Origin of the sequence: Paracoccus angustae (genome assembly GCF_042648745.1) — a bacterium.
Taxonomy (GTDB): domain Bacteria; phylum Pseudomonadota; class Alphaproteobacteria; order Rhodobacterales; family Rhodobacteraceae; genus Paracoccus; species Paracoccus angustae.
Window position 1 is genome coordinate 1 of the sequence record NZ_JBHRXY010000018.1, and the last position, 54,789, is coordinate 54,789.

Below are 54,789 nucleotides of genomic sequence, written 5' to 3' on the forward strand. Positions count from 1 at the left end.
TGATCGCCACGGAAAACGACATCGACGCCATCACCGACGCCATCGACGGCGCGCTGGCAAAGGTGATGGGCTAGAACAAGGGGGGGTGCGGGACCATTCCGCGCCCCTGACGCAGGCCGCGCTCTGGAAGCATCACGGCATGCCTCGTCCCTGGTGATCTCGCGGTTCCGTCGACCACCGCATCATCGCGGCGCGGGCTTTCCCCTTGCCCTCCACTCCTGCAAGCGTCCGGGCAGAAACGGGGCACGCGGCCCAGGATTTCCAGCCCGCGCAGGCGGGCGCAGCACCTGCCGCCAGAACAGCTTGTGGAAATCCCGGTCGGTGCTCATGCCGAAAAAATCCGCCAGCGGCTCCTCGCGGGGGGCAAAGACGGTAAAGGGCGCGGCGAGGACCAAGGGGATCATGCCGCCCCGAAGCAAGGCCGCCCCGAAAGAAGGCCGCCGTCGCCCCCGGCTTGCAAGGCCACGGAAACATCCGAAAAGCTATGCCAGTCGCCCGCCTCGCCCGGGCGGCAGACCGTGAGCCTGGGCCAAGGGTCGCCATGCGCGCCGTCCTGCCTTGGAAACGCATGGCGGGCCGGATGGTCCTCCAGCGGCCCCTGTTCCGCCAGACAGGCCGGGGCGCAGACCGGCAGGACAACCTCGGGCGCAAGATGTCATGATTGGCAACGCAAGTCGTCCTCGGCGATGATGCGGGTGGCGATGTCGGCGGCGGGCGGAGCCTCGCCCGGCATTCCCTGGACCCGCCCGGACCCGCATCTTCCCGCGAGAGATGGACCGCCACAACACCGGCCGGGCGATCGCGTCGCGGGCTCCGCGCGGGACTGCAAGGACGCGGGCTTGGACGGGGTCCAGATCCTGACCGGCGGGCACCTGATGGGTCAGTTCCTGTCGCCGCGCACCAACCCCCGCACCGACAGTTTTTGGTGGTTCGGTGACGATCCGCGCCTGCTTCGTGACGATGGCGCACAAGCGATCCGCCCCGCCGCGGGCTGTGATTTCGTGATGCGCAAGCGCCAGGCCCTCGTCCTCGGTGTCGCAGACCTGGAAGGTGGCAACGGGGCCAAGGATTTCCTCGGTCACGACAGGGTTGCCGGCGGTGACGCCACCGATCAGGAAAGGGTTGGTAAAAGCTGCCCCCATGGTCGAATCCCGCGCCGCCGGACGGGATCGCCGAAGCCGCCAGCCGCGGTGTGCACCAGGCCGCCGCCATCCTTTTCGGCGAATTCGAGAGGAAGCGGATCTGCTCAGCCGTCACCGCCTGCGCCATGGGGCGAGACGAACTGACCGCTTCCAACCGGGCCAGTGTCAGGGTGGCGTGTCGGGGTGGCGCGGCCCAGACCGTTCAGGCAGGCATTGGCGGCCAGCGCGCCCGCCGCTTCAGCGCCATCCGCGCCCGGGATGCGCAGCCCGTCGCCTGTCAGGTAAAGGCCCGTCCCGGCGCCTGGCCCATCGGATTTGTGACCGGCGGCCATTGCGCCCAGGCGTCGGATCATGCCTGACCCCGTGTCGCCGCCGCCGGACGGGCCAGCGCCCGCAGCACGCCTTCGTTCTCCGGCTCCAGGCTGCGGACCCTCGGGCCGGGCGCATCCGGGGCGCGCTTCTCTGCTGCTGGCCGATGACGCCTACCGGCAGAAAGCCCCCGTCCCATGAAGCCGGTATTCCAACCGGATCGCGCCGAGCCGGGGGGCGCGGCCCGCGCAATCGGCCAGCACGCGTTGCGGCAGCCACTTGCCCCCGCGCGCCTGCAAGCGCGGCCACACTCACCCCTTCGCCTTGACCTTTTCCCGGGCGGTATGCCTGCGGTTCCACGTCTTGTGATGCCGTATCGCGGCAGCGGGACGAAGATCGTGCCGCCAGCCCGGCACCGAGGCGCCGAACGGAAATGCCCGCAAGCGGTTGGCGCTCTGTGGACCCGGACATCGGCGCGGCGAATTCCTTGCCGTGTCCGATCCCATGGCCGCAGGGGCGTTCGGCCCTGCCGTTATCCGGGACGCCGGGACGATCCCCCGTTGTCAGCAGTAGCGTTCCACGAATGCCACCTGGTGATCGCCGTAGCGGTCGCCATGGGCGAAGCCCGCGGGAAGGATGCGCTCGATCTCGGCAATGTCGGCGGCGCTTGGATCCGCGCCTTGCCAGTCGCGCAGGTGATCCGCCGTCCGCGTGCCCGGGATCGGAATGACATGGTCGCCCTGCGCCAGAACCCAGGCCAGCGCCGCGCCGGGAACCGTCCAGCCCCGCGCGGCGCAGAAATCGCGGAAGGGCGCGACGGCGGCCAGGTTGGCCGAGAAGTTCGGCTCGGTGAAGCGCGGATTGGTGTCGCGGAAGTCGATGCCCGCGCGAAAGTCGCGCCTGAGCGCCGCGCGCCCGAACATGCCCCGACCCAGCGGCGAAAAGGCCACAAAGGCCACGCCGAGGTCGCGGCAGGCCTGGATCAGGCCAAGCTGGGGCAGCCGCGTCCACAGCGAAAACTCGTTCTGCACCGCCGTCACCGGATGTTCGGCATGGGCACGGCGCAGGGTCGACGGCGCGATCTCGGACAGGCCGTATCCGCCGATCTTGCCTTCCTGCACCAGCCGTCCCATCGTCCCAGCCAGATCCTCGACGGGAATGTCGGGCTGGCGGCGGTGGATATAGTACAGATCCACGTGATCGCGCTTCAGCCGCCGCAGCGAGTCTTCGAGGCATTGGCGGATATAGGGTTCGTCATTGCGCACGCTGCGCGGCGGGCCGTCGACGATGCCGCATTTCGTGGCCAGGTGGATGTCCCGCCGGCCGCCCCATCGGCCGATGACCTGTTCCGACACGCCCATGCCATAGATGTTTGCCGTGTCGACATGGCTGATGCCCGCATCCGCCGCCGCATCCAGGCAGGCCAGCGAGGTCGCCTCGTCCGTGGGGCCGAACATGCCGCCAAAGCTCATCGCGCCGAAACCGATGGCGCCGACACCCCGGTCGCCTAGCCGTCTTTGTTCCACCCGTGCCTCCGTCGTGCCGCGCCGCGCCGCGCCGCGCCGCGCCGCGCCGCGCGCAAGGAAGCGCACCCGGTCCCACCCGTCAAGGGACGGCCTGCCCGTTTTGCGCACGCCGGCTCACACGCCGCGCTTGTTGCCCCAGATCAGCACATGAAGCTGCGGCAGGATCCGGGGCGCGAACCAGCCGTCGGCCATGGCCGTTTCGGTCAGCCAGCCCAACCGGTCGGCCAGCGACTGCGGATCGACGGGCGTTTCGGGGTCCACCTGCGGGTTGCCGGGTTGCAGGTAAAGCGGCAGGCCCGGATGACGGGCATGGGCGGCCCTGGCCCAGTCGTAATCGGCGCGGTCGAACACGACGATCTTCATCGCCGTCCCCCCGGCGGGCGGACCGGCCGCAACGCAGGCCGCGAAGCTGTCCCAGTCCATGCGCTCGCCGCTGGACGGCGGCTTGGGCGACAGGACCAGGGTGTCCAGCGACCCAAACCAGCCCCGCGGGATCGAGCCCTGGGTTTCGCAGGCGAAGCGATAGCCCACGGACCGACCGCGCGCGATCACCGGTCCGAAGTCCTGGATCGCCGGGTTGCCGCCGCTGATCGATACGGTCAGGGGACGGTGGCCTGACAGGCGAAGCACCTCGGCCCAGACCGCTTCGGCGCTCATGGGCGCCCAACTGCGGCGATACCGGCTTTCGACCGCGTGCAGGCTATCGCACCAGCTGCACCGGTAATCGCAGCCGCCCGCGCGGATGAAGACGGTGGGCTGGCCGATCAGCGCCCCCTCGCCCTGGATGGTGGGTCCGAAAATCTCGGCGATGCGCAGGGTCATGGGCGGTATTCGGCCCAGGTCTTGGGCGTCTCGCTGACCGCGACGGCGCTGGTTTCGGGCCAGCGCGCCCGGCACCAGTCATAGAAATGCCGGGCCATGTTCTCGGCGGTCGAGGGAACCCCCAGCACCTCGTCCAGGTGCCGGTGGTCGAAGGTGCCGTCGATATAGGCCTTGAGCGGCGCCAGATCGTGGTAATCGCGGACAAAGCCGTCGCGGTTCAGCGTTTCTGCCGCCAGCTCGACCACGACGACGTAGTTGTGGCCGTGCAGCCGCGCGCATTGGTGATCGGGCGGCAGATGGGCCAGCCGATGCGAGGCGGAAAAGTGGAATTCCTTGCGGATGCGGAACATCAGCGGCCCTTCCGGCTTGCGACCGCGGCCAGCCAATAACCGGGATCGGCATAGGCGGTGGGATCCGCGACATCGGCAAGGTGGAAAGCCTCGCGCCGCTCGACGCAGGTTCCGCAGCGGCCGCAATGGATGTCCCCGCCCTTGTAGCAGGACCAGGTTTCCGCGAAGGGCGTGCCGTGAAGGGCACCCTCGCGCACGATGCAGGCCTTGGTGCGATGGACAAAGGGCACATGCAGCCGCACATCGGCATGGCCGTCCAGCGCCGCCCGCTGCATGGCCGCAAAGGCCTGCGTGAAGGCGGGGCGGCAATCGGGATAGATGAAGTGATCGCCGCCATGGACCGCCGTGGCGACCGCCTCGTCGCCCTGGGCGGCGGCGATGCCGAAGCCGATGGCCAGCATGATCGCATTGCGGTTCGGCACCACGGTGATGCGCATCGTGTCCTCGGCGTAATGGCCGTCGGGCACGGCGATGTCGTCCGTCAGCGCGGACCCGGCCAAGGCCGCGCCGATCGGCCGCAGGTCCATCAGGTGATGGGGCACGTCCAGGCGGCGCGCCGCGGCGGCCGCGAAGTCCAGTTCCTTGCGGTGGCGCTGGCCGTAGTCAAACGAGACAAGCCGTGAAAGCCGGCCTTGGCCGGCGACGATATGGGCAAGCGACACGGAGTCCAGTCCGCCCGAGCAGATGACAAGCGTTTTCATGTTGGGCCCTTGTTTTGGTGTCCGGGTAGGCTGCGACCGGATGACCGGGCATCTATCGGCAGAATGCGGCTTGTGCAACCGGCCTGCGGTCCCGGCGCCGAGGCCCGGCCGGCGGTCTCAGCCGCGTCCCGCCGGATGCGCGGCCTTTCCGGGGTTGCCCTGGCGATAGCCCGGCCGGTCCCCTACCCCCAAGGTCATCCCCCGGCGGAAGCCGCGTCCGGTCAGCCGTTCAGGGATACGGACCAGTGCCGCCCTCGCCTTGGCCCGGCGCCCAAGCACCCATGCGCCCATGCGCAGAAAGGCCGCCATCGTGCAGCCGCCGGGGAACAGGGCAGCAGCTTCAGCGCCAGGGCCTTGGCGGATGATGAAATCGTTCCGGTCGAACGGGCCGCTCCGTTGGCGCAATTCGCGGTCCGGTCCGTCGGTGCGCGCGTCGATGGAGGCCAGAGGGGGCACCATCGGCGGCCCGGACCGGCTTCGCGCGGCCCGACGGGACGCGCAAAGCAGGCTGCCGCCGGACAGGAAATGCCGCCGGCACCGCACAGATCCGTTCTCCGAGGGGTCAACGCCGACAAGCAGCCGGTCGAACAGGGGCGGGCTGCCCGCGTCGGCCGCGCGCCGCCAGCCGGTGGTCCCGTCCTTGCCCGACAAGGCGATGGACCGGCCCGCACAGGCGGGGATCAACGCGGGACGGGCATCTTCGCTCCGCGCGAAAGGCCGGTCCAGCGGGGAAATCACCGCGCAGGCAGGGGCCGGGGATGATCGCCCTTGTCGTCCGTCAGTGTCGAAAGGTCAACGCAGATGCCGGCGGGCGTCATCGGCATAGGCGAAGCCGGGGTCAAGGGCGAGAGCCTGTTGCAGCAGGGACCGCGCTTCCGAGGCCTTGCCCTGTTCCAGTCTCACCAGGCCCAGGCGATAGGCCGGCAGGGCAGCCTCCGGTGCGTCGGTCCGCATCGCCTCGAAGGTGCGGGCGGCCCCGTCCAGCCGTCCCGCCTTGAGCTGCGCCCAACCCAGGGTGTCGCGCAGCGTCGGCACGTCCGGGGCCAATGCCACGGCACGTTCGGCCAGGGAAACGGCCTCGTCCGGGGCGGTTTCCGTCAGCAGATGGGCCAGGTTGTTGAGCGCCAGCCAGTTCCGGGGGTCGTCCGCCAGCACCTCGCGGTAAAGGGCCGCCGCCTCAGCGCGCTCATCGGTCCGTTCCAGAAGCGAGGCCAGGCGGATCCGGTCATCGGGCGTCGCCCCGGGCAGACCGGCTGCGGCGCGCGCATGGCCAAGTGCCGCGGCATCCTGCCCGAGCCGCGCGGCGGCAAGACTGGCCGCGCGCAAAAGCGCGGGATCCTGGGGGGCGGCGGACAGACCCTGGGCAAAGGCCGCAAGGGCGCGATCATACCGGCCCATCGCCCCCAGCACCCGGCCCTGTTCCAGCAACAGCGCCGGATCGTCGGGAAAACGCGTGGCGGCCTTTTCCAGCACCGCCTCCGCCTCGGCCAGGTTCTGTTCGGCCACGGCCAGGCGGGCGCGGGCCAGAACGGGACGGACATTCTCGGACCGGGCGATCAGCCGGTCGAACAGGGCCTTGCCCTGGTCCAGCTTGTCCAGCCCGACCTTTGCGCGGGCAAGATAGTCCAGCGCCAGCGACGGCGCGTCGGCGGGCCGGGCGAGATCCTCCAGAAGGGCCTCGGTGCGCGCCGGATTGCCCGCGAGCAGATGCAGGCGCGCCGCCTGCAACCTGGGATAAATGCGGGCGGCGTCGGTCGCCGACAGGGCCTGTTCATAGTGGCGGATCGCCCCGTCCCGGTCGCCGCGGCTTTCCAGAAAGGCCGCCATCCGTTCCTGGGCGCGCCAGTTCGCCGGATCCACACCGACCGCGGCCTGCCAGGCGGCCCCGGCCTCGTCGCGCCGGCCAAGCGACAGCAGCAGGTCGCCCTTGATCACAAGCGGAGCCGCATTCGCCTTGTAAAGGCGGGCCGCACGGTCCATCGCCTCGACCGCCTGCTCGCGCCGGTCCAGGTTGGCCAGCGCCATGCCCAGCAGGTACCAGCCCTCCGGCGCCTCGGGCGCCGATTGCGTCAGGCCGCGCGAAAGCCGTTCGGCAGCCGCGAAATCGTTGGCCATGAAGGACCTCAGCGCCGTTCGGAAATCGCGCTCTCCGGCCGGACCCAGGGCGGGGCTGGCATGGGGCAGAACCGGGCCATCGGGCGCGGCGTCCGATCGCGGCGCGGCGAGATCCCCAAGGTCAAGCGTGCGCGAGAAGGCGGGCGAAACAAGGGACAATCCCAGCAAAAGGGCGGCAGACCCGCGAATCCAGAAGCGACGGCGCATTTCCAGGCCACTCCTTTCGGCTGAAATCATGGTAGAGGGGCGGGGCTTGGCTTGTCAATATTGATGGAGATAATGGCAGGCCAAGAAAGCCTGCTTCCCCGATCGGTTGTGATTCAAGGAAGCGTTGCAATCACAACAACATAGATAATATGACAGTGCATGACAGTTAACATTGTGATAATGTATTCGTGATCGCGATTCCTTGGATGTCCGGTATGCGTTTTTTTATGTTTGTGAAAAGCGATAATGCTTGCGGCATATAGATGCGCTTATTAGCGGCAAGACCCTCGGGGACGCGAGATATGGGCAGGCGAAGCCTGTGATCGACGACAGAAACCGCGTTTCAGGAGAATGCCAATGTCTCTCAAACTTGCGGCCCTGAGCTTTGCAGCACTTGGGTTCCTTGCAGGCGGGGCGCTTGCCGACAGCATCTCGCCCGACAGCTTTTCGGCCGACCTGGCCGTCGGGGAAAGCGTCACCATCACCAAAACGGTGACGATTTCCGCCGGCGGCCCGTCGGATGCCCTGATCGACGCTTATTTCCTGATCGACACGTCGGGATCGATGGGCGGCGTCATCAATGCGGCCAAGTCGGCCGCCGGGGACATCTTCTCGACCATCGCGACGGAATTCGGCGCCGGCGTGGCCGGCGGCGTGGGGGTCTTTTCCGAAGGGGCCGCCCTGCCCTCGGTGATCGCGCCCCCGGGCAGCGTCATCAACCAGGACGTGACCACGACCACGGCCAACGTCATCGGCGCGATCAACAACGTCACGCTGAACGTGCCGGACGGCGGCGGCGACTTCCCCGAATCGGCCAACACCGCCATCGAACTGGTGGCCGAGAACGCGTCCTGGCGGCCGGGTTCCAACCGCTTCATCTTCGCCTTTTCGGACGCCTCGTCCAAGGGCTCGCCTGATGCCGACGTGATCGCGGCGCTGGCGGCGGAAGGCATCCAGCTCGTGTCGCTTGATTTCGGCGGCGGCGCTTTCACGACCGACATGACCGAACTGGGCGCGATCACCTTTGCAAGCTCGGCCACTCCGGGCTCGATCGTAGCCGACGTGACGGCGGGCATCGTCGCGGGCTTCGCCGAATACGAGACGGTGACCGTGGGCGATCTGGACGGCGGCGATCCGTTGATCGACGTTTCGGCCATCTGCACAGGCGCGGACATCGGTTCCTGCATCGGCGATTCGGCGGTGGGGGACTATGACCGCTCGACCGATCGGACCTTCACCTTCGACGTGACCTTCACGCGCAACGCCGATGGCACGTCGGTGTTCGACACCTTTGCCCTGGTGGACGGCGGCATCGTCGCCAGCGAGGCCGACCGCTTCTCCGGCGCCGACGTGGCCCCGATTCCGCTGCCCGCGGCGGGATGGATGCTGATGGCCGGCGTCGCGGGCATGGGCACGCTAGCCCGCCGCCGCAAGTCCGCCTGACGGTCACGGCGCCCCCCCTGCCGGGTCGCCCCGCACCTGACAACACCAGACGCCTGGACAAGAGTGTCCAGGCGTTTGTGCATGGCTTCGGCGGAATGCCACCATCTCCACGCCTTGTCCGACCGGTCGGACCTGATGTTGCAGATCGGGCGCCGATCACGATCCTGGCCAGGCAGATACGCAATGCTTGCCAGGACCGATACTGGAAGTGGCAACGGCCCACGGTGGCGAGTTCACGCGAGATGCGGTTCTTAGCGGCACCGGCTGCCTTTGCGGCGACAGCGGCGCAGCACGGCGGCCCTGGCCCATTCCGCGATCAGCACCGCCCGAGCCTGGGCGGCCATGGCAGGCCGCGCATCACCGTGAACTTCGTAGCGACCTCCGTATCAGCGGCCGCTGCAAGCGACCTGAAAATGCAAGAATGATGCTGATCCGTTGTCTGCGGCGCATCTGTCTAGACCAGATCAGATGATCCTGTCAGATGCCGTCACTCACGAGTTCGGCGGCTTGCAAAGAAGCGGCGGCCGAATGAACTCTCGAGAAGTTCCCCGATCAGCCCGCGCCGGAACACCAGCACGCAGACCATGAAGACGACGCCGGTGATGATGGTGACCGGAAAGTCCGAGGTGGCGAGATAGTTCTGCAACGTCACCACCAGCCCCGCGCCCACGACGGGGCCAGCCAGCGTGCCGATGCCGCCCAGAAGGGTCATCAGGATCACCTCGCCCGACATCTGCCAGGCCACGTCGGTCAGCGTCGCGAACTGGAAGATCAGCGCCTTGACGCCGCCCGCCAGACCGGCAAGCGCAGCCGACATCACGAAGGCCCCCAGCTTGTAGCGGCTGACCGAGTAACCAAGCGAAACCGCCCTCTGCTCGTTCTCGCGGATCGACTTCAGGATCATGCCGAAGGGCGAATTGACGAAGCGCCAGATGATCAGCAGGCCAATGATGAACACCGCCAGCACGAAATAGTACATCGTCATCGTGTCGGACAGATCGAAGACGCCGAACAACGTGCCTCGCGGGACCGACTGGATGCCGTCCTCGCCTTGGGTGAAGCCCGCTTGCAGGCAAAAGAAGAAGAACATCTGCGACAAGGCCAAGGTGATCATCGCAAAGTAGATGCCCTGGCGGCGGATGGCGACGGCGCCCATCACCAGACCCAGGGCGGCGGCGCCCAGAACGCCCAACCCGATCCCGGCCTCGGGCGACCAACCCCAGACCTTGACGGCATGGGCGGTGAAATAGGCCGCCCCGCCGAAGAAGGTTGCATGGCCGAAGGACAGAAGACCCGTGTAGCCCAGAAGCAGGTTGAAGGCCGCCGCGAAAAGCCCGAAGGCCAGCAGCTTCATCAGGAAGATGGGATACAGGAACTGCGGCGCCAGCAGCAGCGCCGCGGCGATCACCGCCAGCAGCGCCAGCTGGACCGTTCCGGCCCTGGGGTGGATCGCGACGTGTTCGGCGGGAACGGGTTCGGATTTGCCCCCCGCAATTTCTCGGGCCATGTCAGGCATCCTTTCCGAAAAGGCCCGCAGGCCGGAGGATCAGGACGATCGCCATGATGACGAAGATCACGATGTTGGAGGCCTCGGGGTAGAAGACCTTGGTCAGCCCCTCGACCACACCCAGCATGTAGCCGGTGACGATCGCCCCCAGGATGGACCCCATGCCGCCGACCACGACCACGGCGAAGACGATGATGATCAGGTTCGACCCCATCAGCGGGCTGACCTGATAGACGGGCGCCGCCAGCACGCCCGCGAAGGCCGCAAGCCCGGCGCCAAGCGCATAGGTCAGGGTCAGCAGCAAGGGCACGTTGACGCCGAAGCTTTGCACCAGCACCGGATTTTCCGTGGCCGCGCGCAGGTAGGAGCCCAGCTTGGTCTTTTCGATCAGGAACCAGACGCCCAGGCAAACGATCAGCGAGGCCACGACCACCCAACCGCGATAGATCGGCAGGAACATGAAGCCCAGGTTGACCGCCCCCGTCAGCGCGGCGGGCGCCGCATAGGGCATCCCCGAGGCGCCGTAGTAATACCGGAACGTCCCCTCGATGGCGAGCGCCAGGCCGAAGGTGAACAGCAGCCCGTACAGGTGGTCCAGCTTGTAGAGCCGCGACAGCATGGTCCGTTCGATGATGGCGCCGAACAGGCCGACGATCAGCGGCGCCAGGATCAGCGCCAGCCAGTAGTTGACGCCGCCCTCGGTCAGCAGCAGCAGCGCCGTGAAGGCGCCCAGCATGTACTGCGCGCCATGGGCGAAGTTGATCACGCGCAGCAGGCCGAAGATGACCGCAAGGCCCAGCGACAGCAGCGCATAGAACGATCCGTTGATCAGGCCGACCAGCAACTGGCCCATCAGCGCGGCGACGGGAATGCCGAAGATCATGGTCATGGTTACACCCCCAATTCCCGATGCAGCAGGTCCATTCGGTTTGGCAGGTCCGACACGGGAAATTCGGCGGTCATCGTTCCATGGTCCATCAGATAGAAGCGGTCCGCGACCTTGGCGGCGAAGCGGAAGTTCTGTTCCACCAGCACCACCGTCATGCCGCGTTGTTTCAACTGCCTCAGCACGTCGCCGATGGCGTTGATGATGACCGGGGCCAGCCCTTCGGTCGGCTCGTCCAGCAAAAGGCACCGCGCCCCGGTGCGCAGGATGCGCGCCATGGCCAGCATCTGCTGCTCGCCCCCCGACAGCTTCGTGCCGGGGCTGTTGCGGCGTTCTAGCAGGTTCGGGAACAGGTCGTATATCTCGGCCACCGACATGCCGCCGTCGGCGACCTTGGGGGGCAGCATCAGATTTTCCTCGACCGACAGGGTGGCGAAGATGCCCCGTTCCTCGGGAACGAAGCCCAGGCCCGCGCGGGCGGTCTTGTGCAGGGGCACCGACATCATGTCCTGGCCCGCGAAGGTGATGCGGCCCGTGCGCTTGCGCAGGATGCCCATGATCGTGCGCAGGGTCGTCGTCTTGCCCATGCCGTTGCGGCCCAGGATGCAGATCGTCTCGCCTTCGTTGACGTGCAGATCGACGCCGTGCAGCACGTGGCTTTCGCCGTACCAGGCCTGAAGCCCGGCGGTTTCCAGAAGCGGGGCCGTCATGCTTCGGTTCCCATGTAGGCGCTGCGGACACGGGGATCCGCGGACACGGTAGCATAGTCGCCCGTCGCGATGATCTCGCCCCGTTGCAGCACGGTGACGTGGTGGCAGATGTCGGCGACCACGTTCAGGTTATGCTCGACCATCAGCACGGCGCGGGTTTGCGCGACATCGCGGATGATCTCGGCCACCATGCGCACGTCTTCCTGGCCCATGCCCGCCATCGGTTCGTCCAACAGCAGCACCTGGGGATCCAGCGCCAGCGTCGTGGCGATCTCCAGCACGCGCTTGCGGCCATAGGACAGGTCGGCGGCGCGGTGATCGCGATACGGCGTCAGGCCGAGGTCGTCGATCAACTGGTCCGCGCGCCCGTTCAGCCGGTCCAGCGACGACAAGGGCTTCCAGAACTGAACCGCCAGCCCCGCCGGACGCTGCAAGGCGACCTTGACGTTTTCGCGCACCGTCAGATGCGGAAACACGGCCGAGATCTGGAAGGACCGCACCAGCCCCATGCGCGCCACCTTGTCGGGCTTGGTCCGGGTGATGTCCTGGCCCAGCAGGGTGATGGTGCCGCGCGTGGGTTGCAGGAACTTGGTCAGCAGGTTGAAGACCGTGGTCTTGCCCGCGCCGTTCGGGCCGATCAGCGCGTGGATGCGGGCGTGTTCCACATCCAGATCGACATCGTTGACGGCGGTGAAGCCGGCGAAATCCTTGCCGAGGCCGCGGGCGGAAAGCACCACCCGCGGCTCGGTTTGCGTCATGGCAGGCGCAACGGTCATGGCTTATTGCGTGACCAGCGGGCAGCCGCTTTCGGCCGGATCCATGAAGGCTTCGCTGCCCGGAATGGTCGCAAGAACGTTGTAGTAATCCCACTCTTCGGTGATGTCGGCGGGGGCCTTCACCTCCATCAGGTAGACGTCCTTGATCAGCCGGCCGTTGGCGCCGACCTTGCCGTCCTGGGCGAAGACGTCGTTCACCGGCAATTCGTGCAGCTTGGCGGCGACGGCTTCGGTTTCATCCGTTCCGGCAGCCTCGATGGCTTTCAGATAGGAGGTGACGGCGGAATAGGTGCCCGCATGGACCATGTTCGGCATGGACCCCGTGCGTTCCAGGAAGCGGCGGCCGAATTCCTCGCTTTCCGGATTGCGCTTCCAGTAGAAGCTCTCGGTCAGGTTCAGACCCTGTGCCGCTTCAGCGCCCAGGCCATGCACGTCGGCCAGCGTGAACAGCAGCGCCGCCAGCTTCTGGCCACCCTGAGTGATTCCGAACTCGGCCGCCTGCTTGATCGAGTTCTGGGTATCTGCACCCGCATTTGCCAGGCCGATCACCTTCGCGCCCGAGGCCTGCGCCTGCAACAGGAAGGACGAGAAATCCGTCGATGCCAGCGGATGGCGGACGGACCCGACCACCGTGCCGCCCTGCCCCTTGACGAAGTTGCCGGTGTTTTCCTCCAGCGAGTAGCCGAAGGCATAGTCGGCGGTCAGGAAGAACCAGCTGTCGCCACCTTCCTGCACCAAAGCGCCGCCCGTGCCGACGGCCAAGGCATGAGTGTCGTAAGCCCAGTGAAAGCCATAAGGCGAACATTGCGCGCCGGTCAGTTCGGTTGTCGCCGCACCGGTGTTGATGGTGATCTTTTTTTCATCCACGCTCAGCGCCTGGACCGCCAGACCGACCGACGAGGTCGTCAGTTCCATGATGGAGTCGACCTGCTCGTTGTCGTACCACTGACGCGCGATGTTCGACGCGATGTCCGGCTTGTTCTGGTGATCGGCAGTCACGACCTCGATCGGGGCATCCAGCACCTTGCCGCCGAAATCCTCGACCGCCATCAGCGCGGCCTCGTAGGAATTCTGTCCGCCGAAATCGGAATACACGCCGGATTGATCGTTGAGGATGCCGATCTTGACCTTGCCGTCCGAAACCTCGGCAGAGGCGGGCATTGTGAAAAGGCCAACCGCGGTGGCCGCTACTAGGATCCTATGCATTTTCTCTCCCAAGGCGTTTCCCTCCTGCGGACGGTTTCCGGCGAACTGACCGTTCCACGACAGGGCGTCTCCTGCCCCGCGCCCGCATGCCGACGATGCAAGGGTTTCGAACATCTAACAAGCTTTTAAGCAGGAATTTTCTATCTTCTTTTTGCGAACCCAGTCTGGGGTGGCGGCCGGACAGCTTGGGCGCGAAGTCGGCCATACCGTCGCTCTGGCATGGATGAGTGGCGCCGTGTGCCATTGCGCCACGCCACGGCGTCTCGAGGAACTGCCGGTCGATGATGGCGATGAACTTCAAGTTCTCGGCGCTTTCGCCGCGTGGCTGGCAACAAGGGCCGGAGCGCGCCAGCGACAGCAGGCCGCATTGCCGCCGGACGCTGAGATCGGGGTGATCCTGCTGCACCGCTTTTTGCCTCCAGTGCCGAGAAGGAGACTGGAGGCTGCGGCCAAAAAATTGCGTTCCGCAACCAACCGGCCGATCTTGGCATGAGACTTTTCGACCTCACCCGCGGAAATCTGCGGCGTGGCGGGCGCGGCACTGCCAAACGCCTGAGCCATGTTCTCGATCGCGGTTCTTTTCAACCCGTGATCATCGTCGGATGCTTGTGCCAGAGCATTGGACGGAGGACAGACGATGAGGCCTCGTTATGGAAAGGACTTTGACAAATGTCGCCCAAAGACTTGGATGGCGCTGATCACGCTCCGATGTCGCGATCCTTCTGCAATCGCTTCACCGCCTTTTGCAGATGCACCCCCGCAGCGCGGGCCGCGCCCTCGGCATCGCTTGCGGCAATCGCGTCATAGATGGCGCGGTGTTCGCTTTGCACCGCATCCTGCATTCCGGACATATGGCAGCGCGTGTTGCTGCGCGCGGCCCGGATGACGCGGCGCGCGCCGTATTCGAGGTGGCTGCACAGCGACACGAAATAGGGATTGTGCGTGGCCGCGACAATCGCCTGGTGAAAGGCGAAGTCTTCTTCATCCCCCAGCCGATCGCTGGCGATGGCATATTCCATGCCCAGAAGTTCACGCCGGATATGCTTGAGATCGGTCTCGGTCCGATGGATCGCGGCACTGCGGGCAGCCGCAACCTCGATCGCCATCAGAAGCTCCATCACCTGCGACAGCGATGCGTCCTGTTCAAGATCGACAGGATGCAGGCGGAAAGCCCTGGCCTCGACATTCGCGGTTACATAGACGCCCGATCCGGCCCGTGCCTCGACCAGACCAGCCGCTTTCAGATGCGACATCGCCTCGCGGACAACAGGCCGTGAAACGGCATACTCCGCGCTGAGGTCGCGTTCGCTGGGCAACCGCGCGCCCGGCGCGAACTCGCCCGTCCGTACCCGTGCTGCCAGACGGGCCGCCAGATCATCGGGCAGATCGCGAGCCTGCCGCTTCACCGCATCCTTGTCCAGTGCAATCCCCTCTAGGTGCCAAGGCACAGCGCATCAGAATATAACAATCGGTCTGACCACTTATATCGTGCATGGCCATTCTCAGTCCAGGAATTGTTTGGTCTTCTACGCTTCCTCTTAACAAGACTTGTTTGTTATAACAAATAACATTATTGACTGTCCAGACCAATTCATGGAACTGTCGCCACATGAATGCGCATGCCGATGGAGGTGAAGCATGTTTTCTCAAGCCTTGTCGGCGTGCCTGGACCTTTCGACGCAAGGCAAGCCAACGTGCAGATAACATTCGATTTCGCAGGCACGACCCTGCTGCTGACAGGCGCAAATGGCGGCATCGGCCGCGAGATTGCGACGCTGTTCGCCCATGCGAATGCCAATCTGGTCCTGGCCGACCGTGACCTGCCCGGGCTGGCTGGCTTCGCGGCCAATCTTGGCGGGACAGGCGGCAAGCATGTCCAGGGGCTGAATGTGGCCGATCCGGCCTCGGTACAGGCGCTGGTCGATGCGGCGGTCGCGGCATTTGGGGCAGTGGACTATGTCGTGCCCTCGGCGGGGATCTATCTGGCCGAACCCTTTGCAAAGATGACCGATGACCAATGGCGACGGACGCTGTCGATCAACCTGGACGGGGTGTTCTATCTCCTTGGCCGGGTGCAGGGTGCATTGAGCGAGCGTTCGGCCATCGTCAACCTGACCTCTCTGGCTGGACATCGCGGGGCATTCACCAATGCGCATTACTCGGCCTCGAAAGGGGCGCTGACCTCGTTGACGCGAAGCCTTGCGCGCGAGCTTGGGCCGCGCACACGGGTCAACGCCGTCGCCCCCGGCATCGTCGAAACACCCATGACGCGCGAGCTGCTGCAGACCCGCGCCGACAGTTCCATCGCCCAGACCCCGCTGGCACGGCTGGGCCACCCGGCCGAGGTCGCGCGGGTCGTGGCCTTCCTCTGCTCGGACGCGGCCTCGTTCATCACCGGCGAGACGGTCCACGTGAACGGCGGCATCTACATGCTCTAGGCCACGCAGCCGGGCTTGAACCAAAAGGATAAATCCATGTCGGGATTGCTGAAAGACAGGCTCGTGCTGGTGACCGGCGCGGGACGCGGCCTTGGGGCGGCGATCGCGCGCGGAATGGCGCAGGCGGGCGCGGCAGTCATCCTGGCCGACCTGAACCCCGACGGGATCGTTGCCGAGGTCGAAGCCCTGCGCGCCGAGGGTCATGACGCCAGGGCCGTGGTTCTGGATGTCACCGACCGCGACGCCACCGCCGCCCTGGCCGCGCGCATCATGCAAGACCACGGCGGACTTGACGTTCTGGTCAACAACGCCGGCGTTGCCGGGCGCGCCAGCTTTGACGATCCAACCGTGACCGAGGTCTGGGACAGGGTGATCGGCGTGAACCTTGAAGGCACGTTCAATACCTCGCAGGCCTTGGTGCCCGCGCTGATCGAGAAAAAGGGCAATGTGGTGCACCTATCCTCGGTCGCGGGCTTTGTCGCGGGTGGCTCGACCGCCGGATATGTCGTCTCGAAAGGCGCGGTGCGTTCGCTGACCCAGGTGATGGCGCGCGATCTGGCGCCGCATGGCGTGCGCGTCAACGCCGTCGCCCCCGGCATCATGATGAGCGAGATGGCCGTGGCGCAACTCAACCGCCCCGGCGGCGCGGACTGGTTCATGAACCGCGTGATGATGAAGCGCATCGGCGAAACGCGCGAGATCGTCGATCCAGTCGTCTTCCTGGCCTCGGACATGGCCAGTTTCATTACCGGCGCCGTGCTGCCGGTTGATGGCGGCTTTCTGGCCGCCTGATCCCCTTCCAATCCCGGACCCACGACATGCCCATCCTGACCGACCTGACCCCCGCCGCCCCTTGGCATGAGATCACCGCCACGCCCGAGGATCGCGCCGCGCTGGATCCTGGAACGGGCCTGACCATGCTGGCCCAGATGCACCTGATCCGCGCCTTCGAGGAAAAGGTGCTGGAGCTTGCAGGACAGGGGCTGGTGCATGGCCCCGCGCATTCCGCCATCGGCCAGGAGGGCGGCGCAGTCGGGTCTGCGCTTGCCATGCGGCCGACCGATCAGGTCAACGGCTCGCACCGGGCGCATCACCAGTTCCTGGCAAAGGCGCTGGCCTATGTCAGCGCCGAAATCGACCCCACGAAACCCTTTGGCGATGACCTGCGCGCACTGGCCAGCCGGACGCTGGCCGAGATTCTGGGCCTGTCGGACGGGTTCTGCAAGGGGCGCGGCGGCTCGATGCACCTGCGTTGGGCAGACAGCGGCAACCTTGGCACCAACGCCATCGTGGGCGGCGGCGTGCCGATGGCGGCGGGCGCCGCCTGGGCGCACAAGCGGGCGGGTACGGGCAACGTGGTCTATACCTATTTCGGCGACGGCGCGGTCAACATCGGCTCGGTTCTCGAAACGATGAACCTGGCCGCCACATGGAAGCTGCCGATCTGCTTTTTCATCGAAAACAACCGTTACGCTGTTTCCACCAATGTCGAGGAGGTGACGGCCGAGACGCGCCTGTCCGCGCGCGGCCTGGCCTTCGGCATCCCGTCGTTCAAGGTTGACGGGATGGATGCCTTGTCGGTCCATCTGGCCGCGCAGCGGGCGAACGAGATCATGCGCGCAGGCAACGGCCCGACCATCATCGAGGCCGATCTTTACCGCTTCTTCCACCAGAACGGGCCGCTGCCCGGTTCTGCCTTCGGCTACCGCAGCAAGGAGGAAGAGGCCGAATGGCGGGGTCGTGACCCGCTGGACGCCATGGCCCGCGACCTTCAGCAGCGCCAGATCATCGGCGAGGATGCGGTGACGCGGCTGCGCGCCAACTGCCAGCAGATGATGGAGGAGATCGCCGCGACCATGATCGAGAAGGTCGATGGCAAGAAGCGCATCCTTCCCGCCCTCTGGCCCGAGGAAAGCTTCCGCGACCACGGCCTGCGCGGCGATCTGTCCGAGATGACGGGCGCACGTTACGCGGAACAGGCAAGTTTCACCGGCGCAATGACCGAGGATGCGAAGTTCATCGACGTGGTGGCCGATGTCATGGAACGCCGCATGGCCGAGGACGACCGCATCGTCGTTATGGGCGAGGATGTGCATCGCCTGAAAGGCGGCACCAATGGCGCGACGCGAGGCCTGTCGGCACGCTTTCCTGACCGCTGCCTTGGCACGCCCATCTCCGAGAACGCCTTCACCGGCCTTGCCGCCGGAATGGCTGCCGATGGCCGCGTGCGCCCGGTGATCGAATTCATGTATCCCGATTTCATGTGGGTCGCAGCCGATCAGGTCTTCAACCAGATCGGCAAGTTCCGCCACATGTTCGGTGGCGAAAGCGCGATGCCGCTGGTGCTGCGCACCAAGGTCGCCATGGGAACGGGCTATGGCTCGCAGCATTCGATGGACCCGGCGGGGATCTTTGCGACCGCGCCCGGCTGGCGGATCGTCGCGCCTGCAACGCCCTTCGACTATGTCGGGCTGATGAACTCGGCGCTGCGCTGCGACGACCCGGTGCTGGTGATCGAACATGTCGATCTTTACAATTCCAAGGGTGCGGCGCCCGCGGAAGACCTTGATTACTGCATTCCGCTGGGCAGGGCGCGGATGGTGCGTGAAGGCGGCAAGCTGACGATCCTGACCTATCTGGCCATGGTCGAGAAGACCCGCAAGGTGGTCGAGGAACTGGGTGTCGATGCCGAGATCATCGACCTGCGGTCACTGGATCGCGCGGGCCTTGACTGGGAGATGATCGAGGCCTCGGTGCGCAAGACGAACAATGTGCTGATCGTCGAACAGGGCGCTGTCGGCACCTCTTATGGCGGTTTCCTTGCGGATGAATTGCAGCGCCGCGTCTTTGATTTTCTGGACCAGCCCATCGCCCGCGTGCATGGCGGCGAGGCCTCGCCCTCGATCTCGAAGGTGCTGGAAGGCGCAGCCTGCGCCCGTCCGCAGGACATCGAGGCCGGCATCCGCGCCGTCATGGCCGGGCAGGGCCTGCCGCTGGTATAAGGGAACACGGACATGGCAATCGACATCACCCTGCCCTCGCTTTCGGCAGGCATGGAAGACGCGGTTATCGCGAAATGGCTGGTCGCCGCGGGCGATCCGATCAGCAGGGGCCAACCCATTGCCGAGGTGGAAACGGACAAGGCCACGATGGAGCTTGAGGCCGAGGCCGACGGCATCCTAGGCCGCATCGACATCGCGGACGGGCAGCGCGCCAATGTGGGCCAGGTCATCGCGGTTGTGCTGGCCGATGGCGAAACACTTCCCGTGGCTGGTGCTTCCCGTGCTGCGACTGCTGCAACGGCAGCCGCCCCTTCGTCGACCGGGCGCAAGCATGCCGCTTCCCCCCTGGCGCGGCGGTTGGCGGCCGAGGCGGGACTGGATCTCCAGGGCGTCACCGGCAGCGGGCCGCGCGGCCGCATCGTCAAACTGGACGTGCAGCGCCTGCTGGCCGCGACCCCTGCGCCGGTTGCGGCGCCTGCCCCCGCAGTCCAGCCACAGCCGCAGGCCGTTCCGCCCGGTATCGGCCCGCATGAAGCGCGACCTTTGTCGAACATGCGCCGCACCATTGCCCGGCGCCTGGTCGAGGCGAAAACCTCGATTCCGCATTTCTACCTGTCGGTGGATTGCGAACTGGACGCGCTGCTGGCCCTGCGCGCGCAGGTTAACGAGGGCCGCGACAAGGCCGAGCGCATCTCGATCAACGATTTCGTCATCAAGGCCGCCGCCCGCGCGCTGCGCAAGGTGCCCGCCGCCAACGTGATCTGGAACGGAGACGAGATCCTGCAACTGTCCGATATCGACATCTCGGTCGCGGTGGCGACGGATGGCGGGCTGATCACGCCGATCCTGCGCGGCGCCGACCGGATGAGCCTTGGCACGCTTTCGGCAGAGATGAAGGCGCTTGCCGCCCGCGCGCATCAGGGCGAGCTGCGCCCCGAGGAATATCAGGGGGGCGGCTTTTCGGTCTCGAACCTGGGGATGTACGGAATTCAGACCTTCTCGGCGATCATCAACCCGCCGCAAAGCTGCATCCTGGCCGTGGGCGCGTCCCTGCGCCGCCCGGTCGGGCGCGGCGACCAGATCGTGCTGGCCGATGTGATGTCGGTGACGCTGTCGGTCGATCACCGATCGGTGGACGGGGCGCTTGGGGCGCAGGTTCTAGCCGCGTTCAAGAACAACATCGAAAACCCGATGAGCCTGCTGATATAAAACATTTGGTGGAGAACTGACATGGAACTGCAAGACCCCGGCCTGCTTCGGCAGGCGGCACTGATTGGTGGCGAATGGGTCGAGGCAAATGGCGCGGGCATCGCAGTCACCAACCCCTCGACCGGCGCACTGATCGGACATGTCCCCCGTCTTGGCCAGACGGAAACCGCGCGCGCCATCGCCGCTGCCGAGGTCGCGCAGAAACTATGGGCCAGGCGCACCGCCAAGGACCGTGCCGACATCCTGCGTGGCTGGTTCAACCTGATGATCCGGCACAAGGAAGATCTGGGCCGCATCCTGACCGCCGAACAGGGCAAGCCCTTCCCCGAGGCCGTGGGAGAGATCGCCTATGGCGCCAGCTTCATCGAATGGTTCGCCGAAGAAGCCCGTCGCGTTTATGGTGACACGATCCCCGGACACCAGCCCGACAAGCGCATCCTGGTGATGAAGCAGCCCATCGGCGTGGTCGCGGCGATCACGCCCTGGAACTTCCCGAACGCGATGATCACCCGAAAGGCCGGCCCGGCCTTTGCCGCCGGCTGCGCAATGGTGCTGAAGCCGGCCTCGCAGACGCCCTTCTCGGCCATCGCGCTGGCGGTGCTGGCAGAGCGTGCGGGCCTGCCCTCGGGGCTGTTCAGCGTCATCACCGGATCGGCCGCGCAGATCGGCGCCGAAATGACCTCGAACCCCGTGGTGCGCAAGCTGACCTTCACCGGCTCGACCGAGATCGGGATCGAACTTTACGCCCAAAGCGCCAAGTCCATCAAGAAGCTGGGATTGGAGCTGGGTGGCAACGCGCCGTTCATCGTCTTTGACGACGCCGATCTGGACGCCGCTGTCGAAGGCGCGCTGATCGCCAAGTTCCGCAACAACGGCCAGACCTGCGTTTGCGCAAACCGCATCTATGTGCAGGACAGCGTCTATGACGCCTTCGCCGAAAAGCTGACGGCGGCAGTGGCCAGGCTGAAGACCGGGGACGGTTTTGCCCAAGGCGTGAACCTTGGCCCGCTGATCGACCAAGCTGCGGTCGAGAAGGTCAAGGAACATGTGGCCGATGCGGTGGCGAAAGGCGCGAAGGTCGCGCTTGGCGGTCAACCCCATGCGCTAGGCGGCACCTTCTTTCAGGCAACCGTGCTGACCGATGTGACGCCCGACATGGCGATTGCCCGCGAAGAAACTTTCGGCCCGATCGCGCCACTGTTCCGCTTTGCGCATGAGGATGAGGTGATCGCCCAAGCCAATGACACGGAGTTCGGCCTTGCGTCCTATTTCTATGCCCGCGACCTGGCGCGCGCCTTCCGTGTGTCCGAGGCGCTGGACTATGGCATGGTTGGCGTCAATACAGGCCTGATCTCGACCGCCGAGGCGCCGTTCGGCGGGGTCAAGCTTTCCGGCCTGGGCCGCGAAGGCTCGCATTTCGGAATGGATGATTTCATCGAACTGAAATACGTCTGCCTTGGCGGCATCGCCTGAGGGTGACGCGGCCCCTGCCTTTTGATCGCAGGGCAACGCCCGCTGGACGCAGGCTGAAAACCTTGTGGCATACAGAATGAAAAGCCCCGTCAACGGCGGGGCTTTCGCCTGTCCATGCGCGGGTCGTCAGATCATCATGGTGGTGACGGTCATCGTCGTAAGATACGCCTCGATCCCCTCGGACCCACCTTCCGAACCAAAGCCCGAATCGCGCACGCCACCGAAGGGCGTCTCGGGCAGGGCCAGGGCGAAATGGTTCACGCCCAACATGCCGGTGCGCAGTTCCTTCTGGACCCGGTGGGCCGTCGTCATCGACGAGGTGAACAGATACGACCCCAACCCGACCGGCAGGCGGTTCGCCTCGGCCAATGCCTCATCCAGCGAGTTCACGCGGATGACCAGCGCCAAGGGACCAAAAGGCTCTTCGTTCATCGCCAGCATGTCGGTTGTCATGCCCGACAGGATCGTCGGTTCGTAGAAGTAGCCGCTGTCTCCGATACGCGCGCCCCCGGTTTCAACCTTGGCGCCCTTGCCGACGGCGTCATCCACCATGTCCATCACGGTGCCCAGACCGCTGGCCGAGGTCAGCGGACCCATCTGGGTGCCGTCCTGCGTGCCCTTGCCGACCTTCAGCTCGCGCGCCTTTTCGGCAAAGCGGCGGACGAATTCGTCATGGATCGAGGCATCGACGATGAAGCGCGTGGGCGAGACGCAGACTTGGCCGCAATTGCGGAATTTCCACTGGACGGCCAGCGGGATCAGGTGGTCCAGGTCGGCATCGGCCGCGATGATGACCGCGCCATGGCCGCCCAGTTCCATGGTGACCTTTTTCAGCGCCTCGCCTGCCTGCGCGGCGACGATCCGGCCAACCCGGGTGGAACCCGTCAGCGACACCTTGTGGATCTCGGGCGCCTTGATCAGCGTGTCGGACAGTTCCGATGTCGCGCCCCAGATGACCGAGATCGCCTTGGCGGGCAGACCGGCTTGCAGCAGCGCCTTGCCGATCAGCCAAGCGGTGCCGGGCGTGTCCGAGGCGGGCTTGATGACCACCGGGCAGCCTGCGCCAAGCGCGGGGGCGACTTTCTGCATGGTGTTCCATGCGGGGAAGTTCCACGGGGTGAATGCGGCGACCGGCCCGACGGGGTGCTTCAGCACCTGGATCTGGATGTTCGGCGCACGCGAGGGAACGATGCGTCCATAGACACGGCGGCCTTCCTCGGCGAACCAGTCCAGCAGATCGGCCGAACCCAGCCATTCGCCGCGTGCCTCGGCCAGGGGCTTGCCCTGCTCCATCGACATGACGCGGGCGGCGTCATCTGCCTGCGCACGCATGATGTCGGCAGCGCGGCGCATGATCTTTGACCGCTCAAGTGCCGAAAGCGCCGCCCATTCGGCCGCGCCCTGTTCTGCGGCGCGAGCAGCTTCAAGTGCCTCGGCACGGCCGGCGCGTGGCGCAATGGTCAGTTCGCTGCCGTCCGAGGGATCGGTCAGGCGCAAGGTTCCGGCCGAGCCTTCGCTGCGTTCATCGCCGCCGACAATAAGGGTTAGGTTGGGATACATCAGCTTCTCCTGCATTCATTCGGCGGCGATCAGCGCGCCTGGCGGTTGCCTTCCAGAACCAGATCGGCTCCCTTGGCAGCCAGCATCATCACTGCCGCCTGTGTATTGCCCGAAACCATCTCGGGCATGACCGAGGCGTCGATCACCCGCAGGCCTGCGATCCCGTGCACGCGCAATTCGGGATCGACCACCGCCATCGGATCGGTGCCCATGCGGCAGGTTCCCGCAGCATGATAGATGGTCTGGCCATTCGCCCGGGCGAATTCCAGCCAGTCGGCATCAGTCTTGCAGTCCGGTCCGGGGCTCATCTCGGCCACGCGGAAGGCATCCATCGGGGCCTGCTCAATGATCCGGCGCGCCAGCTTCATGCCGTCCACCATCGCGCGGCGGTCTTCCTCGTGATCCAGGAAGTTCGGCACGATGGCCGGCTGGACGTTCAGGTCGGGGGACACCGCGTGGATCGAGCCACGCGACTGCGGGCGCAGCTGCGTCACGCCCAGGGTCATGCCGGGGAACCTGTCCAGCTTGCGTTCTGCCGCATTGGCATAGCTTGCGTGCATGAAGAAGAACTGCACGTCCGGTCGGTCCAGATCCTCGCGCGAGCGCAGGAAGCCATGGGCAAGGCCGGTGCCATAGGTCAGCACGCCACGCCGCTTCAGCGCATATTTCAGCACCTCCCCCACCAGACGGGGTCCGCGCGTCAGTTCGTTCAGGGTGACGGGCTGCGAAACGCGCCAGTTCATCCGCGTGCAGAAATGGTCAAGATAGTTCTCTCCCACGCCGGGCAGCGCATGAACAGGCTGGATGCCCACCGCCGCCAGCCGCGCCGGATCACCGATCCCGGCAAGCTCCAGCAGGTGCGGTGTCTGGATCGAACCTGCGGCCAAAAGCACCTCGCCCGCGCGAACCTGATGGCTCTGGCCCTTGTGGGTCAGCGCGACGCCTGTGGCCTGCCTGCCTTCCAGCAGAAGGCGGGTCGCCCGCGCGCCGGTCAGCACGGTCAGGTTCGGCCGCTTGCGGGCGGGGGCGAGCCAGGAGCGGTCGGCGGAATAGCGTTCTCCGTCCGCCTGGTTCACCTGATACCAGCCGACGCCTTCCTGGCTTTTTCCGTTGTAATCGGGGTTGAAGACCTGACCCTGCGCCTTGGCCGCCGCGATGAAGGCACGGCCGATTTCGTTCTGTTCCACCACCTCGTTGATGGGCAAGGGGCCGTCACGGCCGCGCAAGCCATCGGGGTCGGGCTTGTCCCAACGCTCGATTGCCTTGAAGTAGGGCAGCACGCTCTGCCAGTTCCAGCCGGTCGCGCCACGTTCCTGCCACAGGTCGTAATCCTGCGGCTGGCCACGGACATAGATCATCCCGTTGATCAGCGTCGATCCGCCCAACCCCTTGCCGCGCGGAATGGCGATGCGGCGGTGGTTCGTCGCAGCTTCCTCGATGCTCCAGAAACCCCAGTTGTAGCGCTTGTTCACTAGCAGCTTGTAGAACCCTGCCGGAATGCGGATCCACGGAGAACGCGCCTCGCCCCCTGCTTCGCAGAGCAGCACCTTGTTGCGGCCCGACCGGGACAGGGCCTCGGCAAGGATGCAGCCGGCCGTCCCGCCGCCGACGATGATGAAATCGAACCGCGCATCCGGCGGCAGGGCGTTTGCCATCTTCTTGACTCCGTGGCCTTGTCTTATGCGTCGGGAACAGCCGTCACGCCCATGTGCCGGGCCATGAGGCGGATCTGCTGGCGCAGCATGGGGCGGCCGAAATGGATCCTTGCGCCTGCCTCGCGCGCCGCCGCCAAAAGAGGTGTGACCTCGGGCTCCATGATCGCTTCGGCGACGATCTGGTTGCCATGGAAAGCCAGGTCCGACAGGGGCAGCGCGTCATCGGCGCGAAGCCCCAGCGAGGTTGCATTGACGATCAGGTCGCGGCGCGCGGTTTCGGGCGCGCCGGGGGCCACGTTGACCGACGGGTATTTGGCCATCACCCGATCCGCAAGATCGCGGGCCTTGTCCTGCGAGCGGTTGACGATGGTCAGGCGTGTCACCCCGGCTTCGGCAAGGGCGAAGGCGATCGCCGCCCCTGCTCCGCCCGCGCCAAGAAGACAGACATCCATGCCCGCGACATCGATCCCGTTCACCTCGAGCCCGCTGACAAAGCCCTTGCCGTCCAGCATCGCCCCGATCAGCCGCCCGTCGGGATCGCGGCGGATTGCGTTAACCGCGCCGATGGCCGCCGCATCGCCGACGGTTTCGTCGCACAGCGCCAGCACATCGGTCTTGTGCGGAACGGTGACGATCAGCCCGCCAAAATTCTCCAGACCCCGCAACATGGTTATGAATTGCGATAGGTTCCGGGGCAGCACATGGAATGGCACCAGCACCCCGTCATGGCTGATCGAGGCAAAGAGACTGTTCATCTCCTCCGGGGTCTTCACATGCGCGATGGGGTTGGCGACAATGCCGTAAAGCCTGGTATTTCCGGTAATCATCGTGACCTCAGGTCATGTAGAGACCGCCAGCCACGTCAATGGTCTGGCCGGTCACGAAGCTGGATTCGGTCGAGGTCAGCCACAGCGCGACATCCGCCACCTCTGCTGGCTCGCCAAGGCGGGCCATGGGCGTCAGCTTGACCTGCTCGGCGTTCACCTCGGGCGCGACCCCGGCGACCATGGGGGTCGCGATGCGGCCGGGCGCCAGGGCGTTCACCCGGATTGCATGGGGGCCAAGCTCCGCCGCCAGATGCTTGGTGAACCCGATGATCGCCGATTTCGTCGCCGCGTAATGACAGGCGACGATGGGCGAATAGGTCTTGCCCGCCACCGACGAGGTGTTGACGATCCAGCCCCGGCGCGCGGCAATCATGCCGGGCGCCAGCGCGCGGACGGTGTTGAAGCTGCCGGTCAGGTTAACGTCAACCACGCGGCGCCATTCCTCGGGGGCCATCTGCCAGACCTTGTGCGCGACGCCGTCATGCTTGGGCGAGATGCCCGCGTTGTTGATGACGGTGTCGAATTCAAGCCCGGTCTCGGCAACCGCAGCGACCAGCGCGTCGTAATCCGACACGTCGCAGGCCACCGGAACGGCGCGGCCATGACCAAGCGCGTTCAGTGCCTCGCAGGTGGCGGCCACGTCATCGGGGTTCAGGTCGCAGATGCCGACGGTCGCGCCGCGTTCCACGAAGGCCTGGGCAATGGCCTGTCCGATGCCCCGTGCAGCGCCGGTGACCAGGACGTTGCGGCCTTGATGCGACGGGCGGAAACGGATCGGCTCGGGGGTGATTTCGGTCAGTTCCATGGATCAAATTCCCAGATAGGCGCGGCGGACATGGTCGTTCTTCAGCAATGCCTCGGAACTATCGGCCAGAACGACCTGCCCGTTTTCAAGCACATAGCCCCGGTTTGCGACCTTCAGCGTGGTGAAGACGTTCTGTTCGACGATCAGCACGGTCGTGCCGGTGGCCGCGATCTGGCGCACCACGTCGAAGACCTGCGACACGATGATCGGCGCAAGGCCCAGCGAAGGCTCGTCGAACATCAGAATGCGGGGCTTGGCCATCATGCCGCGCGCGATCGCCACCATCTGCTGTTCGCCCCCGGAGAGAGAGGAGGCGTTCTGGTCAAGGCGTTCGCGGACGCGCGGAAAAAGGGCCAGCACCTCTTCCAGCCGCTGTTCCTGATGCTCGCGGGCGGCCTTGCGATAGGTGCCCATTTGCAGGTTTTCCCGCACGGTCATGTCGGGGAATAGCTGCCGCCCCTCGGGGACCAGGATAATGCCCCGGTCCACGACCTCGTGGCCCGGCAAGCGGGTAATGTCCTCGCCAAGGAAGCTGATCTTGCCCGCCCGGGGCTTGATCTGGCCGACGATGGTGCGCAGCGTGGTCGTCTTGCCGGCGCCGTTGGCGCCGACGATGGTGACGATTTCACCCTCTTTTACCTCAAGGCTGACGTCTTGAAGGATCGTGGTCGGACCATAGCCCGCATCGATGTTCTCAAGCGTGAGCATGCGCAAACTCCTTGCCAAGATAGGCTTCGACAACGTGGGGATCGCGCACGACATCCTGTGGACGGCCCTCGGCGATCACCTCGCCCGAGGCCAGCACGATGACGCGGTCCGACAGCGACATGACCGCCTGCATGACGTGCTCGATGGCAATGATCGAAACGCCCGCGTCGCGGATCGACAGCATCAGGTCGATGGCACGGCGCACGTCCGTCTGGTTGATCCCGGCCATCACTTCGTCCAGCAGCAGCACGCGCGGCTGCATCGCCATGACGCGCGCCACCTCCAGCCGCTTGAGGCCGCCGATGGTCAGCCCGCGGGCCTCTGCGTTCAACAGCGGTCCAAGGCCCATACGCCACGCGGTTTCGCGAGCGGCCTCGCGCGCGTCCTTTTCGTCGTGGTGGCGATAGAAGGCACCGACCATGATGTTTTCCTCGACCGTCATGGCCGCGAAGGGCTGAACGATCTGGAAGGTCCGGCCCATGCCCAGTGCCGCGAAATCCGCGGGGTTGGTGGGCTGATGGAACTGGCCGTCGGCGCCGCGCAGGCCGACCTTGCCTTCGTCAGGTGCAAGAAAGCCCGAGATCATGTTGAAGAGCGTCGTCTTGCCCGCGCCGTTCGGGCCGATCAGGCCCAGCACCTCGCCTTCGCGCAGCGTGAAGTTCACATTGCGGGTGACGTGGAGGCCGCCGAAATGCTTGTTCAGGTTCTCGACCTTCAGGATGTCTTGGCCGATGCCGGGACGGTCGGGGTCGGGGGCTGCGACGGCATTGGCAGGGGCGATGATCGGGCCGGTCTCGGTCGGGGTCGGCTCGTCGGCGGCTTTTCCGTCGTTGCGGGTGAAACGCTTGATGGCACCCATGATCCCGTTCGGCATGAACAGCACAAAGACGATCAGCACGATCCCGTAGACAAACCCGTGCAGGCCAAGCGCGGATGCCCCCAGCGAGGCGCGCGCCCACTCGGTAATCGGCACCAGCAGCGCCGCACCCAGCAGCGGACCCGCCACCGTGCCAATGCCGCCGATCAGCGCAAACATCGCGATCTGGATCGAGAAGGCCAGCGAGAACATCGCCGCAGGCTCGATGAAGGTCAGATACATCGCATGGAACGTGCCCAGCATCGCACAAAGCGCCGAGGAAATCGCCACCGCGATCAGCCGGACGCGCACGGTCCGCACGCCCGCCGCGCGGGCCGCCGATTCCCGTTCGCGCGTCGCGACCAGATAGAAGCCAAGCCGCGAGCGGCGGATTGCCCAAGCCACGGCCAGCGTGACCAGCAGCATGCCGAAAACGATCAGCAGCGACGGCCAGCGTTCGCGGAAGACCATCCAGGTCCAGCCCAGACGCAGGTCGATCATCATGCCCGTGGCGCCGCCGGTCATGTCCTTGAAGTGCAGCGAAAGGACGCGGATCACCTCGAGAAAGGCGATCGAGGCCAGCGTATAGAACGGTCCCTTCAGCCGGAAACAGGGATAGGAAATCACCATGCCGACCACGGCTGCAACCGCCGCGCCGACGAACATGCCGATCCAGGGGGTGACGCCCAGGTTGAACAGGATCACCCCGGCATAGCCGCCGATGCCATAGAACACCGCATGGCCCAGCGACAGCTGGCCGGCAAAGCCGCCGACGATGTTCCAGGCCGTCGACAGCGCGGCGAACAGGCAGATGGTGATGAAGACATGCGACACGAAGGCGTTGTCGATGCCCAGCGGGATCAGAAGAAGCGAGGCCAAAAGCACCCCGAAGGCGACCTGCGGCCAGCCGATGCTGCGAGTATTACTGCCGGTCTGGCTGTGGATGTCGCTGATGCTCATGTCGTTTCCTCAGGACAGATGCGAAAGGGTCATCCGCTTGCCGAACAGACCGGAAGGCTTCAGGATGAGGATGAGAAGGAAGATGCCGAAAACCACGGCCTCGCGCAGGTCCGAGCCGATGTAGAAGCCAGAAAGCGAATCCACGAGGCCGATGACCAGCGCGCCGAAGAACGCCCCCGGGATCGAGCCGAGCCCGCCCAGGACCACAACGACAAAGGCGGTCAGCACGAAATACGTCCCGATATTGGACGAGGTCGGGTAAAGCGGCGCGATCAGCACTGCGGCTAGGCCCACGCAAGCTGCTCCGAGGCCGAAGCTGAGGATATAGATGCGCGGCACGTTGACGCCCATCAGCTCGGCTGCGACGCGGTGCTGTGCCACGGCGCGGATAGCACGGCCGGTCTGGCTGTTCTTTAGGAACAATTGCAGTGCGATGACCAGGATGATGGCGGCAATGAAGATATAAAGCTGACCTGTCAGGACGCGGACGGGGCCGATCTCGATAGGAGTGCGCAGGTTGAAGTTCGGCGTGTTGGCGATATCCGCGCCGAAGATCAGCAGGGCAAGGTTGATCATCGCCGTTGAAAGGCCGACGGTCGCGAAGATCTGGACATGATCGTCCTCGGCTGACATCAGGGGCTGGATCAGCACCCTCTGGGTCAGGGCACCCAGAAGAAACATCATCGGGACGACGATGATGACGGATGCATAGGGATGAAGCCCTAGCCGAGTGGTGATCAGCCATGTCACGAACATGCCCGCCATCAGAAACTCGCCGTGGGCGAAGTTCACCACTTTGACAATGCCGAAAATCAGCGTCAGGCCGATGGCGACAATCGCGAACAGCCCACCAAGCATGAGGCCGTTCAAAAGGACTTGTAGAAAGGTCGTCATTGCAGGCTTTCCCCGGAAAGGAGGGCGGCTGGCAAGGCCGCCCCGGGTTAATCATTCGGCAAAGCGCATTTCTGCGACCGCTGCGCTTTCGGGGTAGACTGTGACCAGCTTGCCGTCCTGCCACTGCATGCCCATCATGCTGGCCCGTTCGTTCTGGTTGGTTTCGTCGAACTTGATGCCGTATCCTGCGGCGGTTGTGCCGTCGGCCACGTCGATGGCCTTGACGGCGGCGACGATCTGATCGGGCTCGAAGCCCTCGCCCTTGTCCAGCGCTTCGAGCACGGCCTTTGCGCCGACATAGTTGTTCAGCGAATGGCCCGACCGCGGCTCGGTCCCGTACTTCGCCTTGTAGGCTTCGACGAACTTGTCAAGGCCCGGGGTTGCGTCCTCCTTTACCGCGAACTGGGTGAAGTCCACGTCATAAACGCCTTCGATCACGTCATGGCCCACCGCATCGGCCGTCGGCTGCATCGAGTAGCCGCCGCCGCCGCCGATGATCGCCAGCGGCTTGTAGCCCGCCTCGTTCGCCTGCTGCAGGAACAGGACCGAGTCGTTCTGGTAGGAGGTTTGCAGGACCACATCGACGCCCTGTTCGCGCAGTTCCAGCACCAGCGAGGACATATCGACGGTGTTTGCCGGATAGCCCGACTTCAACACTACGTTCAGGCCAGCGGCCTTGGCGTGCGTATCCTGGTGACCGGCGACCGAAGTGCCGTAGGACGAGTCTTCATAGATGATGCCGATCTTCAGATCCTTCGGATCCTTGCCAAGGCCGGGGGCGATGGCGTTGGTCAGCATCTCGATTGAGTCCTTGCCCATGTTCGCCGCCGTCGGGTTGGTGCGGAACAGGTAGGTCAGCCCACGGCCCGTCACCTCGTCGGCGACCGCGCCCAGCTCGAAATAGGGCACCCCAGCCAGTTCGCTGACCTGCGAGGCTGCGATGGCACGGGCCGAGGAATAGGTGCCGAAGACTGCCTTCACGCCGACTAGAGAGATCAGGCGACGCGCTTCGCCGGTCGCTTGGTTGTTGTCCACAGCGTCGCCGCGCTCAAGCACAACCTGCTCACCTTGGACGCCCCCGGCAGCATTGATTTCCTCCACGGCCAGTTCCAGACCACGTGCGCTTTCCTCGCCCAGCAGGGCCAGGGGGCCGCTGATCGGGTAAAGCGAGCCGAATTTGACATCGGCGAAAGAGGGCGAGGCAAGGGCAAGACCCACGGCCGCGCTCATCAGAAATTTCGTCAGTTTCATTTACTCTCTCCCTGGTGATTCAGTAGTCCAGCGCCTGTTTGCCGGTGAAGCTGGTGACAGGCGGATAGGCGCGCTCGTCGGTCACGACGTCGATGACGGTCAAGACATTGGACGAAAGCGCCTTTTCCAGCGCGGCCGGAAGATCGGCCGGGTTGTCGATACGGATGCCCTCAACCCCGCAGGCATGGGCGATCGCCGCGTGATCGACAGGCTGGAAATGCACCACATCGGTATAGGCACCGAACAGCGTCAGCTCGGCATGTTTCTGATAGCCGAGGATCTGGTTGTTCAGCACCACGACCACGACCGGCAGGTTCATCCGCTTCGAGGTCTCAATTTCGCCCCAGACATGGGCAAAGCCACCGTCGCCGGTCAGGCAGATGACCGGGGCGTCAGGTTGCGCGGCCTTGGCGCCCAAGGCGTAGGGCAAGCCCCAACCCAGACCCGCCAGGCCGCGGGGCGTCAGCACGCGCTGGCCTGCCTTGCGGATGGTGATGCCGTCGGCCACCCAGATTGAGGAGTAGGACGCGTCCGCCACCACAATTGCATCGGAAGGGATCAACCTGTCGATCTCGGCCACGACCCGCTCGGGGCGCAGTGGGCTTGCATCCGACAGGCGGCGTTCGTCACGCACGGCTGCACCCCGGGCCAGCCCTTCGGCGATCTGCGCCTCGACGCCCGGACGGGCAGTGGCCCGCGCTGACAGATCGGCGCCCTTCAACGCCGCCACCAGCGCCTCGAGTCCAAGCCGCGCGTCGCCCACAAGGCGCAGCGCCTCATAGTTGCGGCCAACCTCGTTGCCGTCGATATCCAGTTGGATATAGCGCGCGCCTTCCGGGTAGAGCTTCCAGCTGTCGGTGCCGTTCTGATTGGTTCGGTTGCCGACCAGCAGGACCACGTCGGCCTCGCGCACCATGGGCGACAGCTCGGCCGCGCGGGCGCCGAGGCCCATGAAGTAGCCTGCGATGCCCAGCGTCAGCGGATGGGTTTCATCCACCGAGCCTTTGCCCATGACCGTGGTCGCAATCGGGAAACCCAGCTCCTGCAATTCCGCCAAGGCGGCATAGGCGCGCGCGCTGTGAACGCCGCCACCGGCGATAACCAGCGGGCGCGCGGCCCCGGCCAGCAGGCTTGCGGCCTCGGCCACGCGGGCGGGATCGGGTGCAACCGGATCCAGCGGATAGCGGCCCAGCGATGCCTGACGCGGCGTCTTGTTCACCCCCTCGCTCAGTTCGTCCAGGATATCCAGCGGCACCAGCAGCACGGCCGGACCCGCACGCCCCGTCGCGGCGGCAGCGAAGGCCAGGTCGACGTAATCTTCGATCCGCGAGATCTCGGTTACCCGGCGCACCCATTTCGCCACGCCGCTGAACAGGGCCAGGTGGTCCAGTTCCTGAAAGGCGTTCTTGTCAGTGTGCAGGCGGCTGACATCCTGAACGATGGCGACAACAGGGATCGAGGCTTTCAGTGCCTCGGCCAGGCCCGGCACCAGCAGCGTTGCCGCAGGGCCGTTCTGCGCGGTGACGACCGCCACCTGGCCCGAGACACGGGCAAAGGCGTCGGCCATGGCCGCGCCGCCGTTCTCGGTCCGGTAGCCGACCTGGCGGATGCCGTAGTCCGGCGCGGCCAGGAAGAAGGCCGAGGGGATCGACTGGCCGAAAACCTGCGTCACGCCATGGCGCTCCAGCGCTTCTGCCAACAGATGGGCGCCGCTGCGGTTTGAACGATGTGATGCGTCCTTCATTGTCTTAGTCCTCAATACAGGCGGCGGTTTTCAGGATGATCTTGCCGGTATGCGCCGACGCTTCGAGATGGGCGTGCGCGGCTTGCACTTCGGTCAGGTCAAAGACGGAATCGATGACCGGGCGGGCGCCCTTTTCCATGATAAGCGGGACGACCTCGGCCTCGACGGCGCGGGCCAGCGCGGCTTTCATCGGGATCGGCCGCGCCCGCAGAGTCGAACCGGTCAGCGTCAGCCGCTTGAACAGCAAGGGACCCATGTCCATGTCCGCGCGCGCGCCCTGCTGGAATGCGATCTGTGCGATGCGGCCGTCCTCGGCCACCAATTCAAGGTTGCGCTGCATATAGCTGCCGCCGACCATGTCCACGATGACCTCGGGGCCGCAGCCATCGGTGAGGGCACGGCCCTTGGCCACGAAATCCTGCGTGCGGTAGTTGATCGAGGCCGACGCGCCAAGTGCGACTGAGGCTGCGCATTTCTCGTCCGAGCCGCAGGTGGTGATCATCCGTGCGCCGATGGCGCGGGCCAGCAGCGTCGCGGTGACGCCGATGCCCGAGGTGCCGCCATGCAGCAGCACGGTTTCGCCCGCCTTCAGGTTGGCGCGCTGGAACAGGTTGCTCCAGACGGTGAAGTAGGTCTCGGGGATGCCGGCGGCCTCGATCATGGACAGGCCAGCCGGAACGGGAATGCAGACATCGGCCTGGACCACGGCCTCCTCGGCATAGGCGCCGCCCGCAACCAGCGCCATCACGCGGTCGCCGGGCCGAAAGCGGGTCACGTCCGGGGCGGTCTCGACCACCTCGCCCGCCAGTTCCAGCCCCAGCACATCGGTCACGCCGGGGGGCGGCGGATAGTTTCCAGCGCGCTGCATGGCGTCGGGGCGGTTCACCCCGGCCGCGTGGACGCGAACGCGCATCTCGCCCGGCTCGAGCGCGGACAGTTCGCGGCGCACCAGTTCAAGCACCTCGGGACCGCCTGCGCGGGGCGCAATGACGGACAAAGTCCCGGATTCAGACATTTTCCTTAACCTCCCCCAGGAAAAAGCATCACCTTCAGCGCCGCGCCCTTTCGGGCCAGCGCGAACCCATCCTCGGCCTGCGCCAGCGGCAGCCGGTGGGTAATCATGCGGGCATAAAGCCCGGGGTCCGCGGCCAGCCGCTCGATCGCCTCGGCAAAGCCCTGCGAGGTCGAATCATGCGCGCCGCGCAGCTGTTTTTTGCCACGCACAAGCTGGTTGAGATCCAGCGACAGCGGTTCGGCATGGATACCCACAACGGCCAGCACGCCCCCTGGGCGCAGGACTGCAAGCCCTTCGGCCACGCTGGGCGGACGCCCCGTCGCCTCGATAACGACATCCGGCGCGACGTTGAAGTAGTCCTGCACGGCCTCGGCCAGCGTGACCTGCGCCAGATCGGCAACCGCCGGAATGCCCATGTCATGGGCCAGCGCCAGCCGCGCATCGTCGCGAAATCCCGCCAGCAGCACATCGGCGCCGCGGGCATGGGCAACCAGCGCAATCCCCATGCCGATGGGCCCGGGGCCAAGAACGACCACCCGGTCGCCTGCCGCCACCCCTGCCACGTTGACCGCGTTTATCGAAACCGCCAACGGTTCGGTCAATGCCGCCACGTCCAGCGGCAGGCCCGCAGGCAGCGGCAGCGCGTTCGCCGCCGGCATCCGCACGCTGTCGGCAAAGCCCCCGTCACGGTGCAGGCCAATGATGCGGCGTCCCTCGCATCCGCCCGGACGCCCTGCACTACAGGCGGCACATGTGCCGCAGGTCACCGTGGGCCAGCAGACAATGCTGTCCCCCACGGAAACTTCGGTAACATCAGGGGCAACGGCAGCGACGATTCCCGAAAATTCATGCCCCAGCGTCAGGGGCAGAAAGGGCGCCATGAAACCATAGGACGGATCCCAGGCATGGGCATGCAGATCGCTTCCACAAATCCCGACCGCGCGCACATCCACCCGGATTTCGCCCAAGGCGAGCGGTTCTTGCAGGTCAACCCTGACCAGCTCGGCACCAGGGCCGGGTATGTTTTTGCGCAGCGCAAGCATGTATTCCTCCATTGGTGCAGCTGCCTCCTCACAGCTAGCTTGCACCACCATCTAGCGTTATAAGTCACATGTTATAACGATAAGTCAATTGCAATTCGCCTCGTGGGCGGGAACAGAGCAGAGGGAAATTTGGAACCAACAGGAAGCGAGTGGATAAGACCCATTCAAAGGCAAAGCCTGAGCGAGCTTGCCTATACCAGCCTGCGCGAGGCCCTGATGGAGGGCCGGATGAAGCCGGGGGACGAACTGCCCCTGCGGCCGATCTCGAAAAGCTTTGGGATCAGCGCGACCCCCATGAGAGAGGCCCTGCTGCGCCTGGTCACGGAACATGCGCTGGAGATGGACGGGCGCGGCCGGATCTCGGTTCCGCATCTGACGCGCGCAACATTGATCGAAGTTCGCAAGATCCGCGGCTTCCTGGAAGGCAATGCCGCACGTCAGGCCGCCCTCGCCGCCTCGCCCGAGGCGGTTGACGCGCTGGAACAGATCCATGTCGATCTTGGCGCTGCCCAGGATAAGGGCGACTTTTCCCGCGCCATTGGTCTGAACACCAAGTTCCATCTGAAACTGTGCGAGATCGCCGGCCTGCCCGTGACCTATGAGGTGGTGTCGAACCTGTGGGTCCGCTGCGGGCCGCTGTTGTCGCATCTCTACGATGCAGGCTTGCCGCCGGACTGGGAACCGCACCCTCATCTACGCATCGTCAAGGCGATCCGCGGCAAGGATCCCGAAGGCGCCTATGAAGCGTTGAACATTGACATCGAAGGGGGCGGCGCGGGGCTTCTGGCCCACGTCCGCGATTAGGTGCCGGTCAGGTCGCAGCCGTCATGCGACTTTGCAGGCAAAGCGCGCCTCGACCCCGTCGATGGCGCGGATCAGCCTGCGCACCGCCAGAGTGCGACAGGCGGCAGAAGCCAGCAAAGACTTTGTTCCCGCTTTCAAGCCGAATGGATCGGTGACGAAAAGCGCAGACTGGCCGGAATGCCCGCGCATCCACCCCGTTATCCGCGCAGCGTATCGGCAATAAACCCCAGCGGATGGCGCAGGGCCTTGCCGCTGAACCGCTCGGCCTGGCAGCGGCAGGAAAACCCGGTGGCAAGGACCGGCGCCTTTCCCTCGACATGATCGCGCCATGACATATCGTAAAGTTTGCGCGACATGGTCTGATGGCGTTCCTGATGCCCGAAAAGCCCCGCCATGCCGCAGCAGCCCGAGGCGGCCGGCGCGGCCTTCAGCCCGATGGCCGCAAAGACCTGCGCCCAAAGCGCGCCCGCGTTCGGCAGCGCGGTCTGTTCGGTGCAATGCGACAGGATCCGCGGCGCGGTCTTTGCCTGCACCGACACTTGCGGGAAACGCCGCCCCGACGCAATCTCGGCTGCCAGGAATTCTTGCGCCAGCATTACGCGGGCCGGCGTCAGCCCAGCCGTCGGATAGTCCTGGCGCAGCAGCATGACGAAGGCCGGATCCAGTCCAACCATTGGCGCTCCAGTCGCCGCCCCTTTTTGCAAAGCTTCGGCCAGCTGCCCGGCCATGCGCCGGAAAGCGGCCTCGGCACCCATGTTCTGCGCAGCCTTGCCAGCGGGCCGCATCGCGACCAGCAGCGGGTGATAGCCAAGGGCGCTGAAGCCCATGATGGCATCCTGCGCGACCTCGGCGTCGAACAGGGCGGTGAACCAGTCCTGCCACAGCAGCACCGCGTTCCTGGGCTGCGGCCGGTCGAGATCGGCCAGCCGCACGCGATGCGCGGCAGCGACCGGGTGGGCCATATGGACGGGCAGGTCGACGCTTTTCAGCGCGCGCCCGGCCAGCCGCCGTGCCAGCGGCCAGGCAGGTCGCAGCAGCGGGGCCAGGGTGACGGCCAGCGGGCTGAGCCGCTCTGCCGCCAGCACGAGCCTGTCGGACAGCGGCCGCGCATTACGGCTGTAGTGATCGGCATAGAACGCCGCCCGCATCCAGGGAATGTCGACTTGCACCGGGCAACTGGACGCGCAGGCCTTGCAGCCAAGGCAGGTGTCCAGCGCGGCCATCAGGTCGCGCTCGGGCGCGGGCCTGCCAGCATCGCGGGCGACCTTCCAGGCCCGCAGTGCGTCGGCCCGTCCTTTTGGCGAATGGCGCAGATCGCCCGTCGCCTTGAACGAGGGACACATCGGCACCGCCGCCTGATAGCTGAGGCATTGCGCGTTCCCGTTGCAGCGGAAAGCCTTTTCCAGCGCATCGCCTGGCTTAGCGTTGAAGGGCCGGAAGGGAGTCGTCGCAATCCCCATAAGCGGGCGGTCCAGCGTGACCAGCTTGCCGGGGTTGAACCGCTCGGCGGGATCAAAGGCGCGCTTGACGGATTGCAGCGCGGCATAGGCCCTGGGTCCGATCCATTCAGGCAGATAGGCGCCCCTGACCCCCTTGCCATGTTCGCCCCAGAAGATGCCGCCGTGTTTCCGCGTCAGCGCGAAAACCGTGTCCGAAACCGCGACCAACTTTGCCCGGTCGGTTGTTTCGTCGATGTTCAGTGCCGGGCGGATATGCAAGCAGCCGACATCCACATGGCCATAGATGCCGAAGCCCAACCCGTTGTCCTTCAGCACGCGCAGGAAATCATCGACGAAAGCCGGCAGATTTTCGGGCGGAACCACGCAATCCTCGACGAAGGCGATGGGCCGCGCGGGACCGTCCACCTTGCCCAGAAGCCCCACCCCGGCTGAACGGATTGCCCAAAGCTCGCGGATTTCTGCGAGGTCGCGGGCCTGATGCAGGGCGATCTGGCCTGGAAGGCTGCGCAGCCGCTCCAAGCAGGTGGTGACGCGGGCCTGCATCTCGGCGGCGTCATGGCCGTTGAACTCGATGAAGACATAGGCAACCGGGCCTTCGGGGCGCAGGCTTTCGGGCAGGCGGTCCAGAATGCCCGCGTCCTGCGCAATGCGCTGGACCCATTCGTCCATCACCTCGATCGCAGTCGGATTGTCGGCCAGAAGCGGGGTCGCCGCAGCCAGTGCGTCGCGGAAACTGGCGAAACCGGCAACGATCAGGCGCTTTTCGGGCTCGATCCGGCGCAGCTTGACCCGGATGCGGCTGATCGGTCCCAGCGTGCCCTCGGCCCCCAGGAACAGCCGCCACCATTCGAAACCGCCCGTCTCGGGGCAGGCGCGTTCAAGATCATAGCCGGTGAAGCGGCGGTTGAGGCGAGGGGTTGCGTCGATGAAAGCGGCCCGCCCCTGCCGCGCGGCAGCCTCGGCCGCGGCCAGCATTGGCGTGGCCCAGTCCGGCGCAGGCGCAAAGCTTGATAAGAGCCCTTGCGGACGCGCGATCTCCAATCCCAGGACATTGTCCGAGGTCTTGCCATAAATCCTTGACCCCTTGCCCGATGCATCGGTCGAGACCATGCCGCCGATGGTGCATCGCGTCGCCGTCGAGGTTTCCGGCGCAAAGAACCAGCCATGCGGGCGCAGCGCGTCGTTCAGCGCGTCCAGCACTACCCCCGGCTCGACCTCGGCCCAGCCTTCGGTCGCGTTGATCTCCAGCACCCGGTTCATGTGCCGCCGCATGTCCAGGATCAGCCCGCGATTCAGGCTTTGCCCGTTCGTTCCGGTGCCTCCGCCGCGTGCCGTCAGCGCGACATCGGCAAATGCGGGGGTCTCAAGCACGGCCAGCGCACGCACCACATCCTGTCCATCGCGCGGCGCCGCGATCAGGTCGGGGGTGATCTGATAAACCGAATTGTCGGTGGACATGGCGGCGCGCAGCGCGTGGTCCGTCTCGATTTCGCCCTGGAAACCGGCGGCACGCAGGGCGTCGGTCAGAGATTGGCTGGGTTGGCTGTAAAGCATGGGGGCCTTTCGGACTTTTCCCCGTTGAAGCATAAAACGAACATTCATAAAAATAGAATGTAATGAAGATAAATTCGCATAATACGAATCTGAACTTGCGTCATCTCCGCGCCATTCATGCCGTCCGGGCCGAAGGGTCGTTTGCCCGCGCCGCCGACCGGCTGGGCGTCGTTCCTTCGGCCTTGACCGAGACTATCCGCCAGCTCGAGGAAAGTGCAGGCGTTCCGTTGTTCGACCGCCGCATGCGCCCGCCACAACTGACCGAGGCCGGACTGGAGTTCCTGGAGGACACGCGCCCCGCGCTGGAGGCGTTGGACCATGCGCTGGAACGGTTGCAGGAAAGCGCCGATCTGGGCCGCGGGCGGCTGGCGCTTGGCGCCTCGCCCTCGACCATCGGGGATCTGGTCGCACCCGCGCTACGCCGCTTTTGCGCCGATCATCCGGCGATCGCGGTGCGCCTGCACGACGGCCCGGCCGAGGATCTGGCGCGAATGGTCGCGGATGGCGAGCTTGACCTGGCGATCGCGGGCTATTCCAGCACCTCACCCATGCTGGAGAGGCGCGAGATTGCGTGCGATCCCATCGGCCTTGTGGTTCCCGTGGATCATCCCCTGACCCGGCTGGGCCGCCCGCCCCGGCTGGCCGAGATCGACCCCGCCACCCTGATCCATCTGGACGAAGGCGCAGGCACGGCCCGCCTGCTGGCCGATGCGCCAGACCTGCCCCCGGCGTTGAAAAACGGGCCGCTGCGCGTCGCCTCGACCTTCGGTCAGCTTTGCCTGATCCGAGCGGGCATGGGGGTGGGGCTGCTTCCCCAAAAGGCCGCCCTGCTGTTCGACGATCCGCGGTTGATGTTCCTGAGCGTCGCGGACCTGCGGCTGGAGCGGCGGATCTCGCTGATATGGCCGGCGCGGCGGGCGTTGTCGCATGTGGCGGCGCGCTTCATGGCGCTGTGCGAGGCGCTCTCGGGGACTTTGCCCGAAAGTCATGCAGATGTGGACTAGCTGGCAACAAAGCTCCCAATGCACATGCGCGTCTATGCCGCTCGAAAGACAAGCAGACCCGCGGCATCGCTCTGCCCGAACCGTCGCCAAACTCGCCAATGCCCGTTCTTGATGCCGCTATCGGCCAATCAGTCGTCGGCGGCCGTGCCGATGGTTCCGCCCGTGATAACCCGCGCCCTCACGCTCTGGGAGCGAAAAACCGTCCTTGACGGACGGACCCGCTCTCGCCGAGCGTTTCGACGATATCTTCGGGCAACTCACCCACCATCATGAGCTGGGTCAGCTGCTCGCTCGCCTGCACAGGCGAAAGGGCGAACTGCTGAAGGTGCTGGATCGACCCGAGATCCCGCTCCACACCAACGCCTCGGAAAACAGCCTGCGCGTCTGCGTCACCAAGCGCCGCCTCCCAGGCGGCATGATGAGGGCCGATGGCCGCCAGACCCGCGATGTGACGCTTGGGCTGATGATGTCCTGCTGCAAGCCCGGTATCTCCTTCTTTGCCTATTTTGGGTGAGAGGTGGTCGCAGGAATTCGGACCATTCGCTAAGCTCTGGCGACTGACGAAGCGGAAGCGCTATTCGACCGAATTCAAGGCGAAGTTAGTGTTGAAGGCCGACCGGATGATCGAAATGCCGTGGCGATCGCCGAGGTGGGAATTCGTCTATCTGAACGTCTTCGAGACCGGGTCCGAGGCCCGCAAGGGGTTCGGCGCCGGATCGGCCATCACAACGGAAAACCCCCCAACTCATCCAGCATCGTCTGACAAAACCCGACCACCCGTGGACCAATGGTCAAGTCGAGCGGATGAACCGCAAGATCAAGGAGGCGACCGTCAAGCGCCTCCATTATGACAGCCACGAGCAACCGCGAACGCATCTCGCGGACTTCATGGCAGCCTACAACTTCGCGCGTCGGCTCAAGACCCTCGGTGGTCTCACACCCTACGAATACATCTGCAAAATGTGGACTTCAGAGCCGGATCGCTTCATCCTGAACCCGATCCACCAGATGCCGGGACTGAACAGCTAAGCTTGAACGGATGGCGGAGCAAAGTCGAAGTGTGTTGCAGTCTTACGAAGATGCCAATTTCCTATGAGGTCAAATGGATTTTGGGAAAGAGGCTTTGACTTCCCACAAGCCGAAAGCTTGGGGCAAGGCCGATGGGCCGGGCAAATTTCACGCCCTGGAAGCGCATTCCATGGATGTCGCCGCGGTATTCGAGGCTCTGCGCAGACTGCCCGTGATCGCCCGCCACTTGCAGCTTGCGGCAGGGCGCGCACTTGCAAGCAGCGACCTTGCCCGGATGGCGGCGCTTGTCTATCTGCACGATCTGGGCAAGCTGGAACCCGGCTTCCAGGCCAAGGCCCGGCCCGAGCTTGCCTGCCGGGCGGATGTAAACCACTCGGTCCACGGTGTGCTGTCCCTGGACCGAGCATTCCGGGAAACGTCGGATCCCTTGCGCCCCATCGCGGACAGGCTTGGTTCATGGGGCGAGGGCGCGGAGGAACTGATGATGGCGATCTTTGCCCATCATGGCCGCCCGGTCGAAGCGCCCGCGACATTCGGCGCAACCGACGATGTCGCAGGCTATGACCGCAAGGGTGCCATCGCCGACTACCTGAGGATCTGGACAATGGCCTGGCCGGCCCTGGAGGACGGACCTTTCTTGCCGGAAACGCCCGCCCTTGTTCACTTGGTCGCAGGATTGGCGGCTCTGGCCGACTGGATCGGGTCGGACCGCCGATTCTTCGATTTCGTCGCGGATCCCGGGCCCGATTACCCGGCACGGGCGCGCCGGGCCGCGCGGGACGCCCTTCGCGTCATTGGCCTTGATCTTGGCGCAGCAAGGCCGGCAACCGACTTCGGCAGCGTGGCCGGAGGGCGCTTTGCACCGCGCGCGGCGCAGCGGTTGGTGGGCAAGGCCGACCTGGACAGTGCCCTGGTGCTGCTTGAAGCGGAAACCGGCTCTGGCAAGACCGAGGCCGCCTTGTGGCGCTTTGCCCTGCTGCACGCGGCGGGGCTGGTGTCGGGTCTCTATTTCGCCGTTCCGACGCGGGCCGCGGCCCGGCAGTTGCACCGCCGCGTCAACGAGGCCATGAAGCGGCTGTTCGGCGACGATGCGCCCGAGGCGGTTCTTGCGATCCCCGGCCAGCTTCTGTCGGGCGAGGCGACAGGCCAGCGCCTGCCCGGTTTCGAGACCCGGTGGGACGACGCCGAGGGAACGCAGCCCACCCGCTGGGCGGCGGAACATGCCACCCGCTACCTGGCGGCGGCGGTCGCCGTGGGCACCGTCGATCAGGCGCTGCTGTCCGGCTTGCAGGTCAAGCACGCCCATCTGCGCGGCGCGGCCCTGAGCCGCAGCCTGCTGGTGGTGGACGAGGTTCACAGCTCGGACGCCTACATGACCGAAATCCTGGCGGAACTGCTGGATGGTCACCTGGCCGCAGGGGGCCACGCGATGCTGATGTCCGCTACGCTGGGCAGCCGGGCACGCAGCGGGCTTCTGAAGCTTCCCTTGCCGGCTCTCGACGGTGCGATCGCCGCGCCTTACCCCGCGCTGTGGTCGCGCGGGGCTGGCACGCCCGAAACCGAACCCGCCGACGGCAGGGCCAAGTCCGTCGCGATGACGGCTCATCCCGCGATGGACCCGTCCGAGGCGGCCCGGCTTGCCATGGCGGCGGCGCGCCAGGGCGCCCGCGTGCTTGTCGTCCGCAACACTGTGGCGGCCGCCTGCGCGACCTTTGATGCCGTTGTCGCGGCGGGCGGGTCCGATCTGCTGTTGCAGGTGGCAGGCGGTCCCGCGCTTCACCATTCCCGCTTTACCGCCGAGGATCGCCACGTCCTGGATCGTGCGGTCGAGGTGATCCTGACACCGGACAAGGAACGCGCGCCCTTGGGCGTCATCGTGATCGGCAGCCAGACGCTGGAGCAGTCGCTGGACATCTGTGCCGACCATCTGATCACGGATCTCTGCCCGGTCGATGTCTTGTTGCAACGGCTTGGCCGCCTGCATCGCCACGACCTGCCGCGTCCCGCCGGGTTCGAAGATCCGCGCTGTCTGGTGCTGTGCCCCGAGGACGGGCTGGACCCGCTGACGAAGCCCGCCTTCGTGAACGGCCTCGGGGCATGGAAACCCTGGGACGGCTCGATCCAGGGGATCTATCTCGATCTTGCCTGCCTTTCCCTGACCGAAGGCCTGATTGCCTCACATCCCGTTTGGCACATTCCGGCCATGAACCGGGAACTGGTGGAAAGCGCCACGCACCCGGACGCCCAAAGGGACGAGATCGCCCGGCGGGGCGCGGCCTGGGCCGGTTACCAGGCCTCGACCATCGGCCGGGACATCTCGCAACGCGGGCAGGCCCGGAACTGTCTTCTGCACAGAGACGAGCGTTTTCCCAAGCGTTTTCCCGGCCAGGACGAGATCGTCCAGACCCGCCTGGGATCCGCCGGTCCGCTGATCCGGTTCGCACCCGGCACGGTCGGTCCTTTCGGATCGGACATCACGCAGATGACGATCCCGGCCCATTGGCGCGGCATCGCGGTGCCGGACACACCCGTCGCGCCAGAGGTCGTCGAAGGCGGGCTGCGGTTCAGCCTGGGCGATGTGGCGTTGTTTTACGGACGGTCGGGGCTGATGAGGCAAGCCGCCGATAATGCTTGACAGCGCTGCTCTCCAAGGCGCAATCTCGAGAACGAGTTTAATGATTACAGTAGCTTCCGCTTGATCGGTTGATCATGGACTTGCTTGACGTCTGCCTGGTCTCGACCCAATCAGATCGCTACAGCCTGCCCGGCCTTCTTGCAGCCCTGTCCCGCAATCAGGTCGAGGCCTTTCCAAGGCTGCGCCCGCATCAGCGCCCGGCATGGCACATGTTCCTGGTGCAGCTTGGCGCCCTTGCCCTGGCGCGTGCATCCGCCGACACCCCGCCCGATGACGAGGGGACGTGGCGCGACCTCCTCCTGCGGCTGACGGATGGGGATGCGACGGCCTGGGCGCTGACCGCCCCTGACGATCGCGCGGCCTTTCTGCAACCGGCTGCGCCACCGGGCCTGAAATGGACGCGCGTCGAGACGCCGGACGCGCTCGACATGCTCATCACGTCGAAGAACCACGACCTGAAGCAGGCCGTGGCCCGCCATGCCGCGCCCGAGGACTGGGTGTTCGCGCTGGTGTCGCTGCAAACGATGGAGGGTTACGGCGGGGCAGGCAACCAGGGAATTGCGCGGATGAACGGCGGTTCCTCCAGCAGGCCGATGCTGGGCTTTGCGCCGACGCAGCCGGGGGGCGGCGGGCCGGACGTTTCGGCCTGGTGGCGGCGCGACGTGCTGCGCCTGCTGGCCTTGCGAAAGGCAGGCAAGGATACGGTCCATGGCACACCGGGCGGCCCGGCGCTGATCTGGACCCTGCCCTGGCCGGAGGGACGCAAGCTGGCCCTGCACGATCTCGACCCCTGGTTCATCGAAAGCTGTCGCCGCATCCGGCTGATCCAGGATGGTGACAGGCTGGCGGCGCTGCGCACGACCTCGAAGGACGCCCGCATCGACGCGAAGGAGGCCAAAGGTGTCACGGGCGATCCCTGGGCCCCCGTCTCGATGGACGGCAACCCACGCAGCCTGACTCTGGGCGACGGGGATTTCACCTATGCCCGCTTGTGCGAACTGCTGTTCGAGGGCGGTTGGAAAAGGCCGCCGCTTGCCGATCCGGGCCAAGGCGACGCGGCGGGCGTGATCGTGGCCGAAGCCTTTGCCCGGGGAAACTCGAAGACCGAAGGCTTCAAGTCGCGCATCGTGCCGGTGCCCGGCTGGGCGCGCCGGCGGTTCGGACAGCCCGACCTTGGCGCCTTGGCCAAGGACCAGATCGCGGAGATCGAGATCTTCGACAAGGCCCTGCGCAACGGCCTTGCCCTTGTCGCGGCAGGCGGGGACCGCGACAAGCTGAACAAGGACCACTACGCCCGCGCCCGCGACGCGCGCGACCGCTTCGACCGCGCCGCCGACGCCCTGTTCTTCGAGGCGCTGTGGGATCGTTCCGCCGCACAAGGCGATGAACGCGAGGCGGCCAGACGAAGGTTCCTGACCCAACTGTTCCACGCCGCGCGCGATGCCTTCGACCTGGCGCTGCCGGGGATGCCCTGCGCCGCGATCCTGCGCCCCCGGGCCGAGGCACGGGGGCGCCAGGCGTTCGAGTCCGCGGTCAGGCGCGGCCACGGCCATGGCGGCGGCACGCGGTTCGATTTCCTTTTCACCACGGAGGGGCGCCACGATGACGATGCTGCCTGAATCCCGGCGGCGCGCCATCGCCGCCGCCTCGATCTCGGCCGCGCGCGCGATGCGCCCCCTGTCCACCGGCGCCATGGCCGAGTTGCGGCGCATGGATGCCGCAAACCCCGCCCCCGCCTTCTGGCGGATCGCGGTGCGAAGCCCCGTGATGATGGACGAACAGGCCAATTGGGTGACGATCCTGCGCATCCTTGCGCTGCTGACCCCCAAGGGCGAGCCGCCCCCCGAAGGACGCCCGCTTCTGCACAACCCCGCACGCCCCTTTGGCCGGGTGCTGTGCGACGGCGGCGATCCCGCATGGCAGCCGCAGGGCGACAACCCGGACGGCGTTGTCGGCGAACGCCGCCTGGTGCAGCTTCTGGCGACGCGCGGCCCGGCCCGCGCCGTGGCGCTGGAACGGGCCGCCCGCAGGTTGGCGCCGCGCATTCAGCCCGGCTCGGGCGTCGACGTGGCGCAGATCGCGCTGGCCCTGCTGGACCCCGACGACACCGCAAGCATTGCTTCAGCCTATTTCCGCCGCCTTGACGGCGCGACCCGAACCGCATCCGAGGAGAAGACCGAATGACCGCGCCCCGCTTTCTGCAAATCCACACGCTGACAAGCTATGCGGCGGCGCTTCTGAACCGCGACGACAGCGGCCTTGCCAAGCGCCTGCCCTATGGCGGTGCGCTGCGGACCCGGATCTCGTCGCAATGCCTCAAGCGGCATTGGCGTCTGGCCGAGGATCCCCATGCGCTTGCGCGGATCGACGGGGCCGAGGCGGCGTTCCGGTCGCGCGAACTGGTGTCGCTGAAGGTCATCAAGCCGCTGCGGGATGCCGGGATCGACGGCGCGGTCGTGGATGCGCTGGAACCCGAATTCCAGATGGCGCTTTACGGCGACAAGGGCACGGCGAAGAAGTCGCGTCAAACCCTGATCTTCGGCGAAACCGAACTGCGCTGGCTGGCCTCCGAGGCCGCGCGCCTGGCCGATGAGGCGGGCGGCGATGCCAAGGCGGCGAAATCGCTGGCCGAAGCCTGGCGCAAGGGCCTGAACAAGAGCCTGAAGGCGATGACCGCAGCCGCAACCCTGCCCGGCGGACTGACATCGGCCCTGTTCGGGCGCATGGTGACATCGGACCCCGAGGCGAACATCACCGCCCCGGTCCATGTCGCCCATGCCTTCACCGTCCACGAGGAGGAGGCCGAGAGCGATTATTTCACCGCCGTGGACGACCTGTCGGGCGACGAGCCGGGCGCGGACACCATCCAGGAAACCGAACTGACCTCGGGCCTGTTCTATGGCTATGTCGTGGTCGACATTCCGGGGCTGATCGGCAATCTGGGCGGCGATGCCGATCTGGCGGGCCGGGTTCTGCACAATCTGATCTATCTGATCGCCGAGGTGTCGCCCGGCGCCAAGCTCGGCTCGACCGCCCCCTATGGCCGCGCCGGGATGGTGCTGCTGGAGGCGGGCGACCGCCAGCCCCGGTCACTGGCCGAGGCGTTCCGCACCCCCTGCCCGCCGCACCTGGGCCCGGCGGCGCAGGCGCTTTCGACGCAACTAGAGGCCTTCGACCGCTGCTACGAGACAGGCGAGGAGCGTCATGCCCTTTGCCTTGCCAACGCCCCGATCCCCGGCGCCGCGCCCGCATCCCTGCGGCACCTGGCCGAATGGGCAGGCGGCCTGCCCGCGCGACTGGCCGCAGGGCGCGCCGCCTGATGCCGTCCTGGCTGAAGCTGGAACTGGCGGCGCCGCTGATGGCCTTTGGCGGCGTCGCCATTGATCAGGTCGGGCCGGTGCGGGATTTCCCCGCCGCCTCGATGCTGACCGGGCTTTTCGCCAACGCCCTCGGCCTCGAATGGCGCGACCGGCAGGCCCATCAGGACATCCAGGACCGCCTGGTCTTCGCCGCGGCCATCCTGCGCGAGGGGGTGGTCATCACCGACATCCAGAACGCGCAACTGGAAAAGACCGATCGCGGCTGGACGACCTGGGGCGAACCGGAAGGCCGCGACGGCGCAAGCTATGGCGCCCCCCACCGCCGCCGCCGCGACTACGCGGCGGATGCGCATGTCGTGGTGGTGGCGCGCCTCGCGCCCGGCTCGCCCGCGACCGAGGACATCCGGCAGGCCCTGCTGCATCCGGCGCGACCGCTGTTCCTGGGCCGCAAGCCCTGCCTGCCGACCCGGCCGATCCTGGCCGGCACGGTCGATGCCGCCACCGCCCATGACGCGCTGATCGCCGCCCTGCCGGACGGCGGCGGCCTGCGCGCCTGCTGGCCTGCGGGCGAAGGCCCCGCCGGTCATCGCAGGCAGGATCTGCCGGACGGGCGCAACTGGATCAGCGGCCTTCACGCGGGCACCCGCCGCGTGGCCGAGGGGCGGCTGCCGTGACCCTGTGGATGCTGCGCCTGCCACTGGACCCTTCCGCCCTGGCGCGCCATGCCGCCGAACGCGGCTGGATGCACCGCCGCGGCCATGACGAAGGCCGCGCCCTGCACCACCTGCTGACCGAGACCTTCGGAAAGACCGGCGGCGAGCTTCCCAAGTCCGCCTTCCAACCCTTTCGCCTGCTGTCCGGCAAGGGCGGCAGCAGTCTTTACGGCTATTCCGCCGTCGCCCCCGAAACCCTGCGCGAAACGGCCGAAGCCATCGCCCCGCCCGAGGCATTGGCGCTGCTGCCGCTGTCCCGCCTGCAAGACAAACCGATGCCGCGGGCGTGGCGCGCGGGCCAGACCCTGGGCTTCGACCTGCGCGTCCGACCCGTCGTCAGGCTGAACTCGGCCGTTCCCCCGGACAGTGATCCGCTGGGCAGGGGCTTCCGTCAGGGAACCGAGATCGACGCCTTTGTCGCGGCACAGGCGCGAAGCGCCGCGCCGGTTCTTCGCGACCAGGTTTATTTGGACTGGCTAGCCGCGCGCCTTGCGCCTGCCGCCGAACTGGTCCGCGACAGCACGGTTCTTCACCGTTTCCAGCGTAGCCAGAGCCTCCGTCGCGGCCTGTCGGAAGGGCCGGATGCCGTCTTTCATGGCACCCTGCGCATCGCCGACCCGGATCGGTTTGCGCTGCTGCTGTCGCGGGGCGTCGGGCGGCATTGCGCCTATGGGTTCGGGATGCTGCTGCTGCGGGCGCCGCAAACTCCGCCAATGGAGGCTTAGATGCTCAAGGGCAGGCTGGGACTGGACAGCGCCAAGGTGCCCCATGCCGACAGGTCCGGCCTGCTTTACCTGGCGCGCGGCGCCCTGACGGCACGCGACGGCACGCTGGCCTTCCTGCAAGGCCCCGCGGCCGAGGCCGACGCGCTGACCCCCGGCGATTACGCGATTCCGATGCAGACGGTGTCGATGATCCTGCTTGGCCCCGGCTCGACGGTCAGCCATGACGCGCTGCGGCTGCTGGCTCATGCCCGGACCGCCCTGGCGGCTGTGGGCGAGGACGGCGTCCGCCTTTACACCGCGCCGCCCCTGATCCCCGACCGCTCGGGCCTGGCGCGGTTGCAGGCGCGGCTTTGGGCCGATGACGAGATGCGCATCATGATCGCGCGCCGCATGTATGCCATGCGCTTGGGCGAGGTTCTGCCCCATCGCGATTTGGACGTGCTGCGCGGGATCGAGGGCGCGCGGATGAAGGAAAGCTATCGCCTTGCCGCCCAGGCCGCCGGGATCGACTGGCACGGCCGCCGCTATGACCGCGCCGATCCCTTGTCCGCCGATGGGGCCAACCAGGCGCTGAACCACGCCGCCTCGGCCATCGAGGCCGCCGCCGCGATCGCCGTCGCGGCCACGGCGACGATCCCGCAACTGGGTTTTATCCACGAGGATCCGGGCCAGTCCTTCGTCCTGGACATCGCCGACCTTTACCGCGCCGAGATCGCCCTGCCCTGCGCCTTCCGTGCCGCCCGCCGCGTCAAGGACAACCCGGCCGAGAACATCGAGCGCGTGACCCGCCGCCTGACCGGCGAAACGCTTGCCCGCAACCAGACGATCCCCGCCATGATCGACCGCATAAAGCATCTGATCGAGGGGAACTGACATGGCCGGGCAGATGACCACGGTTGTGACCCGCGACGTCGAGGACCGTTATCGCGGCTTCCTGACCTCGGTCATGCTCGAGATCGCGCCAGGGGTCTATGTCTCGCCGCAAATGACCCAGGGGGTCCGCGATCGGGTCTGGTCCGTGCTGGAGGACTGGTGGGCGGCCCTGGGGCGCGGCTCCATCGTTATGACCTGGCGCGACACAAAGGCCGTCGGAAATCTGAGGATCCTGGTCTTGGGCGTTCCCGCGAAGGAAATCGTGGACGCGGATGGAGTTCTGCTCTTAAAACGAAAGTAGACATTGCATCATGCACGCGCCATGCTGTTTGAAATCGTTGCAGATCAGTCATATGCTGGCAAGAGGCTCCCCCGCACCCGCGGGGATAGACCGCTATTCCTTTTGTGAGGCCCCCGCAGCACACCGGCTCCCCCGCACCCGCGGGGATAGACCCCTACTTCACTACCCGAAGCGGTCCAACTTCAAGGCTCCCCCGCACCCGCGGGGATAGACCTTCAGATGGCTCACGGCGATCTTGGCCACCACGGGCTCCCCCGCACCCGCGGGGATAGACCCTGCGCCGTGTGGGGCGCTGTGGCCCTGCTGGTGGCTCCCCCGCACCCGCGGGGATAGACCCGCGATCATCGAGACGGGCGCGCTGCCGGGCCTGGCTCCCCCGCACCCGCGGGAATAGACCCTGATCAAGTCATTCGATGCACAGCACCGCGCCGGCTCCCCCGCACCCGCGGGGATAGACCGCGGCGTCGGGCTGCTTGGGGGTGTTGTCCAAGGGCTCCCCCGCACTCGCGGGGATAGACCCAGCACCGGCTTGATCCGCCATATCTTCCAGCAGGCTCCCCCGCACCCGCGGGGATAGACCCGATCCCGACGCGAACATGCCGGGGTTCCTGAAGGCTCCCCCGCACCCGCGGGGATAGACCCTCCGCGACATGATCCACTCCCTGCCCGCCACGGGCTCCCCCGCACCCGCGGGGATAGACCCCGGTTATTCAGCCGACGGGCCAGCGCCCCTGTGGCTCCCCCGCACCCGCGGGATAGACCCGCCCCGGCACCTGGGCCTTCCGGTTCTATCCAGGCTCCCCCGCACCCGCGGGCCTATCAGCAAGGAATCTCAGCTTGATGGGCAATCCGATCGGTTCAGGTGAGCTTAGGCGAAAGGTTCAAGCGTCATCATCCTCTTGTGACCCCGCCGCTGATAGTTTCCGACGCGCGAAAGGTTGCTCAAACCAGCACCCATCATCTCAGTTCGAAAGTTGACGCGCGTAAAAGTTTGGAGTACACCCCGTCCAGCGTCTGAGGGCGCATTCAGGGAGGAGGGCGCTCGTCATGCGCAAGGTTCTGACCATCGGAGAGATCCTGGTCGAGATCGTGGCCACAACAAGGGGAGACGGGTTTCTCGATGTGCAGCCGCTCGTTGGCCCCTATCCGTCCGGGGCGCCGGCGATTTTCGTTGATCAGGTGGGCAAGCTCGGGATGCCGGCCGCCATTGTGTCTCGGGTTGGCGATGACGACTTCGGGCAACTGAACATCGCGCGGCTGCGCGAAGATAGCGTCGATGTCTCGGGCATCGAGATCGCGCCGGGAGAAAGCACGGGCAGTGCCTTTATCCGCTACCGTGAGGATGGAAGCCGGTCCTTCGTCTATAACATCCGCTACAGTGCCTGCGGCAACCTGCAGCCGTCGGCTGCGTCCGATGCCCTGATCGACAACTGCGATCATCTTCATGTCATGGGAACGGCCCTGACTGCGCCGGGCCTGCGCGACATGGTCCTTGAAGCCGGTCGGCGCATCAAGGCACGCGGCGGCACGATCTCCTTTGATCCGAACCTTCGCGCCGAAATCCTCGGAACGCCGGGGCTTGCGGACGATGTCGCCCATGTTCTGGCGATGACCGATCTCTTCATGCCCTCGGGGGATGAAGTGTTTCTCTTTGGAAAGGCCAGGGACGAGGCAGCGGCGGTTGCCGAGCTTCTGGAACGCGGCGTCAAGACGGTGGTCATCAAGCGTGGCAGCGAAGGCGCAAGCGTCTTCGAAAAGGGCGTGCGGTATGATGCCCCGGCCCTGGCGGTCACCGAGGTCGATCCAACAGGAGCGGGCGACAGCTTCGGCGGAGCCTTTCTGAGCTTCTGGCTTGCGGGTGCCGACCCCGCCGTAGCCCTGCGCTACGCCAATGCTGCCGGCGCCCGCGCCGTCACGAAACTGGGCCCGATGGAGGGCACCTCTACGCGCGCCGAACTGGACGCGCTGCTGTCAGAACAAGGGGTCGAGGCATGAGCGGAAACATTCTACAGTCCATCGCCGACTGGCGGAGCCGTTCCGGTCCTTCCGGGATCCCGTCGATCTGCACGGCCAATTCCATGGCCATCGAGGCGGCGATGCGCTGCACGGCGCCCACGGCCCTGCCGCTCTTGATCGAGGCGACCTGCAACCAGGTCAACCAGGAGGGCGGCTATACGGGCATGACCCCGGGCGGATTCCGAAACTTTGTCGAGGACATCGCCCTGCGCGTGGGGTTCGATCCGGAACGGCTGATCCTGGGCGGCGATCACCTGGGACCGAACCCCTGGAAGGCCGAGCCTGCCGAGGCTGCCATGGCCAAGGCGGAAACCATGATCCGCGCCTATGCGGCGGCAGGCTTCACCAAACTGCATCTCGACTGCTCGATGGGCTGCGCGGGCGAGCCGGTGGCGCTCGATGATGCCGAGACGGCGCGCCGCGCAGCCCGCCTGGCCGCCGCCGCCGAGAAGGCAAGGCCCCAGGGTGGAGTCGCGCCTGTCTATATCATTGGCACCGAAGTTCCCATTCCGGGTGGTGCCATGGAGGAAATCGAAGGATTGGAGGTTACTGACCCTGAGGCCGCCCTGACCACCTATGACATCCACAAGCAGGCCTTTGCCGCAGTTGGCCTCACGGATGCCTTTGACCGGGTCATCGGCCTCGTGGTCCAGCCGGGCGTCGAGTTCGGCAACCACAATGTCGTGGATTACGATCCCGCTGCGGCCGCCGATCTCGCGGCAATCCTGCCCCAGATGTCTGGGCTGGTATTCGAGGCGCACTCGACCGACTACCAGACGCGCGATGCGCTGCGGTCGCTGGTCCAGGACGGCTTTGCCATTCTCAAGGTCGGTCCGGGCCTGACCTTTGTGCTGCGCGAAGCCCTCTATGGCTTGGACGCCATTGCCGAAGAGCTGTTTCCAGGAACGCGGGATCGGACGCTGCGGCAGACCATGGAAGCGGTGATGATCGGCGATCCGCGCAATTGGGATCGCTATTATCACGGCACGGGCGCCGAGCGTGCCCTGCAACGCCATTTTTCCTACAGCGACCGCATCCGCTACTACTGGCCGGCCAAGGAAGCGGAGGCGGCCGTCTCAAGGCTCTTTACCCTGCTCGGCGCAACGCCGCTGCCGGAAACGCTGGTTTCGCAGTATCTGGGCCGGCTTTATCCCGATGTCCGGGCGGGCCTTCTGTCCTCTGACGCCCGCAGCCTTGCCATCGCAGCTGTCGAACTGCTGGTGGACGACTACGTTGCGGCCTGCGCCGAGTAAAACAAGAACAGGCGGCGCTCAGAGCGCCGCCTGGACCTTCAGGCTGCCCTTCGGCGCCTTGGAGGAGAGAATATCGGCCACGGCATCAAGCGGCAGGCGATGCGAGACAAGCCGCTCGATCCCTGGGCCGTAGAGCCGGATCGCCTGCAAGGCGTCGGGGATGTTGCGATTGAGCGAGTGGGTGCCCAGAAGCCGCAACTGCCTGCGGAACACCTCGAACGGGCTGATGGCGATCCTCGCATCCGGGGCGCAGACGCCGAAGAAGAGGGCCTGCCCGCCATCCGCCGTATAGTCGATCAGCGAGGCGGCAACGTCCGCGCGTCCCGTGGCGTCCGCGCAGATGTCCATCGACCGGCGCATGGCCTTCATCTCCGGGCCGCCGTTCTCGACGGCATCAAAGCCGAAGCTCCGCGCCAGATCGAGCCGGGAAGGATCGAGATCGGCCAGGGTGATGCGCTCGACACCGCGCGTGCGCAGCGCAATGGCCAGAAGCAAGCCGATCGGACCCGCGCCGATGATCAGGGCCTCGTCCTGAGAAACCGGGGCCAGAGCCGTTACCCCGTTGAGGACACATCCCATGGGCTCGGCCAAGGCGGCCTGGTCATAGGGGAGATCCCCGAGAGGGTGCAGGTTCTCCGCGCGGACCGCGACAAGCTCCCCGAAGCCGCCCGGCGTGGAAACCCCATAGGCCCCAAGCGATGTGCAGAGGTTTTCCTGGCTGCGCCGACAGGCCCGGCAGGTGCCGCAGGAAAGGTTCGGATCGACAACCACCCGGTCGCCCACGGCAAAGCCCTCGACATCGGCGCCAATGGCCACGACCTCACCCGCGAACTCGTGCCCGGGCACCATCGGGAAGTGTCCGCCCCCATACCGCGCGTGCAGGACATCAAGGTCGGTATGGCAAAGCCCGCTGGCGCGCACGCGCAGCAGAACCTCCTCCGTCTGGGGCTCGGGATCGGGCAGGTCGCGATACGCGACATGCCCTTTTTCGGTATAAACGATTGCCTTCATGACGGAACTCGCAGTGTGGTGCCGCTCAGCTCATCCATTGGCCGCCATCGACGTTGTAGCACTGCGAGACGATGTAGTCGGCCTCGGGCGAGGCCAGGAAGATCGCCATGCCGGTCAGGTCATCGGGGGTGGCAAAGCGGCCGGCCGGAACGCCCGCCTCGACCTCGGCCTTCTTCTGGCCGGGTTCCTTGCCTTCCAGCTTGGCGAACATCGCATCGACGTGCTTCCAATGGGCGCCATCCACCACGCCGGGGGCGATGGCGTTCACGTTGATGCCGTGCTTGATCAGGTTCAGGCCCGCCGACTGCGTCAGGCTGATGACCGCGGCCTTGGTCGAGCAGTAGACCGCCACAAGCGCCTCTCCGCGACGCCCGGCCTGGGAAGCCATGTTGATGATCTTGCCGCCATGGCCCTGCTTGATCATCTGCTTGGCCGCGGCTTGCATGGTGAACAGCGTGCCCGCCACGTTGACGGCATAAAGCTTGTCATAGCTGGCGCGGGTGATGTCGACCGTCTCGGCCGCATCGAAAAGTGCGGCATTGTTGATCAGGATGTCGAGCTTGCCGGCCTTTTCGACGACCGCCGCGACGGCCGCATCGATGCTGGCCTGGTCGCTGACATCGAGACGGATGGCATAGGCGCCCTCGCCGATCTCGGCTGCAGTTGCCTGAGCCGCCTCAAGGTTGATGTCGGCAATGGCGACGGTCGCGCCCTCGCGGACATAGGCTTCGGCAAAGCCGCGCCCGATGCCTTGGGCGGCGCCGGTGATGAGTGCGGATTTTCCGTCTAGACGTTTCATGCGATGCGCAGTCCTTCTTTGTCGAACTTGTGTATTTTGCCTTCGTCCGGGGTCAGCCAGACGGTGTTGCCGTGATGGAGGTTCACCTCGCCGGTGGACCGGACGGTGACGGTTTCGGCCAGGCCGGTGCCTTCCACATAGAAGAAGCTGTC

At 66.0% G+C, this 54,789-nt stretch carries 50 protein-coding genes, 1 pseudogene and 1 CRISPR repeat array; of the genes and pseudogenes, 22 read left to right on the plus strand and 29 right to left on the minus strand.

What is annotated here, in order from left to right; all coding sequences use genetic code 11:
* Positions 1-182: 182 nt before the first annotated feature.
* Positions 183-404, minus strand: coding sequence for a hypothetical protein (locus tag ACFOM8_RS16355; protein WP_377763122.1), 222 nt, complete (start codon positions 402-404; stop codon positions 183-185).
* A 435-nt stretch (positions 405-839) separates the two neighbouring features.
* Here ACFOM8_RS16355 and ACFOM8_RS16360 point away from each other — a divergent pair, with 435 nt between their 5' ends.
* Complete coding sequence (locus ACFOM8_RS16360) at positions 840-1,286, plus strand: hypothetical protein (RefSeq protein WP_377763123.1); 447 nt, start codon at positions 840-842, stop codon at positions 1,284-1,286.
* On the opposite strand, the gene ACFOM8_RS16365 is transcribed toward ACFOM8_RS16360, so the two are convergent.
* The 7 genes from ACFOM8_RS16365 to ACFOM8_RS16395 form a co-directional block, all read right to left on the minus strand.
* Positions 1,247-1,495, minus strand: a complete 249-nt coding sequence (locus ACFOM8_RS16365; RefSeq protein WP_377763125.1) for a hypothetical protein — start codon at positions 1,493-1,495, stop codon at positions 1,247-1,249. The two genes, ACFOM8_RS16360 and ACFOM8_RS16365, sit on opposite strands and share 40 nt — an antisense overlap.
* A 519-nt stretch (positions 1,496-2,014) precedes the next feature.
* On the minus strand, positions 2,015-2,977 hold the full coding sequence (locus tag ACFOM8_RS16370) for an aldo/keto reductase (protein ID WP_377763196.1): 963 nt from the start codon (positions 2,975-2,977) through the stop codon (positions 2,015-2,017).
* A 114-nt stretch (positions 2,978-3,091) separates the two neighbouring features.
* A complete protein-coding gene (queE, locus tag ACFOM8_RS16375; protein WP_377763126.1) occupies positions 3,092-3,799 on the minus strand; it encodes a 7-carboxy-7-deazaguanine synthase QueE in 708 nt (235 codons plus the stop codon).
* Entirely contained in the window at positions 3,796-4,149 is a 354-nt protein-coding gene (gene queD, locus ACFOM8_RS16380) for a 6-carboxytetrahydropterin synthase QueD (RefSeq protein WP_377763128.1), read from the minus strand. The genes queE and queD overlap by 4 nt, the downstream gene beginning before the upstream one ends.
* Complete coding sequence (gene queC, locus ACFOM8_RS16385) at positions 4,149-4,850, minus strand: 7-cyano-7-deazaguanine synthase QueC (protein WP_377763129.1); 702 nt, start codon at positions 4,848-4,850, stop codon at positions 4,149-4,151. The genes queD and queC overlap by 1 nt, the downstream gene beginning before the upstream one ends.
* Positions 4,851-4,967: 117 nt before the next feature.
* Positions 4,968-5,534, minus strand: coding sequence for a hypothetical protein (locus ACFOM8_RS16390; RefSeq protein WP_377763131.1), 567 nt, complete (start codon positions 5,532-5,534; stop codon positions 4,968-4,970).
* A gap of 108 nt (positions 5,535-5,642) precedes the next feature.
* Positions 5,643-7,172 (minus strand): tetratricopeptide repeat protein, encoded by a 1,530-nt coding sequence (locus ACFOM8_RS16395; RefSeq protein WP_377763132.1) that lies wholly within the window; start codon positions 7,170-7,172, stop codon positions 5,643-5,645.
* A 357-nt stretch (positions 7,173-7,529) separates the two neighbouring features.
* Here ACFOM8_RS16395 and ACFOM8_RS16400 point away from each other — a divergent pair, with 357 nt between their 5' ends.
* The gene (locus ACFOM8_RS16400; protein WP_377763134.1) at positions 7,530-8,615 is read left to right on the plus strand and encodes a VPLPA-CTERM sorting domain-containing protein; all 1,086 of its coding nucleotides are present in this window, start codon (positions 7,530-7,532) and stop codon (positions 8,613-8,615) included.
* A 487-nt stretch (positions 8,616-9,102) separates the two neighbouring features.
* On the opposite strand, the gene ACFOM8_RS16405 is transcribed toward ACFOM8_RS16400, so the two are convergent.
* Genes ACFOM8_RS16405 through ACFOM8_RS16425 form a run of 5 tightly spaced genes read right to left on the minus strand, consistent with a single transcriptional unit; the run spans position 9,103 to position 13,700 of the window.
* A complete protein-coding gene (locus ACFOM8_RS16405) occupies positions 9,103-10,131 on the minus strand; it encodes a branched-chain amino acid ABC transporter permease (protein WP_377763135.1) in 1,029 nt (342 codons plus the stop codon).
* Positions 10,124-11,011 carry a branched-chain amino acid ABC transporter permease gene (locus ACFOM8_RS16410; protein WP_377763136.1) on the minus strand — a complete coding sequence of 296 codons (888 nt, stop codon included), beginning with the start codon at positions 11,009-11,011 and terminating at the stop codon, positions 10,124-10,126. Before ACFOM8_RS16410 ends, ACFOM8_RS16405 begins: the two co-directional genes overlap by 8 nt.
* Positions 11,012-11,013: 2 nt before the next feature.
* Positions 11,014-11,718: an ABC transporter ATP-binding protein gene (locus ACFOM8_RS16415; protein WP_377763137.1), complete on the minus strand. Its 705-nt coding sequence runs from the start codon at positions 11,716-11,718 to the stop codon at positions 11,014-11,016.
* A complete protein-coding gene (locus ACFOM8_RS16420) occupies positions 11,715-12,476 on the minus strand; it encodes an ABC transporter ATP-binding protein (protein WP_377763138.1) in 762 nt (253 codons plus the stop codon). The genes ACFOM8_RS16415 and ACFOM8_RS16420 overlap by 4 nt, the downstream gene beginning before the upstream one ends.
* A gap of 21 nt (positions 12,477-12,497) precedes the next feature.
* Complete coding sequence (locus ACFOM8_RS16425; RefSeq protein WP_377763140.1) at positions 12,498-13,700, minus strand: ABC transporter substrate-binding protein; 1,203 nt, start codon at positions 13,698-13,700, stop codon at positions 12,498-12,500.
* Between the two features lie 169 nt (positions 13,701-13,869).
* Here ACFOM8_RS16425 and ACFOM8_RS16430 point away from each other — a divergent pair, with 169 nt between their 5' ends.
* Complete coding sequence (locus tag ACFOM8_RS16430) at positions 13,870-14,193, plus strand: hypothetical protein (protein WP_377763141.1); 324 nt, start codon at positions 13,870-13,872, stop codon at positions 14,191-14,193.
* Positions 14,194-14,398: 205 nt separating this feature from the next.
* On the opposite strand, the gene ACFOM8_RS16435 is transcribed toward ACFOM8_RS16430, so the two are convergent.
* Positions 14,399-15,106 carry a FadR/GntR family transcriptional regulator gene (locus ACFOM8_RS16435; protein ID WP_377763142.1) on the minus strand — a complete coding sequence of 236 codons (708 nt, stop codon included), beginning with the start codon at positions 15,104-15,106 and terminating at the stop codon, positions 14,399-14,401.
* A 288-nt stretch (positions 15,107-15,394) separates the two neighbouring features.
* Between ACFOM8_RS16435 and ACFOM8_RS16440 the strand changes: the two genes are divergently transcribed.
* The 5 genes from ACFOM8_RS16440 to ACFOM8_RS16460 are packed head-to-tail and all read left to right on the plus strand — an operon-like array spanning position 15,395 to position 21,822.
* Positions 15,395-16,138, plus strand: a complete 744-nt coding sequence (locus ACFOM8_RS16440) for an SDR family NAD(P)-dependent oxidoreductase (protein WP_377763144.1) — start codon at positions 15,395-15,397, stop codon at positions 16,136-16,138.
* A gap of 36 nt (positions 16,139-16,174) precedes the next feature.
* On the plus strand, positions 16,175-16,930 hold the full coding sequence (locus tag ACFOM8_RS16445) for an SDR family NAD(P)-dependent oxidoreductase (RefSeq protein ID WP_377763146.1): 756 nt from the start codon (positions 16,175-16,177) through the stop codon (positions 16,928-16,930).
* Positions 16,931-16,956: 26 nt separating this feature from the next.
* Complete coding sequence (locus ACFOM8_RS16450) at positions 16,957-19,140, plus strand: alpha-ketoacid dehydrogenase subunit alpha/beta (protein ID WP_377763147.1); 2,184 nt, start codon at positions 16,957-16,959, stop codon at positions 19,138-19,140.
* Between the two features lie 12 nt (positions 19,141-19,152).
* Positions 19,153-20,349 carry a dihydrolipoamide acetyltransferase family protein gene (locus tag ACFOM8_RS16455; protein ID WP_377763149.1) on the plus strand — a complete coding sequence of 399 codons (1,197 nt, stop codon included), beginning with the start codon at positions 19,153-19,155 and terminating at the stop codon, positions 20,347-20,349.
* 21 nt (positions 20,350-20,370) lie between these two features.
* Entirely contained in the window at positions 20,371-21,822 is a 1,452-nt protein-coding gene (locus ACFOM8_RS16460) for an NAD-dependent succinate-semialdehyde dehydrogenase (protein ID WP_377763151.1), read from the plus strand.
* A 126-nt stretch (positions 21,823-21,948) separates the two neighbouring features.
* Here ACFOM8_RS16460 and ACFOM8_RS16465 read toward each other — a convergent pair whose 3' ends face one another.
* From ACFOM8_RS16465 to ACFOM8_RS16515, 11 genes are read right to left on the minus strand one after another with little or no spacing between them, the layout of a single operon-like run.
* Positions 21,949-23,382, minus strand: coding sequence for an NAD-dependent succinate-semialdehyde dehydrogenase (locus ACFOM8_RS16465; protein WP_377763152.1), 1,434 nt, complete (start codon positions 23,380-23,382; stop codon positions 21,949-21,951).
* A 29-nt stretch (positions 23,383-23,411) separates the two neighbouring features.
* Positions 23,412-25,037, minus strand: a complete 1,626-nt coding sequence (locus ACFOM8_RS16470) for a GMC family oxidoreductase (RefSeq protein ID WP_377763154.1) — start codon at positions 25,035-25,037, stop codon at positions 23,412-23,414.
* A gap of 23 nt (positions 25,038-25,060) precedes the next feature.
* Positions 25,061-25,864, minus strand: coding sequence for a shikimate dehydrogenase family protein (locus tag ACFOM8_RS16475; RefSeq protein ID WP_377763155.1), 804 nt, complete (start codon positions 25,862-25,864; stop codon positions 25,061-25,063).
* A 7-nt stretch (positions 25,865-25,871) separates the two neighbouring features.
* Entirely contained in the window at positions 25,872-26,669 is a 798-nt protein-coding gene (gene fabG / locus ACFOM8_RS16480; protein WP_377763156.1) for a 3-oxoacyl-ACP reductase FabG, read from the minus strand.
* A gap of 3 nt (positions 26,670-26,672) precedes the next feature.
* Positions 26,673-27,377 (minus strand): ABC transporter ATP-binding protein, encoded by a 705-nt coding sequence (locus ACFOM8_RS16485; protein WP_377763158.1) that lies wholly within the window; start codon positions 27,375-27,377, stop codon positions 26,673-26,675.
* Positions 27,364-29,193: a branched-chain amino acid ABC transporter ATP-binding protein/permease gene (locus tag ACFOM8_RS16490; protein ID WP_377763159.1), complete on the minus strand. Its 1,830-nt coding sequence runs from the start codon at positions 29,191-29,193 to the stop codon at positions 27,364-27,366. The genes ACFOM8_RS16485 and ACFOM8_RS16490 overlap by 14 nt, the downstream gene beginning before the upstream one ends.
* Before the next feature lie 9 nt (positions 29,194-29,202).
* Positions 29,203-30,087 (minus strand): branched-chain amino acid ABC transporter permease, encoded by an 885-nt coding sequence (locus tag ACFOM8_RS16495; protein WP_377763160.1) that lies wholly within the window; start codon positions 30,085-30,087, stop codon positions 29,203-29,205.
* A gap of 51 nt (positions 30,088-30,138) precedes the next feature.
* Complete coding sequence (locus ACFOM8_RS16500; RefSeq protein ID WP_377763162.1) at positions 30,139-31,338, minus strand: ABC transporter substrate-binding protein; 1,200 nt, start codon at positions 31,336-31,338, stop codon at positions 30,139-30,141.
* 19 nt (positions 31,339-31,357) lie between these two features.
* Positions 31,358-33,082: an acetolactate synthase catalytic subunit gene (locus ACFOM8_RS16505; RefSeq protein ID WP_377763163.1), complete on the minus strand. Its 1,725-nt coding sequence runs from the start codon at positions 33,080-33,082 to the stop codon at positions 31,358-31,360.
* Between the two features lie 4 nt (positions 33,083-33,086).
* Entirely contained in the window at positions 33,087-34,097 is a 1,011-nt protein-coding gene (locus ACFOM8_RS16510; RefSeq protein ID WP_377763165.1) for an NAD(P)H-quinone oxidoreductase, read from the minus strand.
* 5 nt (positions 34,098-34,102) lie between these two features.
* Positions 34,103-35,152: a zinc-dependent alcohol dehydrogenase gene (locus tag ACFOM8_RS16515; protein WP_377763167.1), complete on the minus strand. Its 1,050-nt coding sequence runs from the start codon at positions 35,150-35,152 to the stop codon at positions 34,103-34,105.
* Positions 35,153-35,242: 90 nt separating this feature from the next.
* Here ACFOM8_RS16515 and ACFOM8_RS16520 point away from each other — a divergent pair, with 90 nt between their 5' ends.
* Positions 35,243-35,944 (plus strand): GntR family transcriptional regulator, encoded by a 702-nt coding sequence (locus tag ACFOM8_RS16520; RefSeq protein ID WP_377763168.1) that lies wholly within the window; start codon positions 35,243-35,245, stop codon positions 35,942-35,944.
* 21 nt (positions 35,945-35,965) lie between these two features.
* Here ACFOM8_RS16520 and ACFOM8_RS16525 read toward each other — a convergent pair whose 3' ends face one another.
* Both ACFOM8_RS16525 and ACFOM8_RS16530 read right to left on the minus strand, forming a co-directional pair.
* Positions 35,966-36,133, minus strand: a complete 168-nt coding sequence (locus ACFOM8_RS16525; RefSeq protein WP_377763170.1) for a hypothetical protein — start codon at positions 36,131-36,133, stop codon at positions 35,966-35,968.
* An 8-nt stretch (positions 36,134-36,141) separates the two neighbouring features.
* Complete coding sequence (locus ACFOM8_RS16530; RefSeq protein ID WP_377763171.1) at positions 36,142-38,958, minus strand: FAD-binding and (Fe-S)-binding domain-containing protein; 2,817 nt, start codon at positions 38,956-38,958, stop codon at positions 36,142-36,144.
* Positions 38,959-39,053: 95 nt separating this feature from the next.
* Between ACFOM8_RS16530 and ACFOM8_RS16535 the strand changes: the two genes are divergently transcribed.
* The 13 genes and pseudogenes from ACFOM8_RS16535 to ACFOM8_RS16595 all read left to right on the plus strand — a co-directional run bounded on the left by ACFOM8_RS16535 (position 39,054) and on the right by ACFOM8_RS16595 (position 52,827).
* Entirely contained in the window at positions 39,054-39,962 is a 909-nt protein-coding gene (locus ACFOM8_RS16535) for a LysR family transcriptional regulator (protein WP_377763173.1), read from the plus strand.
* Between the two features lie 205 nt (positions 39,963-40,167).
* Positions 40,168-40,476 carry an IS66 family transposase gene (locus ACFOM8_RS16540; protein WP_377763175.1) on the plus strand — a complete coding sequence of 103 codons (309 nt, stop codon included), beginning with the start codon at positions 40,168-40,170 and terminating at the stop codon, positions 40,474-40,476.
* Between the two features lie 233 nt (positions 40,477-40,709).
* Positions 40,710-40,991: pseudogene (locus ACFOM8_RS16545) on the plus strand (integrase core domain-containing protein); the annotation flags it as partial.
* A gap of 73 nt (positions 40,992-41,064) precedes the next feature.
* Positions 41,065-43,626 (plus strand): CRISPR-associated helicase Cas3', encoded by a 2,562-nt coding sequence (gene cas3, locus ACFOM8_RS16550; protein ID WP_377763176.1) that lies wholly within the window; start codon positions 41,065-41,067, stop codon positions 43,624-43,626.
* 74 nt (positions 43,627-43,700) lie between these two features.
* On the plus strand, positions 43,701-45,245 hold the full coding sequence (locus ACFOM8_RS16555) for a hypothetical protein (protein ID WP_377763178.1): 1,545 nt from the start codon (positions 43,701-43,703) through the stop codon (positions 45,243-45,245).
* Positions 45,229-45,810 carry a hypothetical protein gene (locus ACFOM8_RS16560; RefSeq protein ID WP_377763179.1) on the plus strand — a complete coding sequence of 194 codons (582 nt, stop codon included), beginning with the start codon at positions 45,229-45,231 and terminating at the stop codon, positions 45,808-45,810. The genes ACFOM8_RS16555 and ACFOM8_RS16560 overlap by 17 nt, the downstream gene beginning before the upstream one ends.
* Positions 45,807-46,946, plus strand: a complete 1,140-nt coding sequence (gene cas7e, locus ACFOM8_RS16565) for a type I-E CRISPR-associated protein Cas7/Cse4/CasC (RefSeq protein WP_377763180.1) — start codon at positions 45,807-45,809, stop codon at positions 46,944-46,946. The genes ACFOM8_RS16560 and cas7e overlap by 4 nt, the downstream gene beginning before the upstream one ends.
* The gene (gene cas5e, locus ACFOM8_RS16570; protein WP_377763182.1) at positions 46,946-47,620 is read left to right on the plus strand and encodes a type I-E CRISPR-associated protein Cas5/CasD; all 675 of its coding nucleotides are present in this window, start codon (positions 46,946-46,948) and stop codon (positions 47,618-47,620) included. Before cas7e ends, cas5e begins: the two co-directional genes overlap by 1 nt.
* Complete coding sequence (locus tag ACFOM8_RS16575) at positions 47,617-48,384, plus strand: type I-E CRISPR-associated protein Cas6/Cse3/CasE (protein WP_377763184.1); 768 nt, start codon at positions 47,617-47,619, stop codon at positions 48,382-48,384. The genes cas5e and ACFOM8_RS16575 overlap by 4 nt, the downstream gene beginning before the upstream one ends.
* On the plus strand, positions 48,385-49,257 hold the full coding sequence (gene cas1e, locus ACFOM8_RS16580; RefSeq protein ID WP_377763186.1) for a type I-E CRISPR-associated endonuclease Cas1e: 873 nt from the start codon (positions 48,385-48,387) through the stop codon (positions 49,255-49,257).
* A gap of 1 nt (position 49,258) precedes the next feature.
* Positions 49,259-49,558 carry a type I-E CRISPR-associated endoribonuclease Cas2e gene (cas2e, locus tag ACFOM8_RS16585; protein WP_377763187.1) on the plus strand — a complete coding sequence of 100 codons (300 nt, stop codon included), beginning with the start codon at positions 49,259-49,261 and terminating at the stop codon, positions 49,556-49,558.
* 64 nt (positions 49,559-49,622) lie between these two features.
* Positions 49,623-50,260: direct repeats of the CRISPR family, unit length 28 nt; unit sequence GGCTCCCCCGCACCCGCGGGGATAGACC.
* A 345-nt stretch (positions 50,261-50,605) separates the two neighbouring features.
* Complete coding sequence (locus ACFOM8_RS16590) at positions 50,606-51,553, plus strand: tagatose kinase (protein ID WP_377763189.1); 948 nt, start codon at positions 50,606-50,608, stop codon at positions 51,551-51,553.
* A complete protein-coding gene (locus ACFOM8_RS16595; RefSeq protein WP_377763191.1) occupies positions 51,550-52,827 on the plus strand; it encodes a D-tagatose-bisphosphate aldolase, class II, non-catalytic subunit in 1,278 nt (425 codons plus the stop codon). The genes ACFOM8_RS16590 and ACFOM8_RS16595 overlap by 4 nt, the downstream gene beginning before the upstream one ends.
* Before the next feature lie 18 nt (positions 52,828-52,845).
* Here ACFOM8_RS16595 and ACFOM8_RS16600 read toward each other — a convergent pair whose 3' ends face one another.
* Together ACFOM8_RS16600 and ACFOM8_RS16605 are read right to left on the minus strand one after the other, a co-directional pair.
* Complete coding sequence (locus ACFOM8_RS16600; RefSeq protein WP_377763192.1) at positions 52,846-53,838, minus strand: zinc-dependent alcohol dehydrogenase family protein; 993 nt, start codon at positions 53,836-53,838, stop codon at positions 52,846-52,848.
* Positions 53,839-53,863: 25 nt separating this feature from the next.
* Positions 53,864-54,637, minus strand: coding sequence for an L-iditol 2-dehydrogenase (locus ACFOM8_RS16605; RefSeq protein WP_377763194.1), 774 nt, complete (start codon positions 54,635-54,637; stop codon positions 53,864-53,866).
* Between the last annotated feature and the right edge of the window lie 152 nt (positions 54,638-54,789).

Coding starts and splice junctions, on each gene's coding strand:
- ACFOM8_RS16595 (WP_377763191.1), top strand. CDS start 51,550: ATGAGCGGAAACATTCTACAGTCCATCGCCGACTGGCGGAGCCGTTCC.
- ACFOM8_RS16600 (WP_377763192.1), bottom strand. CDS start 53,838: ATGAAGGCAATCGTTTATACCGAAAAAGGGCATGTCGCGTATCGCGAC.
- ACFOM8_RS16560 (WP_377763179.1), top strand. CDS start 45,229: ATGACGATGCTGCCTGAATCCCGGCGGCGCGCCATCGCCGCCGCCTCG.
- ACFOM8_RS16495 (WP_377763160.1), bottom strand. CDS start 30,087: ATGACGACCTTTCTACAAGTCCTTTTGAACGGCCTCATGCTTGGTGGG.
- ACFOM8_RS16405 (WP_377763135.1), bottom strand. CDS start 10,131: ATGCCTGACATGGCCCGAGAAATTGCGGGGGGCAAATCCGAACCCGTT.
- ACFOM8_RS16605 (WP_377763194.1), bottom strand. CDS start 54,637: ATGAAACGTCTAGACGGAAAATCCGCACTCATCACCGGCGCCGCCCAA.
- cas5e (WP_377763182.1), top strand. CDS start 46,946: ATGCCGTCCTGGCTGAAGCTGGAACTGGCGGCGCCGCTGATGGCCTTT.
- ACFOM8_RS16530 (WP_377763171.1), bottom strand. CDS start 38,958: ATGCTTTACAGCCAACCCAGCCAATCTCTGACCGACGCCCTGCGTGCC.
- ACFOM8_RS16525 (WP_377763170.1), bottom strand. CDS start 36,133: ATGCGCGGGCATTCCGGCCAGTCTGCGCTTTTCGTCACCGATCCATTC.
- ACFOM8_RS16400 (WP_377763134.1), top strand. CDS start 7,530: ATGTCTCTCAAACTTGCGGCCCTGAGCTTTGCAGCACTTGGGTTCCTT.
- ACFOM8_RS16490 (WP_377763159.1), bottom strand. CDS start 29,193: ATGAGCATCAGCGACATCCACAGCCAGACCGGCAGTAATACTCGCAGC.
- ACFOM8_RS16395 (WP_377763132.1), bottom strand. CDS start 7,172: ATGCGCCGTCGCTTCTGGATTCGCGGGTCTGCCGCCCTTTTGCTGGGA.
- ACFOM8_RS16510 (WP_377763165.1), bottom strand. CDS start 34,097: ATGTCTGAATCCGGGACTTTGTCCGTCATTGCGCCCCGCGCAGGCGGT.
- cas2e (WP_377763187.1), top strand. CDS start 49,259: ATGGCCGGGCAGATGACCACGGTTGTGACCCGCGACGTCGAGGACCGT.
- ACFOM8_RS16475 (WP_377763155.1), bottom strand. CDS start 25,864: ATGATTACCGGAAATACCAGGCTTTACGGCATTGTCGCCAACCCCATC.
- ACFOM8_RS16355 (WP_377763122.1), bottom strand. CDS start 404: ATGATCCCCTTGGTCCTCGCCGCGCCCTTTACCGTCTTTGCCCCCCGC.
- ACFOM8_RS16500 (WP_377763162.1), bottom strand. CDS start 31,338: ATGAAACTGACGAAATTTCTGATGAGCGCGGCCGTGGGTCTTGCCCTT.
- queC (WP_377763129.1), bottom strand. CDS start 4,850: ATGAAAACGCTTGTCATCTGCTCGGGCGGACTGGACTCCGTGTCGCTT.
- ACFOM8_RS16455 (WP_377763149.1), top strand. CDS start 19,153: ATGGCAATCGACATCACCCTGCCCTCGCTTTCGGCAGGCATGGAAGAC.
- queE (WP_377763126.1), bottom strand. CDS start 3,799: ATGACCCTGCGCATCGCCGAGATTTTCGGACCCACCATCCAGGGCGAG.
- cas7e (WP_377763180.1), top strand. CDS start 45,807: ATGACCGCGCCCCGCTTTCTGCAAATCCACACGCTGACAAGCTATGCG.
- ACFOM8_RS16410 (WP_377763136.1), bottom strand. CDS start 11,011: ATGACCATGATCTTCGGCATTCCCGTCGCCGCGCTGATGGGCCAGTTG.
- ACFOM8_RS16420 (WP_377763138.1), bottom strand. CDS start 12,476: ATGACGCAAACCGAGCCGCGGGTGGTGCTTTCCGCCCGCGGCCTCGGC.
- ACFOM8_RS16460 (WP_377763151.1), top strand. CDS start 20,371: ATGGAACTGCAAGACCCCGGCCTGCTTCGGCAGGCGGCACTGATTGGT.
- ACFOM8_RS16590 (WP_377763189.1), top strand. CDS start 50,606: ATGCGCAAGGTTCTGACCATCGGAGAGATCCTGGTCGAGATCGTGGCC.
- cas3 (WP_377763176.1), top strand. CDS start 41,065: ATGGATTTTGGGAAAGAGGCTTTGACTTCCCACAAGCCGAAAGCTTGG.
- ACFOM8_RS16555 (WP_377763178.1), top strand. CDS start 43,701: ATGGACTTGCTTGACGTCTGCCTGGTCTCGACCCAATCAGATCGCTAC.
- ACFOM8_RS16505 (WP_377763163.1), bottom strand. CDS start 33,082: ATGAAGGACGCATCACATCGTTCAAACCGCAGCGGCGCCCATCTGTTG.
- ACFOM8_RS16470 (WP_377763154.1), bottom strand. CDS start 25,037: ATGGCAAACGCCCTGCCGCCGGATGCGCGGTTCGATTTCATCATCGTC.
- ACFOM8_RS16425 (WP_377763140.1), bottom strand. CDS start 13,700: ATGCATAGGATCCTAGTAGCGGCCACCGCGGTTGGCCTTTTCACAATG.
- ACFOM8_RS16445 (WP_377763146.1), top strand. CDS start 16,175: ATGTCGGGATTGCTGAAAGACAGGCTCGTGCTGGTGACCGGCGCGGGA.
- ACFOM8_RS16365 (WP_377763125.1), bottom strand. CDS start 1,495: ATGATCCGACGCCTGGGCGCAATGGCCGCCGGTCACAAATCCGATGGG.
- ACFOM8_RS16450 (WP_377763147.1), top strand. CDS start 16,957: ATGCCCATCCTGACCGACCTGACCCCCGCCGCCCCTTGGCATGAGATC.
- queD (WP_377763128.1), bottom strand. CDS start 4,149: ATGTTCCGCATCCGCAAGGAATTCCACTTTTCCGCCTCGCATCGGCTG.
- ACFOM8_RS16515 (WP_377763167.1), bottom strand. CDS start 35,152: ATGGAGGAATACATGCTTGCGCTGCGCAAAAACATACCCGGCCCTGGT.
- fabG (WP_377763156.1), bottom strand. CDS start 26,669: ATGGAACTGACCGAAATCACCCCCGAGCCGATCCGTTTCCGCCCGTCG.
- ACFOM8_RS16485 (WP_377763158.1), bottom strand. CDS start 27,377: ATGCTCACGCTTGAGAACATCGATGCGGGCTATGGTCCGACCACGATC.
- cas1e (WP_377763186.1), top strand. CDS start 48,385: ATGCTCAAGGGCAGGCTGGGACTGGACAGCGCCAAGGTGCCCCATGCC.
- ACFOM8_RS16415 (WP_377763137.1), bottom strand. CDS start 11,718: ATGACGGCCCCGCTTCTGGAAACCGCCGGGCTTCAGGCCTGGTACGGC.
- ACFOM8_RS16465 (WP_377763152.1), bottom strand. CDS start 23,382: ATGTATCCCAACCTAACCCTTATTGTCGGCGGCGATGAACGCAGCGAA.